This is a genomic window from Streptomyces sp. NPDC053541 (genome assembly GCF_044544705.1).
GTDB lineage: Bacteria > Actinomycetota > Actinomycetes > Streptomycetales > Streptomycetaceae > Streptomyces.
Map to the genome: position 1 here is coordinate 1 of NZ_JBITXM010000007.1, position 56,468 is coordinate 56,468.

Genomic DNA, 56,468 nt, shown 5'->3' on the forward strand with positions numbered 1-56,468 from the left:
ACGCCCGGTTACATTCCGAACCCGGAAGCTAAGCCTTTCAGCGCCGATGGTACTGCAGGGGGGACCCTGTGGGAGAGTAGGACGCCGCCGAACAACCCGCCCTTTTAGCTCAGTCGGTAGAGCGTCTCCATGGTAAGGAGAAGGTCAACGGTTCGATTCCGTTAAAGGGCTCAGAGAAAAGGCCCCCGCCATCAGGCGGGGGTCTTTTTGCGTTTCAGGGCCTCACGGCCCGCAGGAAGGACGACCAGCGGACAGGACGAGGGAAGAAGAAGAGCCGGCCCCTTCCGGGGCCGGCTCACACGCTCCTGCTCCTGCTACCGCTACTGCTGGTGCGGCTCCGGGATGCGCAGGGCCAGGATGGCCATGTCGTCGGAGGCGGGCTCCTGGGCGAAGCGCTCGACCGCCCGCAGCACCCGCGAGGTGATCGCGCCGGCCGTCAGGCCCGTACACGTCCTGAGCACCTCGGTGAGTCCGTCGTCGCCCAACATCCGTGTGCCCTCGCGGCGTTCGGTCACGCCGTCCGTGACGCACAGCAGGACGTCGCCCGGGTCGAGGGTGACCGTCTGCTCGTACAGCTCCAGGTCGTCCATGACCCCGAGCAGCGGCTGCGGGTCGGCGGCCGGGCGGACCGTGCCGTCCTGGCTGAGCCGCAGCGGCAGCGGGTGGCCGGCGCAGACGACCTTCAGGACCGCCGAGCCGTCCTCCTGCGGGCGCAGCTCGCCGTACAGCAGGGTGAGGAAGCGGCTGCGGGCGCCCTCGTCGAGGATGGCCGCGTTCAGGCGCTCCAGGACCGCCGGGCCGCCGAAGCCCTCGCGGGCGAGCAGGCGCAGGGCGTGCCGGGCCAGGCCGGTGACCGCGGCGGCCTCGGGGCCCGTGCCGCACACGTCGCCGATGGCGAAGCCGTAGGAGCCGTCGCGGATCGGGAAGAGGTCGTAGAAGTCTCCGCCGACCTCGTTGCCCTCGCCGGCCGCGCGGTAGATGACGTCGACCTCGACGCCCGGGATGTCGGGGAGGCCCGGCGGCAGCAGGCTGCGCTGGAGGGAGCGGCTGATGGCCATGCGCTCGGAGTAGAGCCGGGCGTTGTCCAAGGCGAGGGCCGCTCGGCGGGAGAGGTCCTCGGCGAGCTCCAGGATCTCCTGGCGGAAGTGGTCGTCGGTGGGCTTGCCCAGGGTGAGCATGCCGATCACGCGGTTGCGGGCGACGAGGGGGAGGACGACGGTCTCGCCGCCGACGGCGGTCGCGGTCGCGAGGGCGGTGTTGATGCCCGAGGACACGGGGCTTCCGGGGCCGCCGAGTTCGCGCATGGAGGCGCTGAGCGCGGCCCGGTGCGCGGCCTCGCCGGGCGCGGTCCAGACACGGGCGCCGGGGGTGGGCACCGGGTCGGGCGGGGAGATCGAGACGAGCAGTTCCTTCAGGCCGTCGATCAGGTCCTCGTCCTCGTGCAGGACGTAGGAGAGGTACGGGTCGGAGGCCTGGTCGGCGATCGTGTAGACGGCGCACCAGGTGGCCAGGGTGGGGACCGTCATCTGGGCCATGAGGGCCAGGGTCTGGTCGCGGTCGAGGGTGCCGGCCAGCAGGTCGGAGGCCTCGACGAGGAAGCTGAGGGAGCCGCGGCGGAGGCGTTCGAGCTCGCCGAGGCGGGCGGACTCGACGGCGAGCGCGATCCGGTCGGCGGCGAACTGGAGGCGCAGGGCCTCCTCGTTCGAGTAGCGGTTGGCGGTCTCGGCGGCGACGCCGAGGGAGCCGGTGAGGCGGCCCTCCACCTTGAGGGGGACGGTGACGACCGAGCGCATGCCGGTGCCTTCGAGGAGCGGTACGGCGCCGGGGACGGCGGCCAGGTCCTCGTGGACGGCGGGCATGCGGGCGGAGCCGTAGCGGCTGGCGCCGGTCTCGACGGGGACGCGGGCGAAGCGCTGGCGGGCGGAGGGCAGGCCCGTGGTGGCCCGTACCTCCAGTTCGGTCTCGTCGTCGGTGGCGAGGAGCAGGAAGGCGGCGTCGCCGTCGAGCATGTCGCGGGCGCGTTCCACGGTGCGCTGGAGGAGGCCGTCGAGGTCGTCGGGGGCGGGGGAGCCGATGAAGACCTCGAAGGGGTCGGCGGCGGGGCCGCGGTTCTCGGCGCCGGTCTCGGTGGCGGTGGGGCGCTGCGGGGTCTGCAGGACGGCGCGCTCGTGCTCGCGGACCAGCAGGCAGACGGTGGAGGGCTCGCCCTCGGAGTCGCGGACCCGCAGGTGGGAGGCGTAGACGGGGATGACGCGGCCGTCGGCGCAGCGGATGCCGTAGCTGCCCTCCCAGCGGGAGAGGCGGAGGGCCTCGGCGAGGCCGGTGCCGATGCCGGGGGTGTGGGGCCAGGCGGCGAGGTCGCCGAGGGGTTTGCCGGTGACCTGCTCGGAGCCGTATCCGAAGAGTTCCTCGGCGTCCTCGTTCCAGGAGGTGATGGCGCCGGTGCCGTCGATCTGGACGACGGCGACGCGGACCCGGCTGTCGGCGACGGGGAGCAGCGGGTCGGGCAGGACGGGGCCGGCGGAACGGGTGCCGACGGGGCGTTCCGGGAGGGCGAGGTGGAACCAGACGTGTTTGCGGGTGGGGCTGTAGTCGACGCCCCAGCGGGTGGCCAGGGCGGCGCACAGCAGCAGGCCCCGGCCGTTCTCGCGGTCGGGGCCGGCGGGGGTGCGGGTCTGCTGGAGGGGGATCTCGCGCTCGGGGTAGCGGTCGGCGACCTCGATGCGGACGCCGTCGTCGCCGCGCAGGCACAGGACGTCGGCGGCGGTGCCGGCGTGGATGACGGCGTTGGTGACGAGTTCGCTGGTGAGGACGACGGCGTCGTCGACGATCTCGCCGTGTCCCCAGCCCTGCAGGGTGTCGCGTACGAAGGCGCGGGCGGTCGCGACGGACCGCCCGACGGGTTCGAAACTGGCAGCCGCCCGCGCGGTGATCACTGAACTCCTCGTACGCGTCTCGACGCCCGGCTCCGCCATGGTCGGTCTGCCCCTCCCGCTGCCCGGTGCTGCTCTCTCGCGCCGTCCCGCCCCCGCCGGGCGGACCGGGGCGGGTTGGACAGCCGGATGCCAGGTTACTTACCTTCGCTGTCCCAGCGGATGCCGGTCGCGCGGATCCGTCCCCCGGACGTGGGGACGTTGTGCGAAGGTGCCGAACTGTTATGGCCTGGTTGGAAGCCGGTGAAACACTGGGCAGGTTGTATCTGGGCAGGCTGGTAGCGAGAGACCGAGCGACGGTCGACCCCTTCGGGAGGGACACGGTGGAGTCTGGCACGACGACGCGGCGCGGTGGCGGTTCGCGGCCGAAGGGCGGCGGCCGGTCCCGGGGCGGGGCCACGGTGCAGGTGGACGCGGCCGCGTTGCAGCGGCTGCTCGCCGCCCTGGTGTCGATGCGGGACGGCAACTTCCGCAAGCGGCTGACGGTCTCGGGCGACGGGGTGATGGCGGAGATCTCCGCCGTCTTCAACGAGGTCGCGGACCGGCAGTCGCACCTGGCGGGGGAGTTCGCGCGGGTGCGCCGGGTGGTGGGCCGCGAGGGCAAGCTGTCGGAGCGGCTGGAGGCCGGTGCGGCGGAGGGTTCCTGGGCGGCGACGATCGAGGCGGCGAACGCCCTGGTCGACGAGCTGGCGCGGCCGGTGTCCGAGGTGGGGCGGGTGCTGTCCGCGGTGGCCGAGGGTGACCTCGGGCAGCGGATGGAGCTGCGCTCGGAGGGCGGCGACGGGACGACGCGGCCGTTGCGCGGGGAGTTCCTGAAGGTCGCGCGTACGGTGAACAACCTGGTGGACCAGCTGTCGGTGTTCGCCGACGAGGTGACCCGGGTGGCCCTGGAGGTAGGCACCGAGGGCAAGCTGGGCGGCCAGGCGCAGGTGCGCGGCATGTCGGGTTCGTGGAAGGACCTCACGGACTCGGTCAACACGATGGCGAACCAGCTGACGGCGCAGGTGCGGGACATCGCCCTGGTGACGACGGCGGTGGCCAACGGCGATCTGTCGCAGAAGGTCACGGCGAACGTGGCCGGCGAGATGCTGGAGCTGAAGAACACCGTCAACACGATGGTGGACCAGCTGTCCTCGTTCTCGTCCGAGGTGACCCGGGTGGCCCGTGAGGTGGGCACCGAGGGAGAGCTGGGCGGTCAGGCCGAGGTGGCCGGCGTCGCCGGTGTGTGGAAGGACCTCACGGACTCCGTCAACACGATGGCGGGCAATCTCACCAATCAGGTGAGGGGCATCGCGGAGGTCACGACGGCGGTCGCGAACGGCGACCTGTCGCAGAAGGTACGGGTGTCGGCGCGCGGTGAGATCGCGCAGCTCGCGGACACCATCAACCAGATGACGGAGACGCTGCGGACCTTCGCCGACGAGGTGACGCGCGTCTCGGGCGAGGTCGGCGCGCAGGGTCTGCTGGGCGGTCAGGCGCAGGTGCCGGGCGCGGCGGGGACGTGGAAGGACCTCACGGACTCGGTCAACACGGTCTTCCGGAACATCACCACGCAGGTGCGGGACATCGCGCAGGTGACGACGGCCGTGGCGAACGGTGACCTGTCGCAGAAGGTCACGGTGGACGTGGCCGGCGAGATGCTGGAGCTGAAGAACACCGTCAACACGATGGTGGACCAGCTCTCGGCCTTCGGTTCCGAGGTGACCCGGGTGGCCCGGGAGGTCGGCGTCGAGGGCCGGCTGGGCGGTCAGGCGCAGGTGCAGGGCGCGGCCGGCACCTGGAAGGACCTCACGGACTCGGTGAACACCGCCTTCCGCAACCTGACCGGTCAGGTGCGCGACATCGCGCAGGTGACGACGGCGGTCGCGAACGGTGACCTGTCGCAGAAGGTCACGGTGGACGTGGCCGGCGAGATGCTGGAGCTGAAGAACACCGTCAACACGATGGTGTCGCAGCTGTCCTCGTTCGCCGACCAGGTGACGCGGATGGCGCGGGACGTGGGCACGGAGGGCAGGCTGGGCGGTCAGGCCCGGGTGGACGGCGTGTCCGGGCGCTGGCGGGAGCTCACCGACTCGGTGAACTTCATGGCCGGCAACCTGACCTCGCAGGTGCGGCAGATCGCGCAGGTGACGACGGCGGTGGCGCGGGGCGACCTGTCGCAGAAGATCGACGTCGACGCGCGCGGCGAGATCCTGGAGCTGAAGAACACCATCAACACGATGGTCGACCAGCTGTCCGCGTTCGCGGACCAGGTGACGAGGGTGGCCCGCGAGGTGGGCACCGACGGGCGGCTCGGCGGTCAGGCCGTGGTGCCGGGCGTCGCCGGTGTGTGGCGGGACCTGACGGACTCGGTGAACGGCATGGCCGGGAACCTGACGGCGCAGGTGCGCAACATCGCGCAGGTCGCCACGGCGGTGGCCCGCGGTGACCTGTCGCAGAAGATCGACGTGGACGCGCGCGGCGAGATCCTGGAGCTGAAGAACACCCTCAACACGATGGTGGACCAGCTGTCGGCGTTCGCGGAGCAGGTGACGAGGGTGGCCCGCGAGGTGGGCACCGACGGCATCCTGGGCGGTCAGGCCGAGGTGCAGGGGGTCTCCGGCACCTGGAAGGACCTCACCCAGTCGGTGAACATGATGGCGAACAACCTGACCTTCCAGGTCCGGAACATCGCCGAGGTCACCACGGCCGTGGCGCGCGGCGACCTGTCGAAGAAGATCACGGTCGACGCCAAGGGCGAGATCCTGGAGCTGGTGACCACCGTCAACACGATGGTGGACCAGCTGTCGAACTTCGCCGACGAGGTGACGCGGGTGGCCCGCGAGGTGGGCACCGAGGGCATCCTCGGCGGCCAGGCCCGGGTGCGCGGGGTCACCGGCATCTGGAAGGACCTCAGCGACAACGTCAACCTGATGGCCAACAACCTGACGAGTCAGGTGCGGAACATCTCCCGGGTGTCGGCGGCGGTCGCCAACGGCGATCTGACGAAGAAGGTCACGGTCGAGGCGCGCGGCGAGGTCGCCGAGCTCGCCGACACCGTGAACACGATGGTGACGACGCTGTCCTCGTTCGCCGACGAGGTGACCCGGGTGGCCCGCGAGGTGGGCACCGAGGGCGAACTGGGCGGCCAGGCGCGGGTGCCGGGCGTCTCGGGCACCTGGAAGGACCTCACCGAGTCGGTGAACTCGATGGCCGACAACCTCACCGGCCAGGTGCGGCAGATCGCGGCCGTCACCACCGCCATCGCCAAGGGCGACCTCACCAAGAAGATCGACATCGACGCGCGCGGCGAGATCCAGGAGCTGAAGAGCACCATCAACACGATGGTCGACCAGCTGTCGAACTTCGCCGAGGAGGTCACCCGGGTGGCCCGCGAGGTGGGCACCGAGGGCCGGCTCGGCGGTCAGGCCCGGGTCCGGGACGTCGAGGGCACCTGGTGGGACCTGACGGAGTCGGTGAATGAGATGGCCGGGAACCTGACCCGGCAGGTGCGCGCCATCGCGGCCGTCGCCACCGCGGTGACCCGCGGCGACCTCAACGTCAAGATCGACGGCGTGGACGCGGCCGGTGAGATCCAGGCGCTCCAGGACAACATCAACACGATGATCGCGAACCTCCGCGACACCACCCTCGCCAACGACGAGCAGGACTGGCTGAAGGGCAACCTGGCCCGCATCTCCGGTCTGATGCAGGGCCGGCGGGACCTGGACGACGTGGCCTCGCTCATCATGAGCGAGCTGACGCCGGTGGTGTCGGCGCAGCACGGCGCCTTCTTCGTGGCGATGCCGACCGGTTCCGCGCACAACGACGCCGAGCCGGTCGGGGAGGGCGAGGGCGCGTACGAGCTGCGGATGCGCGGGAGTTACGGCTACTCGGCCGGGTCCATGCCGACCTCCTTCCGGCCGGGCGAGACGCTCATCGGGACGGCCGCCGAGGAGAAGCGGACCATCCAGGTCAACGTGCCGCCGGGCTATCTGAAGATCGCGTCCGGTCTGGGCGAGGCCGCCCCGGCCCATGTGATCGTGCTGCCCGTGCTGTTCGAGGGCCGGGTGCTCGGCGTGATCGAGCTGGCCTCCTTCCAGCCGTTCACGCAGATCCAGCGGGACTTCCTCAACCAGATCGCCGAGCTGATCGCGACCACCGTCAACACCATCAGCGTCAACACCCGTACCGAGGTGCTGCTCCAGCAGTCGCAGGAGCTCACCGAGCAGCTGCGGGAGCGGTCGGCGGAGCTGGAGCACCGGCAGAAGGAGCTGCAGAACTCCAACGCGGAGCTGGAGGACAAGGCCGAACTCCTGGCCCGGCAGAACCGGGACATCGAGGTGAAGAACACCGAGATCGAGGAGGCCCGGCAGGTCCTGGAGGAGCGCGCCGAACAGCTCGCGGTCTCCATGCGCTACAAGTCGGAGTTCCTGGCGAACATGTCGCACGAGCTGCGCACCCCGCTCAACTCGCTGCTGATCCTGGCCAAGCTGCTCGCCGACAACGCGGACATGAACCTGACGCCCAAGCAGGTCGAGTTCGCCGAGACCATCCACGGGGCCGGTTCCGACCTGCTCCAGCTGATCAACGACATCCTCGACCTGTCGAAGGTCGAGGCGGGCAAGATGGACGTCTCGCCGACCCGGATCGCGCTGGTGCAGCTCGTCGACTACGTGGAGGCCACCTTCCGGCCGCTCACGGCGGAGAAGGGCCTGGACTTCTCCGTACGGGTGTCCCCGGAGCTGCCCGCGACGCTGCACACCGACGAGCAGCGGCTGCTCCAGGTGCTGCGCAACCTGCTGTCGAACGCGGTGAAGTTCACCGACTCCGGCGCCGTGGAGCTGGTGATCCGGCCGGCCGGGGCGGACGTGCCGCAGTCGATCCGGGAGCAGCTCCTGGAGGCCGGGACGCTGCGCGACCCGGAGGCCGAGATGATCGCCTTCTCGGTGACGGACACCGGCATCGGCATCGCCGCCGGGAAGATGCGGGTGATCTTCGAGGCGTTCAAGCAGGCCGACGGCACGACCAGCCGGAAGTACGGCGGCACGGGCCTCGGCCTGTCCATCAGCCGGGAGATCGCGCGGCTGCTCGGCGGTGAGATCTACGCGGCGAGCGAGCCGGGCCGCGGCTCCACCTTCACGCTCTACCTGCCGCTCAGCCCGGTCGCGCCGCCGGCCGCGGCCGGCACGGACCAGCAGGACCCGGAGGACCGGTTCGGGGCCGCCGACGAGATCGGCGAGGGCCTCGTCCACTTCGCGCCCGCACCCGTGCACACCGAGGCCCGCTCGGGCGCGGGGGCGCTGTTCAGGCACCGCCGCAAGTCGGCGGAGCAGGCGCCGCAGCTACCCGGCCAGCCGGGCAGGGGCGAGCAGTCGGAGGCGGCGGACGAGAGGCCGGCGGCGGAGCCGCGCCCGACGTACACCTTCGCGGGTGAGAAGGTGCTGATCGTCGACGACGACATCCGCAACGTGTTCGCGCTGACCAGCGTCCTGGAGCAGCACGGGCTCGCGGTGCTGTACGCGGAGAACGGGCGCGAGGGCATCGAGGTCCTGGAGCAGCACGAGGACGTCTCGGTGGTCCTGATGGACATCATGATGCCGGAGATGGACGGGTACGCGACGACCACCGCGATCCGGCGGATGCCGCAGTTCGCCGGGCTGCCGATCATCGCGCTGACCGCCAAGGCGATGAAGGGCGACCGGGAGAAGGCCATCGAGTCCGGGGCCTCGGACTACGTGACCAAGCCGGTCGACCCGGACTACCTGCTGTCGGTGATGGAGCAGTGGATGCGAGGCGAGGGACGCTGAGGGCTCCCGGCGGCGGCCCGCCCGGGCCGCCGCCGGGGGAGCGGCCCGCGGCTCGCCCTCGCCACGGGAGTGTGAGAGCCGTCCGCACGGGGAACCTTCTGGTCTCCCACCGCGTTCGACGAAGGGGCAGGGATTGTGTGCTCCGTGACAATGCGGTGACAGGGTGTGGTGACGGGCGGGGTGCGGCTACGATGACCGGCACAAGGACGGACGGCGCATGGGAGTCGTCTTCTGGGGCGGCGCCCGGTGCTTCCCCCGGCACGCAGAGCCGGAGCGAGCCAGTGCCGGGACGAGGAGGACGGGGCATGGTGCAGAAGGCCAAGATCCTCCTGGTCGATGACCGGCCGGAGAATCTGCTGGCGCTGGAGGCCATTCTCTCCGCGCTCGATCAGACACTGGTGCGGGCATCGTCCGGGGAGGAAGCGCTCAAGGCGCTGCTGACCGACGACTTCGCGGTCATCCTGCTGGACGTCCAGATGCCCGGCATGGACGGATTCGAGACGGCGGCGCACATCAAGCGGCGCGAGCGGACGCGGGACATCCCGATCATCTTCCTCACCGCCATCAACCACGGCCCCCACCACACCTTCCGGGGGTACGCGGCGGGCGCGGTCGACTACATCTCCAAGCCGTTCGACCCGTGGGTGCTGCGCGCCAAGGTCTCCGTCTTCGTCGAGCTGTACATGAAGAACTGCCAGCTCCGCGAGCAGGCCGCGCTGCTCCGCCTCCAGCTGGAGGGCGGTGCCGGTCAGCCCAAGGAGTCCCCGGGGCTGCTCGCCGAGCTCTCCGCCCGGCTCGCCGCCGTCGAGGAGCAGGCCGAGGCGCTGTCCAAGCAGCTCGACGACGACTCCGCCGACGCCGCGGCCGTCGCCACCGCCGCGCACCTGGAGCGCAAGCTGACCGGACTGCGCCGCGCCCTGGACGCGCTGGAGCCCGGCACGGGCGGCGCGCCCACCCTGCCCGCGCAGAACTGACGTACGGTCATCGGAGCGGCGCCCGCCGTGAGCGGGCGTCAGTTTCCCGCCCCGGCAGGAGCGACACGAACGGGTGAGCGCCGACAGCGCTGTTTCCCCGGTGGGTTGCGCAGGTAACCTCGGCACCATGGCCTCACGTACGTCCGGCAAGGGTTCCCAGGGCACGGCGGGCACCGCGAAACCACGGGCCGCCGGCCGTACGAGCGGTGCCGCGAAGAAGGCGGTCGCCGCCAAGTCGCCCGCCAAGCCCCCCGCGAAGAAGGCGCCGGCCCGCAAGGCCGCGCCCGCCAAGCGCGCGCCCGCGCGCAAGACCGCGGCCAAGAAGACCGCAGCCCGCCCGGCACCGTCCCCGACCGGGGGCGTGTACCGGCTGGTGCGCGGGCTCTGGCTGGGGCTCGCGCACGCCGTGGGCGCGATGTTCCGGGGGATAGGGCGGGGCGCCAAGGGCCTCGACCCGGCCCACCGCAAGGACGGTCTCGCGCTGCTGCTGCTCGGCGTCGCCCTGATCGTCGCCGCCGGCACCTGGTCGAACCTGCGCGGGCCGGTCGGCGACCTGGTCGAGATGCTGGTCACCGGTTCCTTCGGCCGGCTCGACCTGCTCGTCCCGCTGCTGCTCGGCGCGATCGGCGTCCGGCTGATCCTCTACCCGGAGAAGCCGGAGGCCAACGGCCGGATCGTCATCGGCCTGTCCGCCCTGGTCATCGGCGTGCTCGGCCAGGTGCACATCGCCTGCGGCTCACCGGGCCGCGGCGACGGCACCGAGGCCATGCAGGACGCCGGCGGGCTCATCGGCTGGGCCGCCTCCAAGCCGCTGGTCTTCATGATGGGCGAGGTCCTGGCGGTGCCGCTGCTGGTGCTGCTCACCGTCTTCGGGCTGCTCGTGGTCACCGCCACCCCGGTCAACGCGATCCCGCAGCGGCTGCGCGCCCTCGGCGCCAGGCTGGGCCTGGTCGAGCCGGAGTACGGGCCCGAGGAGGCGGGCGCGGGGGAGGGCTACGACGACGAGTGGCGCGACGACGCGCCCCGCACGCCCCGGCCCGCACGCCGGCGTGCCCCCGGCGCGCAGGACTACGACCCCGACCGGGCCGAGGCCGCGGCCCTGGAGCGGCGCGGCCGGCGGGGCCGCACCACCCCGCCCGCGTCGGCCTTCGACACCGGCGGGCTCGACCCGGTCGACGTGGCCGCCGCCGCGGCCGCCGCGCTCGACGGCGCCGTCCTCAACGGCATGCCGCCCTCCCCGCTGGTCGCCGACCTCACCCGGGACGTCACCGCCGAGCGGGCCGCCGCCGTGGCCGCCTCGGCCGCCGAACGGGCGGAGGCGGCACAGGCCGGGGCCGACGCGGGGCCCGCCGTGCCCGTGCCCACCGCGCGCGGCGCCGCCCGCGACCGCTCCGGCGGCGGCACGGTGCCCGACCTGACGAAGCCGGCCCCCGAGCCGACCGACCTGCCGCCCCGGGCCGAGCAGCTCCAGCTCGCCGGCGACATCACGTACGCGCTGCCCTCCATGGACCTGCTGGAGCGGGGCGGACCCGGCAAGACGCGCAGCGCCGCCAACGACGCCATCGTCGAGTCGCTCACCAACGTCTTCGCCGAGTTCAAGGTCGACGCCGCCGTCACCGGCTTCACCCGCGGTCCGACGGTCACCCGCTACGAGGTCGAGCTCGGCCCGGCCGTCAAGGTCGAGAAGATCACCGCGCTCACCAAGAACATCGCCTACGCCGTGGCCAGCCCCGACGTGCGGATCATCTCGCCGATCCCCGGCAAGTCCGCGGTCGGCATCGAGATCCCGAACACCGACCGCGAGATGGTCAACCTCGGCGACGTGCTGCGCCTCGCCGAGGCCGCCGAGGACGACCACCCGATGCTGGTGGCGCTGGGCAAGGACGTCGAGGGCGGCTACGTGATGGCCAACCTGGCGAAGATGCCGCACATCCTGGTGGCCGGCGCGACCGGTTCCGGAAAGTCGTCCTGCATCAACTGCCTCATCACCTCGGTGATGATAAGAGCGACCCCCGAGGACGTCCGGATGGTCCTGGTCGACCCCAAGCGGGTCGAGCTCACCGCCTACGAGGGCATCCCGCACCTGATCACCCCGATCATCACCAACCCCAAGAAGGCCGCCGAGGCCCTGCAGTGGGTGGTGCGCGAGATGGACCTGCGCTACGACGACCTGGCCGCCTTCGGCTTCCGGCACATCGACGACTTCAACCAGGCCATCCGGGACGGCAAGGTCCAGCCGCCGCCGGGCAGCGAGCGCGAGCTCCAGCCCTACCCGTACCTGCTGGTCATCGTCGACGAGCTCGCCGACCTGATGATGGTCGCGCCGCGGGACGTCGAGGATGCGATCGTGCGCATCACCCAGCTGGCCCGCGCGGCCGGCATCCACCTGGTGCTCGCCACCCAGCGGCCCTCGGTGGACGTCGTCACCGGCCTGATCAAGGCGAACGTGCCCTCCCGGCTCGCCTTCGCCACCTCCTCGCTCGCCGACAGCCGGGTCATCCTCGACCAGCCCGGCGCCGAGAAGCTCATCGGCAAGGGCGACGGCCTCTTCCTGCCGATGGGCGCCAACAAGCCCGTCCGCATGCAGGGCGCCTTCGTCACCGAACACGAGGTCGCCGCCGTCGTCCAGCACTGCAAGGACCAGATGGCGCCGGTCTTCCGGGACGACGTCACGGTCGGCGGCAAGCAGAAGAAGGAGATCGACGAGGAGATCGGCGACGACCTCGACCTGCTGTGCCAGGCGGCGGAGCTGGTCGTCTCCACCCAGTTCGGCTCCACCTCGATGCTCCAGCGCAAGCTGCGGGTCGGCTTCGCCAAGGCCGGCCGGCTCATGGACCTGATGGAGTCGCGCAACATCGTCGGACCGAGCGAGGGCTCCAAGGCCCGCGACGTGCTCGTCAAACCGGACGAGCTGGACGGGGTCCTCGACCTCATCCGGGGCGGGGCCTAGGCCCACGCCCCTGCCCCGCCCCGCGGGGGCTGCCGGAACGAGACCGGGCCGAGACTCACTCGTAAGGGAAAGTGGGCAACCGTTTCCCTTGGGCGTACGTCAAGTTGGAGGGAGGGACAGGACCCTGTCCCAGCCTCATGGCGTACAAACGACGCCCGCCCGGTTGCCCCACCCTTTCGTACCACCCATAGACTGAACGTCCAGCAGGTGGCTACACGCTCGAAAGGCGCTCTCGTGTCCATCGGCAACTCCCCCGAATCCCCCGAGGACGACCGGAACTTCCCGGCAGATGACCGGGATTCGATCGGTCGTGCCCTGCAGCACGCCCGTGTCGCCGCCGGTCTCACCGTCGAGGAGGTCAGCGCCTCCACCCGCGTGCGCGTCCCGATCGTGCACGCGATCGAGGAGGACGACTTCTCGCGCTGTGGCGGCGACGTCTACGCCCGCGGTCACATCCGCACGCTCGCCCGCGCCGTCGGGCTCGATCCGGCCCCGCTGATCGCGCAGTACGAGGCCGAGCACGGCGGCCGCCCGTCGCCCACCCCGGCCGCCCCGCTGTTCGAGGCGGAACGGATCCGCCCCGAGCCGCGCCGTCCCAACTGGACCGCCGCCATGGTCGCGGCGATCGTCGCCGTGGTCGGCTTCGTCGGCTTCACGATGTTCAACGGGAACGACGGCGCCGGCCAGGCGGGCGCGGCGGCGGAGGGCCCGGCCCCCGCGGCCACCACCACGGCCCCGGCCAAGCCCAAGCCGGTCAAGCCCACCCCCAAGCCCGTGCCCTCCGAGTCCGCCATCGCCGCGGCCCCGCTGGACAAGGTCACCGTCAAGCTGACCGCGACCGACGACAAGAGCTGGATCTCCGCCAAGGCCCACGACGGCAAGCTGCTCTTCGACGGGCTGCTCCTCGAGGGCGAGTCGAAGACCTTCCAGGACGACGAGCGGATCGACCTCATCCTCGGCAACGCCGGCCCGATCGAGCTCTACGTCAACGGCAAGAAGATCGACGACACCTTCGAGTCCGGCCAGGTCGAGCGCCTGTCGTACACCAAGGGCGACCCGCAGGCGGGCTGACCTCCGCCACCGTGAGTGACGGCCGTCGCGCAGGTGAACCCTGCGCGACGGAGGTACGGCCGGGACGAAGTAGTCTTGAGCCCATGCCCGAACGCCGTACCGTCGCCCTTGTCACTCTTGGCTGCGCCCGTAACGAGGTGGACTCGGAGGAGCTCGCAGGCCGCTTGGCAGCGGACGGCTGGGAGCTCGTCGAGAACGCCGAGGACGCGGACGTCGCCGTCGTCAACACCTGCGGCTTCGTCGAGGCCGCCAAGAAGGACTCCGTCGACGCCCTGCTCGAAGCCAACGATCTGAAGGACCACGGCCGCACCCAGGCCGTCGTCGCCGTCGGCTGCATGGCCGAGCGCTACGGCAAGGAGCTCGCCGACGCGCTGCCCGAGGCCGACGGCGTGCTCGGCTTCGACGACTACGCGGACATCTCCAGCCGTCTCCAGACCATCCTCAGCGGCGGCAGCGTCGAGGCGCACGCGCCGCGCGACCGCCGCAAGCTGCTGCCGCTCTCCCCGGTCGAGCGCCAGGAGGCCGCCGCCTCCGTGGCCCTGCCCGGACACGGCGACGGCGCCCCGGCGGCGCCCGCGCCCGCCGAGGCCCCCGAGAACGTGCCGGCCGACCTCCCCGAGGGCCTGGCCCCCGCCTCCGGGCCGCGCGCCCCGCTGCGCCGCCGCCTGGACACCAGCCCGGTCGCCTCCGTGAAGCTGGCCTCCGGCTGCGACCGGCGCTGCTCCTTCTGCGCCATCCCGTCCTTCCGCGGCTCCTTCGTCTCGCGCCGCCCCTCGGACGTGCTGAACGAGACCCGCTGGCTCGCCGAGCAGGGCGTGAAGGAGATCATGCTGGTCTCCGAGAACAACACCTCCTACGGCAAGGACCTCGGCGACATCCGCCTCCTGGAGAGCCTGCTGCCCGAGCTCGCGGCCGTGGACGGCATCGAGCGGGTCCGGGTCAGCTACCTCCAGCCCGCCGAGATGCGCCCCGGCCTGATCGACGTGCTGACCTCGACCGAGAAGGTCGCCCCGTACTTCGACCTGTCCTTCCAGCACAGCGCGCCGGACGTGCTGCGGGCGATGCGCCGCTTCGGCGACACCGACCGCTTCCTGGAACTGCTCGACACCATCCGCTCCAAGGCGCCGACCGCCGGTGCCCGGTCCAACTTCATCGTCGGCTTCCCCGGCGAGACCGAGGCGGACTTCAAGGAGCTGGAACGCTTCGTCACGCACGCCCGGCTCGACGCCATCGGCGTCTTCGGCTACTCCGACGAGGACGGCACCGAGGCCGCGACCTACGAGCACAAGCTCGACCAGGAGGTCGTCGACGAGCGGCTCGCCCACCTGTCCCGGCTCGCCGAGGAGCTCACCGCCCAGCGCGCGGAGGAGCGGATCGGAGAGACCCTGGAAGTACTGGTGGAGTCCTTCGACGAGGAGGAGGGCTGGATCGGCCGGGCGGCGCACCAGGCGCCCGAGACGGACGGCCAGGTGATCCTCACCGTGGACTCGACCGAGGACGCCGACCTGGCCCCGGGACGTATGGTCAGGGCCGAGGTCGTCGCCGCCGAGGGCGTCGACCTGGTGGCCGAGTGTCTGATCGAGGAGGCGGGCAGATGACCGGAGTCCCGGCATCCGCGACGGGCGGGACCGGTAGCAGGCCGGCGCCCCGCGGCAAGCTGGGGGCTGCGGCCGTCAACCAGGCCAGTCTCTGGAACATCGCGAACATCCTGACCATGGTCCGCCTGGTGCTCGTGCCCGGCTTCGTGGTGCTGCTGCTCCAGGACGGCGGGCACGACCCGGTGTGGCGGGCCTGGGCCTGGGCGGCGTTCGCGGTGGCCATGATCACCGACGTCTTCGACGGGCACCTGGCGCGCACGTACAACCTGGTCACCGACTTCGGGAAGATCGCCGACCCGATCGCCGACAAGGCGATCATGGCGGCCGGCCTGATCTGCCTGTCCTCGCTGGGCGACCTGCCGTGGTGGGTGACGGTGGTGATCCTCGCCCGCGAGCTCGGCATCACCCTGATGCGCTTCTGGGTGATCCGGCACGGGGTGATCCCGGCCAGCCGCGGCGGCAAGATGAAGACCCTCGCGCAGGGCACGGCGGTCGGCATGTACGTGCTCGCGCTGGTCGGTCCACTCGCCACCCTGCGCTGGTGGGTGATGGCGGTGGCCGTCGTGCTGACGGTCGTCACCGGTCTGGACTACGTGCGCCAGGCGGTGGTCCTGCGCCGCAGGGGGCTCGCCGAGGAGCGGGCCGCGAGGGCCGCCGCGGCGGGCACGGCGGCCGGCGCGGGAGCCGAGACGCGATGAGCGGCGCCGCCCGGGTGCTCGACCTGCTCGCGCTGCGTGGTCACACGCTGGCCGTGGCGGAGTCCCTCACGGGCGGTCTGGTGGCCGCGGAGCTCACCGGGGTCCCCGGGGCCTCGAAGTCCTTCCGCGGCTCCGTGACGGCCTATGCGACGCCCCTGAAGGAGCAGCTCCTCGGGGTGGACGGCACCCTCCTGGCGGACCGCGGGGCGGTCGATCCGGAGGTCGCGCTGCAGATGGCGGCGGGTGTACGGGCCCGGCTCGGCGCCGACTGGGGCATCGCGACGACCGGGGTCGCGGGACCCGATCCGCAGGACGGACAGCCGGTCGGCACGGTCTACGTGGCCGTCGCCGGGCCCGGGAACGGGCCCGCGGGAGCGGGCCGGGTGGCCGCGCTGCGGTTGAACGGCGACCGAGCGGAAATCCGTAGAGAGAGTGTACGGAGCGTGCTCGAATTGCTGGGTGAACTGCTCGCCGACGAACACTCGGAAAATGCGCGGGCACAGGATACGGAACAGAACGGGGGAGATTGATGTTTGCAGCCATGAGTGAACACGACATCGCTCCCCGCACGGCCGCGGCGCGAGGCGGTACGGTGGGGCGTGAAGGATGCGGCTACGCGGTCCGAGGAGGGAGCCACCGATGATTCTGCTCCGTCGCCTGCTGGGTGACGTGCTGCGTCGGCAGCGCCAGCGCCAGGGCCGTACTCTGCGCGAAGTCTCCTCGTCCGCCCGAGTCTCACTCGGCTATCTCTCCGAGGTGGAGCGGGGGCAGAAGGAGGCTTCCTCCGAGCTGCTCTCCGCGATCTGCGACGCGCTGGACGTACGGATGTCCGAGCTCATGCGTGAAGTGAGCGACGAGCTGTCGCTGGCCGAACTGGCCGAGTCGGCAGCGGCGAGCGAACCGGTGCCGGCGCCGGTGCGACCGATGCTCAATTCGGTGTCGGTGACGTCGGTGGCCGGTGTGCCCACCGAGCGGGTGACCATCAAGGCGCCCGCCGAAGCGGTCGACGTCGTCGCCGCCTGAGCTGTGGGGCGAGGCCCCGGTCGGCACCCCCTTCGGGGTGTCCGCCGGGGCCTTTCCTTTTTCGGGCGGTCGGGGCCCTTTCGCCTGTTCGGCCCGTTGCGGTGGATTCCGTTTGGGATGCCGGATTCCGGAGAGGCGTGCATCGTGGGGGAGAACGTCCGAACTGTTGGGAGATCCCGCATGTCCGTCGTGAAGAGCCCGCTGTCCGAGGCCGATCTGAAGACCGTCGGCCAGGCCCTGCAGGGGGCGCTCGTCGACCTGATCGACCTGTCCCTGGTGGCCAAGCAGGTCCACTGGAACGTGGTCGGTCCGCGCTTCCGCTCGGTCCACCTCCAGCTCGACGAGGTCGTGACCACCGCCCGGACGCACTCGGACACCGTCGCCGAGCGCGCCGCGGCGATCGGGGTGAACCCGGACGGGCGCGCCGCGAGCGTCGCCTCCGGCAGCGCCATCGGGACGGTCCCCGAGGGCTGGATCAAGGACGAGGATGCGGTACGGATCCTGGTGGACGCGCTCGGCGCGGTCGCCGCGCGGATGCGCGGGCGGATCGACGAGACCGGGGAGCCCGACCCGGTGAGCCAGGACATCCTCATCGGCCTGACCGCCGACCTCGAGAAGCACGCGTGGATGTTCCAGGCGGAGAGCGCCTGACCCATGCGCATGAGCCAGCCGTGCGCCGGGTCGTCCTCCTGTGCGCCCTCCCGCCGGGTGATCCTGCGGGACTAGCGTCGACCGGAGGAGGCGGCCATGGTACGGCGACGGGTTCCGCTGGTGACGCTCATGCTGGTCGCGGCCGGACTGGTGGCCGGAGGGCTCTGGTGGTGGGCGGTGGCGCGCCTGCTGCTGGTGCCGGGGGAGACGGGCACGGTCGAGGGGGCGGTGGCCGCGGGCGGCTGGGGGCTGAGCCTGTTGCCGGTGCACGTGGCCGCCTCGTCACGGCGCGGTGAGGGCGCGCGGGCGCGGCTCACCAGGGCATCGCGACGCCGCCGTTGGGGCGGAGGATCTGCCCCGTCGTGAACGACGAGGCGTCGCAGGCCAGATGGAGCACCGCGTGGGCGACGTCGGCCGGCTCGCCCACCCGGCCCAGCGGGGACACCCGGACCATCGCCGCCTCGGCCTGCTCCTGGGCGGCCGGCTCGTGGCGGTCCGTCATCGGGGTGCGGACCCAGCCCGGCGCGACCGCGTTCACCCGGACGCCGTACGGTCCCACCTCGGCCGCCAGGGTCTTGGTCAGCTGCACCACGGCGGCCTTGGCGACGCTGTAGCAGAGCAGCCCCGGGCTCGCGGTGTCCATGGCGCCGGAGGCCATCGTGACGATCGAGCCCGGTATCCGGTGCCCGATCATCGAGCGGGCGGCCTCCTGGCAGGCGTACAGCACGCCCTTGAAGTTCACCGAGAGGACCCGGTCCAGGTCCTCCTCGCGGGTCTCCAGGACGCTGCTGGTGTGCATGATCCCGGCGACCGCGGCCATCACGTGCAGCGGGCCCGCGGCCGCCACGGCGGAGGCCAGCGCGGCCCGGTCGGCGACGTCCAGCGGATGGAGGTGCGCGGTGCCGCCCCGCCGGGCGATCAGCGCCGCGGTCTCCTTCAGGCCGGGCTCGTCGCGGTCCGCGCAGTGCACGCGCGCGCCGGCCTCGGCCAGGAGCAGGGCGGTGGCGCGGCCGATGCCGCTCGCCGCGCCGGTGACGAACGCGGAGCGGCCGGACAGGTCGTACGCGGTGCGGACGGTGAGGGTCATGTCCGGACCGTACGACCGGATCTGACGAACCGTCAATTAGTGAGGTGCCGTCAAGGGCTGTGCGGATCCTGCCGCGGGCCCTTCTGGCAGCCCGGGCACCAGTACGTGACCCGCTCGCCCAGCTCCGCCCGGCGCACCGGACGGCCGCAGCGCGGACAGGGCCGGCCCTCCCGGCCGTACACGTACAGGCGCTCGCCGCCCCGGCGGCTCGTGGTCGTGCGCATGCCCGGCCGGTCCTTGTTCGCCTCCAGGAGCCGGTGCGCCGTCGCCACCAGTCGCTCCGGCACGCCCTCGGACAGCTCGCCGACCGGCAGCCACGGGGTGACCCCGGCCAGGAAGGCCAGCTCCGACTTGTAGACGTTGCCGATTCCCGCCAGATTGCGCTGGTCGAGCAGGGCCTCGCCGAGCGTGCGGGCCGGATCGGCGGACAGCCGGCGGACCGCCTCCGCCGGATCCCAGTCCGGGCCGAGCAGATCCGGGCCGAGGTGCCCGACCGCATTCGGCTCCTCCGCCGTGCGGATCAGCTCCAGGACCGGCAGCCGGTAGCCGTACGCGGTGAACTCGGCGTTGCCCAGGATCGCCCGGATCTGGTGGGCCGGGCCGCCGCGCGGGCGCTCCCCGGTGGGCAGCACCCGCCAGGCGCCGTCCATCCGCAGGTGCGAGTGCAGGGTCAGCCCGCCCTCGACCCGGGTCAGCAGGTGCTTGCCCCGGGGGGTGACGTCGAGCACCCGGCGGCCGGTGAGGTCGGCGGTCGCGAACCGGGGCACCCGCAGGTCGGAGCGGGTCAGCACGCGGTCGGCGAGCGCCTCGTCGAGCCGGCGGGCCGTGTACCAGACGGTGTCTCCTTCGGGCATGCCCCCATCATGCCGCGCGCCCGGCCCGGCCCACCGGGTCCGCTCCTCAGGCGCGCAGCCGCAGCCCGCGCGGGGTGGCGTGGAAGCCGGCCGCCTCCAGGGCGCGGGCGAGCGGGGAGGTGAGCGCGGTCGCTCCGTTGATCCGCTCCACCGTCACCGTGCCCAGCGAGCCCGCGGCGGCCGCGGCCGCCAGGGCCTCCGCTGCGGCCCGGAGCGCGGGGGAGTCCGGCTCGGCGGGCCAGGACAGCAGCGTCTTGCCGCCGCGCTCCATGTAGAGCGTCAGCTCGCCGTCGACCAGGACCACCATCGCGCCCGCCTTGCGGCCCGGCTTGTGGCCGGCGCCGGTGGGCGGCTCCGGCCAGGACAGCGCCGCCCCGTACGCGTTCGCCGGGTCGGCCGCCGCGAGGACCACCGCCTTCGGGCCGGCGCCCTCCTCGGCGCCCCGGTCCCGGGCGTTCGCGGCGGCCCGCAGCCGGTCCACCGCCCCGTCCATGGCGAACTGGGCCGCGCCCAGACCCTCGACCACATAGCCGCGGCGGGCCTGACCGCTGTCCTCGAAGGCCGACAGGATCCGGTACGTAGCGGAGAAGCCGCCCTCCACGCCCTCGGCGGCCACCGCGCCCCGGGTGACCACGCCGTGCCGGTCGAGCAGGGTGCGGGCCAGGGCGTGCGCCCGGTGGGTGGGCTCCGGCTCCGGCGGGGGCAGCAGCGACCAGCGGCCGCTGACGGTCGGCGGGCCGGTGCGGGAGGCCGGGCGGGCGGCGGCGCTCAGCGTCCCGTACCGCCCGCGCGGGACGGTGCGGCGGGCGCGGTGCGCCGTGGAGCCGGCGGTGCGGCCCGAGCCGAGCAGGGAGCGCAGCGGGGCCAGGGTGTCGTTGGTGAGCCGACCGGACCAGGCCAGGTCCCACAGGACGTCGGCCAGTTGCGGGTCGGTGGCGTCCGCGTGGGTGGTGGCCCGCACCTGGTCGGCGATCTGGCGGAAGAACAGGCCGTAGCCGCCGGCGAGGACGCCCAGGACGGACTCGTGGAGCCCGGTGAGCTCCAGCGGGTGCGGCGGCGGCAGGAGCAGCGGCGCCGCGTCCGCGAGATAGAGCGAGACCCAGCCGTCCTTGCCGGGCAGGGAACCGGCGCCAGCCCACAGCACCTCGCCGGTCGTGGTCAGCTCGTCGAGCAGCGCGGGGGAGTAGTCCCGCACCCGAGACGGCAGGATCAGCTTCTCCAGGGCCGAGGCCGGCACCGGGGCGCCCTGGAGCTGCTCGATCGCCCGGGCCAGGCCGTCGATGCCGCGCAGGCTGTTGCCGCCCAGGTGCTGCCACTGGGGCAGGAAGGTGGCGAGCGCGGCCGGGGGCACCGGCTCCAGCTCGTGCCGCAGGGCCGCGAGCGAGCGGCGGCGCAGCCGGCGCAGCACGGCCGCGTCGCACCACTCCTGGCCGATGCCCGAAGGGTGGAACTCGCCCTGGACCACCCGCCCGGCGGCGGCCAGCCGCTGCAGCGCGCCCTCGGTGACCGCCGGGCCCAGACCGAAGCGGGCGGCGGCCGACGAGGAGGTGAAGGGGCCGCGGGTGCGGGCGTGCCGGGCGAGCAGATCGCCCAGCGGGTCCTTCACCGGCTCGGTGAACGCCTCCGGCACGCCCACCGGCAGCGCCGTGCCCAGCGCGTCCCGCAGCCGGCCCGCGTCCTCGATCGCCGCCCAGTGCTCGGCGCCCGCGATCCGCACCCGGATCGCCCGCCGGGCCCGGGACAGCTCCTCAGCCCAGCCCGGTTCGGCGCCCCGCTCGGCCAGCTCGGCCGAGGTGAGCGGGCCCAGCACGCGCAGCGCGTCCGCGACGCCCTCCACGTCCTTGATCCGCCGGTCCTCGGTCAGCCACTGGAGCTCCCGCTCCAGCTCGGTGAGGACCTCGGCGTCCAGCAGCTCGCGCAGCTCGGCCTGCCCGAGCAGCTCCGCGAGCAGCCGGGAGTCCAGGGACAGCGCGGCCGCCCGGCGCTCGGCGAGCGGCGAGTCGCCCTCGTACAGGAACTGGGCGACATAGCCGAAGAGCAGCGAGCGGGCGAACGGCGAGGGCTCCGGCGTGGTCACCTCCACCAGGCGCACCCGGCGGGCCTCGATGTCGCCCATCAGCTCGCGCAGACCCGGCACGTCGAAGACGTCCTGGAGGCACTCGCGGACCGCCTCCAGGACGATCGGGAAGGAGCCGAACTCGCTCGCCACCTGGAGCAGTTGGGCCGCGCGCTGGCGCTGCTGCCACAGCGGGGTGCGCTTGCCCGGGTTGCGCTTGGGCAGCAGCAGGGCGCGGGCCGCGCACTCCCGGAAGCGGGAGGCGAACAGCGCCGAGCCGCCGACCTGGTCGGTGACGATCTGCTCGATCTCGCCCTGGTCGAAGGCCACGTCGGCGGCGCCCACCGGAGCCTGGTCGGCGTCGAAGACGGTGTCGGCGAACCGGCCCGGGTCCACCGGCTCGGCGTCGAGCAGGTCCAGGCCCATCAGATCGGCGTCCGGCAGCCGCAGCACGATGCCGTCGTCGGCGTGCATCACCTGCGCGTCCATGCCGTACCGCTCGGCGAGCCGGGCGCCGAGCGCCAGCGCCCACGGGGCGTGCACCTGCGCGCCGAACGGGGAGTGCACCACCACCCGCCAGTCGCCCAGCTCGTCCCGGAAGCGCTCCACCAGGATCGTCCGGTCGTCCGGCACGTGCCCGCAGGCCTCACGCTGCTCCGCGAGATACGCGATCACGTTCTCCGCCGCCCAGGCGTCCAGCCCGGCGGCCAGCAGCCGCAGCCGGGCGTCGTCCGGCGCGAGGGCCCCCACCTCGCGCAGGAACGCGCCGAGCGCCCGGCCCAGTTCGAGCGGGCGGCCCAGCTGGTCGCCCTTCCAGAACGGCAGCCGGCCCGGCACGCCCGGCGCGGGCGACACCAGGACCCGGTCGCGGGTGATGTCCTCGATCCGCCAGGACGTGGTGCCCAGCGTGAACACGTCGCCGACCCGCGACTCGTACACCATCTCCTCGTCGAGCTCGCCGACCCGGCCGCCGCCCTTCTTCGGGTCGGCGCCCGCCAGGAACACCCCGAACAGGCCCCGGTCCGGGATCGTGCCGCCCGAGGTCACCGCGAGCCGCTGCGCGCCCGGCCGGCCGGTGACCGTGCCCGCGACCCGGTCCCACACCACGCGCGGGCGCAGCTCGGCGAAGGCGTCCGAGGGATAGCGCCCGGCCAGCATGTCCAGGACCGCCGTGAACGCCGACTCCGGCAGCGCCGCGAACGGCGCCGCCCGGCGCACCGTGGCGAGCAGGTCGTCCACCTGCCAGGAGTCCAGCGCCACCATGGCCACCAGCTGTTGGGCCAGCACGTCCAGCGGATTCGCCGGGATCCGCAGCGACTCGATGGAGCCGGACCGCATCCGCTCGGTGACCACCGCCGACTGCACCAGGTCGCCCCGGTACTTGGGGAAGACCACGCCCGTCGACACCGCGCCCACCTGGTGCCCCGCGCGGCCCACCCGCTGGAGCCCGGAGGCGACCGAGGGCGGCGACTCGACCTGCACGACCAGGTCGACCGCGCCCATGTCGATGCCCAGCTCCAGGCTGGAGGTGGCCACCACCGCCGGCAGCCGGCCCGCCTTCAGGTCCTCCTCCACCTGGGCGCGCTGCTCCTTGGAGACCGAGCCGTGGTGCGCCCGGGCGAGCAGCGGCGGCGCGCCCTGCGCCGCGCCCGACTGGGCCATGATCTCCGCGGGCGGCTTCCCGTCGGGCAGGGGCTCGCCGGTCGCCCGCTCGTACGCGATCTCGTTCAGGCGGTTGCACAGGCGCTCCGCGAGGCGGCGCGAGTTGGCGAAGACGATGGTCGAGCGGTGCGCCTGCACCAGGTCCGCGATCCGCTCCTCCACATGCGGCCAGATCGACGGCTTGTCGCCGCCGTCGGTGCCCTCCGAGGCGGGGGAGCCGCCCAGCTCGCCCATGTCCTCCACGGGCACGACCACCGACAGGTCGAACTCCTTGCCGGACGGCGGCTGGACGATCTCCACCTTCCGCTGCGGCGACAGATAGCGGGCCACCTCCTCCACCGGCCGCACCGTCGCCGACAGGCCGATCCGGCGGGCCGGGCGGGGCAGCAGCGCGTCCAGCCGCTCCAGGGAGAGCGCCAGGTGCGCGCCGCGCTTGGTGCCGGCCACCGCGTGCACCTCGTCCAGGATCACCGTCTCCACGCCCGCGAGGGCGTCCCGCGTGGCCGAGGTCAGCATCAGGAACAGCGACTCGGGCGTGGTGATGAGGATGTCCGGCGGGCGGGTCGCGAGCGCCCGGCGCTCCGCGGCCGGGGTGTCGCCGGAACGGATGCCCACCCGGACGTCCGGCTCGGGCAGCCCCAGCCGCACCGCCTCCTGGCGGATACCGGTCAGCGGCGAGCGCAGGTTGCGCTCCACGTCCACGGCCAGCGCCTTCAGCGGCGACACGTACAGCACCCGGCAGCGCTTCTTCGCGTCGGCGGGCGGCGGCACCGCCGCCAGCCGGTCCAGCGAGGCCAGGAACGCGGCCAGCGTCTTGCCCGAACCGGTCGGCGCCACGACGAGCACGTCCGAGCCCGCGCCGATGGCCCGCCAGGCGCCCTCCTGCGCGGCGGTGGGCGCGTGGAAGGCCCCGGTGAACCAGCTCCGGGTCGCCGGCGAGAACGAGTCGAGTGCGGACGTGACCATGCCCCCCATCGTGCACCCCGCCACCGACAACGGCCCGGACCTGGGAAAACCCGCTGGTGGCGGGCCCGGGGGAGGGGCGCAGAATGGAGGACATGAGTACTTCCGACGCGCCCGGTGCGCCCGGTGCGCCCGGTGCGCCGAGCGGCCGCCGCGCCGCCGGAGGCCCCCGCGGCCACGCCGTCGCCGACGGCGATCGCAGCGGTGCGCCCGGCGAGACCCGCGGCACGGCCGCCGGGCGCCGGGAACGGGCGCGCTACTGGCGGCCGGTCGAGCTGCCCGGCGTCGACCTGCTGCACGCCCACTACGTCCGCAAGACCTTCTCCCGGCACACCCACGAGAGCTTCGTCTTCGCCGCCATCACCGAGGGCGTCGAGGCCTTCCACTACGGCAGCGACCTCGTGCACGCGGGACCCGGACAGATCGCCCTGGTCAACCCAGACACCCCGCACACCGGGCACGCGGGCGTGCCCGAGGGCTGGACCTACCGGACGATCTACCCCGACCCCGAGCTGATCCGGACCATCGCCGCCGACACCCTCGCGCTGCGCGGCGAGGCCGGCTTCACCCAGCCCGTCGTGGACGACCCGTACGCCGCCCGGCTCGTCGTGGGCGTCCACCGGGCCGCCGAGGAGGGCAACGCGCTGGCCGCCGACAGCCTGCTGCGGCTGGTCACCGCCCGCATGCTGCGCAGCCACGGCGGCCGGGTCACCCCGCTGGCACCGCTCGCCGCCGGCGCCCGGGACGCCGCACGCGCGCGTGCCGTCCTGGAGGAGCGGATGGCCGACCCGCCCACCCTGGAACGGCTCGCCGCCGAACTCGGCACCAGCCCCTTCGCGCTGCTGCGGGCCTTCCGCGCCGCGTACGGGATGCCTCCGCACACCTGGCTCACCGACGCCCGGGTCCGCCGCGCCCGCCGCCTCCTGGACGCGGGCACCCCGCCGGCCGAGGCCGCCGTGGCCGTCGGCTTCACCGACCAGCCGCACCTCAACCGGCACTTCACCCGCAGCGTCGGGGTGCCCCCGGGCGCCTACCAGCGGGCCCGCGGCCTGCGCTGACGCCTCCCGCCGGCCCCGGGGCCCCGGCGCGGCTCCCCGCGCGCGTGCCGCAAGAACGTACAAGACCGGGCCCCGCCCCGGACCGTAGCGTCGCCGACGTGGCAGAACAGACAGCAACCCCCACCACCCCGGTGACCGGCGGCCACCGGGCCGCGCCCGGGGCCGGCGGCAAGAGCGACGCCGCCGTCGTCCGGGACGCGCTCGGAGTCGGCATCGCGGTCGGGCTCTCCGGCTTCGCCTTCGGCGTGACCGCGGCCGGCGCCGGACTCGGCCTGCTCCAGACCTGCGCGCTCAGCCTGCTGGTCTTCACCGGCGCCTCGCAGTTCGCGCTGGTGGGGGCGCTCGCCGCGGGCGGCAACCCGTTCACGGCCGCCGCCGGGGCCTTCTTCCTCGGCACCCGCAACGCCTTCTACGGGCTGCGCCTGTCCCAGCTGCTCGCGCTGCGCCGCTCCGTGCGCCCGTTCGCCGCGCACTGGGTCATCGACGAGACCACGGCCGTAGCCCTCGCCCAGCCCGACCGCCGCACCGCGCGGATCGGCTTCACCGTGACCGGACTCACCCTCTACGTGCTGTGGAACGTCACCACGCTGCTCGGCGCGCTCGGCGCCGAGGCCATCGGCGACACCGACGCCTGGGGCCTTGACGCGGCCGGTCCCGCCGTCTTCCTCGCGCTGCTCGCGCCGATGCTGAAGGGCACCACCGAGCGGGCCACCGCCGCCCTCGCCGTGCTCCTCGGCCTCGGACTGCTCCCGGTCCTCCCCGCCGGCGTGCCGGTCCTCGCGGCCGCCCTCGCAGCGCCCGCCGTGCTCTTCCTCAGCGGCCGGTCGAAGCGGGACGAGGAACCCGCCGGGCCCGAGAAGCCCGGCGGCTCGCGGCAGGAGCAGGAGCAGGAGGACGCGCGATGAACGTCTGGATCGCCGTCGCGCTCACCGCGGGCGGCTGCTACCTGGTCAAGCTGCTCGGCCTGCTGGTGCCCGCCGACACCCTGGAGCGTCCGCTGGTGCGCCGGCTCGCCGCGCTCGTGCCGGTCGCCCTGCTGGCCGCGCTCACCGCCCAGCAGACCTTCAGCAGCCAGGGCGCCCTGACGGTGGACGCCCGCGCCGCCGGCCTCGCCGCCGCGGCCCTCGCGCTCCTGCTGCGCGCCCCCTTCCTGGTGGTCGTCGGCGCGGCCGTCGTCGTCACGGCGGGCGTGCGGGCCCTCGGCGGCTGACCCCGGCCCCGGCCCGGTCCCGGTACCGGGCCGGGGCCGGGGCGCCCAGTGCCTCAGCCGATCGACCGGCCGTGCGCGCGCAGGGTGCGCAGGGCCTCCACGGTGACCATCGGACGCGCCTCCAGGGCGCTGCCCGGCGCCCACTGCCGCCAGGTGATCGGCCAGCCGCCGTCCTCCTGCTGCTGCGCCGCCAGGTGGTCCAGGGAGCGGGCCATCTCCTCGTCCGTGAACCAGCGGCGGGCCAGCGAGTCCGGCACGCGCGCGTAGTCGTACGGGTAGTGGCGCTCCTCCGGCGCGTAGCCCTCGGCGACGGGGAAGTCGCCGGGCCGGTCCGGGTCGAGCACCGCGAGGCCGTTCTCGCGCACCAGCCGCCCGAGCCGGTCGCTCGCCGCCTGGGCCCTGGCCCGGTCCGGGACCCCGTCGAGGAAGGCGACGGCGGCCTGGATCTCGTACGGATGCGACTTCTCGAGCCCGTCCACGGCCGCCCAGCAGAACTCGGTGGCCCGGAACAGCCAGGCGTGCCAGACCTGGTTGCGGTGCAGCAGACCGACCACGGGACCGGTGGCGAGCAGCTCGCTCGGCGGGTCGTCCACCACCGGGACGAACGGCGCCGCCGGATAGCCGCGCTGCGAGGGGTGCACGGCCGGCAGGGCGCCGTCGTGCGTGGACACCTCGGTCAGATAGCGGCAGATCCGCTCGATCCGCGGCCCGCCGCAGCGCCCGATGGAGTCGAGCACCCGCAGCGCGTGCGCCGTGTGCAGCGGCTGGCTGACCGGCCCGCGCAGATCCGGTTCGAGGGCGTGGCCGTAGCCGCCGTCCTCGTTGAGGTACGCGGCCAGCGCGGTCTCGACGGGGTCCGCGCCGCCGCGCAGGAAGTGGTAGGCGAACCGGCGCTGTTCGAGCACGCGGGCAGTCAGCCAGACGAACTGCTCGGCCCGCGCCAGCGGAGACGGCCGCGACGCGGACGGAGCGGGGTTTTCGGGAGGATTTCCGGCCATGTTCCGACCGTAGGAGGAAAAGCGCGGCTGACAAGGCCTTCGGCCCGGGCTGCACTCGTCAGGGCGGGATACTGGGGTCATGCGGTTGACGATTTTCTGGGAACGGATGACCGAGCACTTCGGTCCGGCCTACGTGGAGTCCTTCGCCCGGGACCACGTGATGACGGAACTGGGCGGGCGCACCGTGCACCAGGCGCTCGACGCGGGCTGGGAGGCCAGGGACGTCTGGAAAGCGGTCTGCGCGGCCGTCGGCGTGCCCGCCGAGAACAGATGATCTGACGGCTCCGGGCCGGAATGTCCGCGCGGTGCGCGAGACTGGCGGGGTGGCCCCGACTGACGTGAACGCCGAGAGCGACGACCCCAACGACCCGATCGACCCCAACGCCCCCATGGACGCGAGCGACCCGACCGACGCACCCGACCCGACCGTTCCCGGGACGGCGGGGCTCGGCGCCGGACCGGCCGGCGCCCCCGCCGCCGCGAAGGCGCGGATGCCGCGCTGGCTGCCCCGGGCGCTGGTGCTCGCGCTCGCCCTCTACGCCTGCTTCCAGCTCGGCAGCTGGGCCTTCCACCAGCTCGTCGGGCTGCTCGTCAACGTCCTGCTCGCCTTCTTCCTGGCCCTCGCCATCGAGCCGGCCGTCGGACGGATGGCGGCGCGCGGGATGCGGCGCGGGCTCGCCACCTTCATCGTCTTCTTCGGCGTCCTGGTCGTCGGCGTCGGATTCGTGGTGCTCCTCGGCTCGATGCTGGCCGGCCAGATCGTCGACATGGTCGAGAACTTCCCGAAGTACCTCGACTCGCTGATCAACTGGGCCAACCAGCACTTCCACACCGAGCTGTCCCGGGTCGAGGTGCAGGACAGCGTGCTGCGCTCCGGCTGGCTGCAGAAGTACGTGCAGAACAGCGCCGCCGGAGTGCTCGACGTCTCCGCGACCCTGCTCGGCGGGCTCTTCAAGCTGCTGACGATCTTCCTCTTCGCCTTCTACTTCGCCGCCGACGGGCCCCGGCTGCGCCGCGCCCTGTGCTCGGTGCTGCCGCCGGCCAAGCAGACCGAGGTGCTGCGGGCCTGGGAGATCGCCGTCGACAAGACCGGCGGCTACCTCTACTCGCGAGGCCTGATGGCGCTGATCTCCGGCGTCGCCCACTTCGTGCTCTTCGAGATCCTGGGGGTGCCCTACGCGCCCGCGCTGGCCGTGTGGGTGGGCCTGGTCTCGCAGTTCATCCCGACCATCGGCACCTATCTGGCGGGCGCCCTGCCGATGCTGATCGCCTTCACCGTGGACCCCTGGTACGCGCTGTGGGTGCTGGTCTTCGTCGTGGTCTACCAGCAGTTCGAGAACTACATGCTGCAGCCCAAGCTCACCTCGAAGACCGTGGACATCCACCCGGCCGTGGCCTTCGGCTCGGTGATCGCCGGCACCGCCCTGCTCGGCGCCGTCGGCGCCCTGATCGCCATCCCCGCCGTCGCCACCCTGCAGGCCTTCCTCGGCGCCTATGTGAAGCGGTACGACGTCACCGACGACCCCCGCGTGCACGGCCACCGGCGCTACGGGGAGGCGGTCGTCGCCCGGCTCCAGAAGGCGCTGCACTCGAAGAAGGAGCAGCCCGGAGCGGACGGCGACCCGGCCGGGGCGGGCGGCGCGGGCGGCGCTCAGAAGTAGGTCGGGGCGGTCACCCGGTCCCGGAACAGGCGCCGCAGCCAGGCCTGGACGCCCAGCATCGGCACCGTGACGGCGAGCAGCACCGGCACGAGCAGCCGCAGGGTGGCCGGGCCCGCGGTGTGCGCGGTCGGTGTCAGGACGCCGCCCGCCGCGAGCGGCAGCCCGCCGAGCAGCACCGCCGTGAGCGCGAAGGGGTGCCAGGGGCGGCCCGTCCGTCCGACGAGCCGCCTGGCCCGCTCGTACGGCACACCCGTCAGGCGCAGGGCGGCGAAGCCGAGGCCGTGCGCGAGGCACAGCGCGGCCACCGCGAGCGCGGTGAGCACGGCGGCGGGCCCGCCGGCCGGCTCGTACGGGCGGCCGGTGAGCAGGGACGCGAGCAGCCAGCCGGTGGCCAGCGCCAGGCCCCAGCTGCCGGCGGTCACGGCGCCGTCGCACAGCGCCCGCCAGCGCGGACCGGGGCCGCGCTGCCGGGTCCACAGGCCGAGGTCCCTGACGACCAGGGCGGCGAGCAGCGCCACGAGCACCGGCAGCCGGCCGGTGAGCAGCCGGCCCTCCAGCTCCGGGAAACAGCCGGCGAGGACGCCCGCCAGGGCGACCAGCCACACCTCGTTCGCCAGGAAGAACGGCGCGAAGGCGGCGATCACCAGCCGCCGCTCCCGGTCGTCCCGGCCCAGGTAGGGCGTGAGCATGCCGGTGCCGATGTCCGCGCCGCCCAGCACGAACCAGCCGGAGGCGAAGAGGGCGAGCAGGGCGAGGGCGAGGGTGTCCACGGTCGCGGGACTCCTTCCTGGGGTGCGCGGGCCCCGGCGGGGCGGGAGCGGGTCGGGCGGGTGCGGTCGGACGGTTCAGTAGCGGGGCGCGGGCAGCGCGGCGGCCGGGTCCGGCGCGTCCCGGCCGGCCCGTTCGTCGTGACCGAGCCCGGCGTCGACCGGGCCGCGGCGCGCGTGCCGGGCGAGCAGCCAGGCGTTGAGGACCGCGAGCAGCGCGAAGAGCGTCGCGAACACCACGAGCGAGAGGCGCATCGCGCCCGGGGACAGGCCCGAGACCGCGTCCTCGGTCCGCAGCAGTCCGTACACCACCCAGGGCTGGCGGCCCGCCTCGCGGAACACCCAGCCGCTGATCATCGCCAGGTACGGCAGCGGCACGGCGGCCATCAGGGCCAGGTGCCAGAGCCGGAAACGGAAGACCGCTCTCTTGAAGCAGGCCAGGATCACACCCGCGAAGGCGAAGTACATCATCAGGGCGAAGCAGAGGAGCATGACCAGCCCGGCGCCGCGGGTCAGCGCGGCCGGCGGCGCGTAGTCGCCGGGGCCGAAACGGTCCACCAGCTCCGCCTGGAGCCGGGCGATCTCCGCCGTCCGCTGCCCGAAGACCGCCGACTTCATCGGCTGGAGGCTCGCGAGCGAGGAGAACTGCAGTCCGCCGAAGACCGCCGTCACCATGAGCGCGGGGAACGACAGGAAGACACCGGTCCGCAGGCCGCTGCCGAAGAACTCCCACTCCGGGGTCCGCCGGAACAGGTGGTAGGCGCTCACGCCCGCCATGAAGAAGCCGGCCGTGAGCAGCGCCCCCGCCACCACGTGCCCGAAGGCGAGCAGCGCGGACGGGTTGGCGAGCAGGGCCACCGGGTCGTCCAGGACCAGCTTCCCGCCCTCCGCGCGGTGGCCGACCGGATGGTTGAGGAAGCCGTTGGAGACCAGGATCCAGTAGGCCGACAGGTAGGCGGTGAGCGTCACGATCCAGATCGCGGCCAGGTGCGCCCAGCGGCCCAGCCGGTGCCAGCCGAAGATCCACAGCCCGAGGAAGGTCGACTCGACGAAGAAGGCCACGAGCGTCTCGACCGCGAGGGAGGCGCCGAAGACGTCCCCCGCGTAGTGGGTGAGCCCGCTCCAGCTCATTCCGAACTGGAACTCCATCACGATGCCGGTGACGATCCCGACCGCGTAGTTGATCACGTACAGCTGACCCCAGAACCGCACCATGCGCGCGTGCAGCGGCTTTCCGGTGAGGGTCGCCCGGGTCTGGAGCACGGCGACGACCGTCGCGAGCCCCAGGGTGAGGGCGACGAAGAGGAAGTGTCCGCCCGCGGTCAGGGCGAACTGCAGCCGCGCGAGATCGAGTACGTCGGGATTCACCCCGCAAGCGTCGGCGCACGGCCCCGGCCGGCGCGTCGGCCGCCGGTGGACACCGTCCCTACCCCACGGGTTGCGGCTCCGGCCGCCGCCGTACCCCAGGAGTTGCGGCCCGCCCCCCTCGACCCCTAGGGGTCCGACCCGTGTCGGGCGCCCGTCAGGCCAGCCAGCCCGGGGTGATCATTCCCGACTCGTACGCCAGGATCACCAGCTGCGCCCGGTCCCTGACGTCCAGCTTGGTCATGATCCGGCTGACATGGGTCTTGGCGGTCGCGGGGGAGAGCACCAGGCGGCGGGCGATCTCGTCGTTGGAGAGCCCCGCCCCGACCAGGCCCAGCACCTCCCGCTCCCGCTCGGTCAGGGCGCCCAGCCGGGGGCCCGGGTCCGGGCGGGGCGCGCGGCCCGCGAACTCGGCGATCAGCCGGCGGGTCACCGCCGGGGCGATCAGCGCGTCGCCGCGCGCCACCACCCGCACCCCGTGCAGCAGCTCCTCCGGCTCGGTGTCCTTCACCAGGAAGCCGCTCGCGCCGGCGCGCAGCGCCCCGTACACGTAGTCGTCGACGTCGAAGGTGGTGAGGATGACCACCCGCACCCCTTCGAGCGCGGCGTCCGCGGTGATCCGGCGGGTGGCCTCCAGGCCGTCCAGGACCGGCATCCGGACGTCCATCAGGACCACGTCCGGGCGCAGCTCGCGGGCGAGCGCGACGGCCCGCTCGCCGTCGGCGGCCTCGCCGACCACCTCGATGTCCTCCTCGTCGGCCAGGATCGAGCGGAAGCCCGCCCGGACCAGGGTCTGGTCGTCGGCGAGCACGACGCGGATCATGCGGGGTCCCCCTCGGGCGGTGGTTTCGGTGCGGGCGTCGGCGCGGTGGCGGAGCCGGGCGCGGGCGGCGGGAGCGGGAGCCGGGCGTCGACCCGGAAACCGCCGGGCACGGCACGGGCCGTCAGCTCGCCGCCGAAGGCGCGGGCCCGCTCGGCCATGCCCCGGATGCCGCTGCCCGGCGGCTCGCCGGCCGCGCCCCGGCCGTCGTCCTCGACGCACAGCCGCAGCGCGTCGCCGCCCCAGTCGAGCGCCACGAGCACGGAGCGGGCCTCCGCGTGCCGGGTCACGTTGGTCAGCGACTCCTGCACGATCCGGTACGCGGCGAGGTCGAGCGGCGGCGGCAGCGGCACCGGCGTCCCCTCGACCCGGGTGCGCACCTCAAGGCCGGTGCCGGCGGCCCGGGCCAGCAGCTCGGGGAGCAGCGCGAGCCCGGAGGCCGGGGCGGTCGGCGCCGGCTCGTCGGCCCGGCGCAGCACCCCGAGGGTGGCGCGCAGCTCGCGCAGCGCCTCCTTGCTGGTGTCCCGGACCGCCCGCAGCGCCTCCTCGGCGGTGGCCAAGCCCTGCGCGGCGGGCGGCTTCTTGCCGAGCCGGTGCAGCGCGGCCCCGGACTGCACGTTGATCAGCGAGACGCTGTGGCCGAGGATGTCGTGCAGCTCGCGGGCGATCCGCAGCCGCTCCTCGGTGGCGCTCTGCCGGGCCCGGGCCTCCTGCTCGCGCTCGGCGGCCAGGGCCCGCCGCTCGACCTCGCGCAGATAGGCGGCCCGGTCGCGCTGGGCGCGGCCGACCGCGACCAGGCTGATCAGCCAGCCGGCCATCATCGCCAGCGAGGTGTCGTCGATCTGCCGGTGCCCCGGCTGCTGCCGGACCTCGCCGAGGCCGGCAGCGAGCAGCGCCACGGCCGCCAGCGCGACGGCGGCGGCGAACCGGCCCTCGGCCGCGGTGGTGTAGAGCGCGACCGCGAAGGCGATGAGCAGCGGGCCGTCCTGGGCGGACAGCGGGTAGTAGACGGCGCAGGCCAGCAGGGTGACCACGGCCACCGCCACGGGCTGCCGGCGGCGCGGCACCAGCGCCCCGCAGCCGATCAGGATCAGCGCCCAGCCGACGGCGGCGCGCCCGGCCGGCTCCGGCCGGTAGTGCGCCACGACCAGCGTCCAGACCGCCGTGACGAGGAACACGACGAGCGCCACGAGGGCGTCGCGGAGGTCGCGCGACCGGAGGCTGAGGGGCATGGTCCGAAGCATAGGCACGGGTCCGGCGGCCTTGCGGGACACCGGCGTGGTGCGCTTGACACGGAAATCGAACATCCATTCATATGGGGGTGCAGGGCCTTGGGAACACGGGGTTGTCGCCGAGTTGTCCACAGGCCGGGAGGGACGTCGGAGCCCGTTGTCAGTGGCAGGGGTTAGCGTCTTTCCCATGAAGCGATCGACTCAAGCAAACCGGGTGGAACCCATGGCAGGAACCGACCGCGAGAAGGCGCTCGACGCCGCGCTCGCACAGATTGAACGGCAATTCGGCAAGGGTGCCGTCATGCGCATGGGCGAGCGCTCGAAGGAGCCGATCGAGGTCATCCCGACCGGGTCGACCGCCCTCGACGTCGCCCTCGGCGTCGGCGGCCTGCCGCGCGGCCGTGTCGTCGAGATCTACGGCCCGGAGTCCTCCGGCAAGACGACCCTGACCCTGCACGCCGTGGCCAACGCGCAGAAGGCCGGCGGCCAGGTCGCCTTCGTGGACGCCGAGCACGCCCTCGACCCGGAGTACGCCCGCAAGCTGGGCGTCGACGTCGACAACCTGATCCTGTCCCAGCCGGACAACGGCGAGCAGGCCCTGGAGATCGTCGACATGCTGGTCCGCTCCGGCGCGCTCGACCTCATCGTCATCGACTCCGTCGCCGCGCTCGTCCCGCGCGCGGAGATCGAGGGCGAGATGGGCGACTCCCACGTCGGCCTCCAGGCCCGCCTCATGAGCCAGGCGCTCCGGAAGATCACCAGCGCGCTCAACCAGTCGAAGACCACCGCGATCTTCATCAACCAGCTCCGCGAGAAGATCGGCGTCATGTTCGGCTCGCCGGAGACCACGACCGGTGGCCGCGCGCTGAAGTTCTACGCCTCCGTGCGCATCGACATCCGCCGCATCGAGACCCTGAAGGACGGCACCGAGGCGGTCGGCAACCGCACCCGCTGCAAGGTCGTCAAGAACAAGGTCGCGCCGCCGTTCAAGCAGGCCGAGTTCGACATCCTCTACGGCCAGGGCATCAGCCGTGAGGGCGGCCTGATCGACATGGGCGTCGAGCACGGCTTCGTCCGCAAGGCCGGTGCCTGGTACACCTACGAGGGCGACCAGCTCGGCCAGGGCAAGGAGAACGCCCGCAACTTCCTGAAGGACAACCCCGACCTCGCCAACGAGATCGAGAAGAAGATCAAGGAGAAGCTGGGCGTCGGCGTCCGGCCCGAGGAGCCCTCGGCCGAGCCGGGTGCGGACGCGGCGGGCGGCACCGACGCCGCCGCGGGCGCCGACGACGCGGCCAAGGCCGTCCCGGCCCCGGCGAAGGCCGCCAAGGCGACCAAGGCCACCGCGGCCAAGAGCTGACCCGGTGACCGGTCGCACCGAATGGCCGGACGACAGCCCCGACTCGTCGAGGGCCGAGAAGGAGCTGTCGTCCCAGGATCCGGCTGAGCGGGCGCGGGCGATCTGCCTGCGCCTGCTCACCGGGACCCCCCGCACCCGCAAGCAGCTCGCCGACGCCCTGCGCAAGCGGGACGTCCCCGACGAGATCGCCGACGAGGTGCTCTCCCGGTTCGAGGACGTCGGTCTCATCGACGACGCCGCCTTCGCCGGGGCCTGGGTCGAGTCCCGCCACCACGGCCGGGGCCTCGCCCGTCGCGCGCTCGCCCGGGAGCTGCGCACCAAGGGCGTCGACCCCACCCTGATCCAGGAAGCGGTCGAGCGGCTCGACTCCGAGCAGGAGGAGGCCCGGGCCCGCGAGCTCGTCGACCGCAAGCTGCGGGCCACCCGCGGCCTGGAGCGCGACCGGCGGCTGCGCCGGCTGGCCGGCATGCTCGCCCGCAAGGGGTACCCGGAGGGCATGGCCCTGCGGGTGGTCCGCCAGGCCCTCGAAGCCGAGGGCGAGGACACCGACGGCCTGGAGGAGTTCTGAGCCCGGCGCCGATGACCTGTGTCGACCACGAACCGGGGGCCTGGTTCCTGGTCGAGCAGCGGGGCGTCCTCCACCTCGACGCCCGCTACGGCCACGGCGCCCTGATCGACGACTCCGTCCTCGTCCGCCTCGACGCCGCGGAGCTGGCGGCCTACCGCACCGGCGGGCACGCCGCCCTCTCGGACCTCGCCGCCCGCATCCACGACAGCGCCCCCCACCTGGAGCGTTCCCCTTACCACCGGAGGGACCTCTACCGGGGCCCGGACGGCGCCCGCTACCGCGCGGCGGTCGCCGCCGCGGTCGCCGGCCGCGCCCAGGCCGCGCGGAAGCCCTCCTAGTCCGTGCGCGAGGCCGGGAGCAGGACCGGGAGGCCCGCTGCCTTCCAGGCCTGGAAGCCGCCGATCACGTCCGTCGCGCGGTGCAGACCGAGCCGGCGCAGCGACTCGGCGGCGAGCGACGAGGCGTAGCCCTCGTTGCAGAACACCACGACCCGCAGGTCGTGGCTGTCCGCCTCCGGGGCGCGGTGGCTGCCGAGCGGGTCCAGCCGCCACTCCAGCTCGTTGCGCTCCACCACCAGCGCGCCCGGGATCAGCCCGTCCCGTTCGCGCAGGGCCGCGTAGCGGGTGTCGACCAGCAGGGCGTCACCGGCCCGCCAGGCCGCGTGGGCGGCGCGCGGGTCGAGCCGGTCGAGCCCGTCCCGTACCCGCTCCAACAGGGCGTCGATGCCGATGCGTTCCACCGCCCGCGCGTTGTCCGCGCTCACTGCCAGTCCTCCGGGCGCTCGACCTGCTCCAGACGCAGCACCGGGCCGGTGCGGCTGAACCGCCGGATCAGCGGCAGCGGCGGGTAGTAGGCGTGCACCGAGACCGCGTGCTCGACGGGGGACTCGTTGAGCACCTCGTGCACGTGGTGGCGGCCGAAGGCGCGGCCCCGGCCGGCCGGGAGGGTGCGGCTGCGGTCGATGTCGTCGGCGAGTTCGAGGGTCTTCCAGCCGTCCGCCGGGAGCCGCACGGCCAGGGAGTTCTCCCGCAGGGTGCCGCGCGCGGTGGCGAAGGCGCCCAGCGACTCGGCGTGGTCGTGCCAGCCGGTCCCGGTGCCCGGGGGCCAGCCGATCAGCCAGGCCTCGCTGCCGCCCGGGCCGTCGAGCCGCACCCAGGTGCGGCCCTCCGGGTCCAGCGGGAGCGAGAGGACGAGTGCGGCGTCGGCGGCGGTGCGCCGGACGAAGTCGAGGAGTTCGGCCTCGGTCGGGGCCGAGGAGGCCCCTGCGGGGGCGGGGGTGGAAACGGGCGCGGAGGGGCGCTGCGTCGAGGGCACGGGGGACCGTCCTGGGTTCGCGAAAGCGCGCGGACCCACGGGGGCGCGCGCGAAAGCCGTCAGAGGGGAGGCGAATTCAGCAGGACGGACGACACACGCAGCCCGCGTAGCGGATCAGGTCCACATGGACCCTCCGCCACAGGCGCACATCGGTGTCGGTCACGCTCCGGAGTACACCACGCACTCCGGTCGGGGTCAATTGACGTCCGCGGTACGGGCGGCCGTGCCCGCGGGCTCCTCCGCCCCGGCCCCCGGCCCGCCCGCCTCCGCCTCCGCCTCCGCCGTCTCCGGGGCCCCGCCCCGTACCGCGTCGGCCGCCGCGTGTAGCTCCTCCGGGCGCACCCCGGCGAAGGCCGCGGCCAGGTGCCCGTCCGGGCGGACGAGCAGCACCGCGTGCGCCGGGGCGCCCGGGTAGGCCTCGGTGACCAGGAGCTCGGCCGGGGCCGGCAGGGCGTCCACGGCCTCGGCGAGCCGCGGCATCACGCCCGCGCTCACCCAGTGCCGCCGGTCCCACACCCCGGTGCCCGGGGCGACCAGGAGCACCAGGAGCCGGCCCAGGCCGAGGCGGTCGCGCAGCCGTACGGTCGTGCCGTCGGGCGCGGTCACCCGGACGTCCTCCACCGGACCGCCGTCCGGGGTGCCCACCGGGATGCGGCCCTCGGACGGCTCGGGCGCCAGCGGCGAGTGCGGATAGGCGGGCAGCGCGCCCAACGGCCCGCGACCCAGGTGCCCGTCGGTGAGCAGGACGTCGTGGCTGCGGCCGCCGCCGGGCAGCATCGTGCGCAGCCCCCGGCCGCCCCGGAGCACCGGGAGGGCCTGGTCGGCGGCGCGCAGCAGACCGGCGACGGCGGCCCGGCGCTCGCTCTGGTAGCTGTCGAGCAGCACCGGCGAGGCGTCCCGGTGGTGCCAGGCGTGGGCCACCTTCCACGCCAGGTTGTCGACGTCCCGCAGCCCCTCGTCGAGGTTCTGGGTGCCGACCGCGCCCAGCAGGTGCGCCGCGTCGCCGGCCAGGAAGACCCGGTCCACCCGCCAGCGCCGGGCGAGCCGGTGGTGCACGGTGTGGACGCCGGTGTCGATCAGGTCGTACGCCGGGGTGACGCCCTCGCACCAGCCGGCCAGGGTGTCCCGGATGCGGGTCACGAGCGCGTCGGGGGTGACCAGTTCGCCGCGTGGCGGCAGCAGCCAGTCGATCCGCCAGACCCCGTCCGGCAGCGGCCGGGCGCTGACCTCGTCGCCCGCGCTGCGCCACGGCGGCTGACGGTGCAGCAGGGCCTCGCCGGCCCAGGGGAGTTCGGTGCGCAGCGCGGCGACCGCGTGCCGCTCCACGGCGGTCCGGCCGGGGAAGCGGATGCCCAGCAGCTTGCGCACGGTGGACCGGGCGCCGTCGCAGCCGACCAGGTGGCTGCCGCGCCACCAGGTGCCGTCCGGGCCGCGGGTGTGGGCGCTGACGCCGTGCGCGTCCTGCTCGACGGTGTCGACCCGGGACCCGGGCACGAGGGTGATCAGGTCCTGCCGGGCGATGGCGTCGCGCAGTCCGCGGGCCAGGGCGTGCTGGGTGACGTGCAGCGGCGCGGCGGGCGCTCCGGCGGACCCGTCGTCGGGGCCGTCCCCGTCGCCGGTGCCGAGGCCCAGGTCGAGCCGGACGTGCCGGGTCTGCTGGCGGCGGCGCATGGCGCGCCAGCCGACCCAGCGCACCCCTTCGTCACGCAGGGTGGCGCAGCCGAGCCGCTCGACGAAGGCGGCCATGTCGGCCCGGAGCACCACGGTCCTGGCAGGCCGGGGCTCCTCCTTGCCCGCGCCCTCGTCGAGGACGACGCTGGGCACGTGCTGGGCGGCCAGAGCGAGGGAGAGCGCGAGGCCGACGGGCCCCGCGCCCACGATGATCACCGGGTCCACGGCGCGGCTCCTGAAGGCTTGCGAGGCCGTACGGTCATGCGGGTTGCACAGCGGAGGGTGGCGCGCGCCCGGAGCTTGATCACAGAACGTATGCAACCCACTGGGGGTGCGTGCGTCAAGTGAGCGGGGGCAGCGGCGTCGCCACTGCCCCCGGATGATGTCACATGCCGTCAGTTCTTCGAGATGCCAGGGCCGTCGGCGGGTCCCGCGGCCGGGCCTGCGGCGGGGGCGTCGGCGGGCGCCGGGGGCTCCGCGGTGGCCTGGGCGGGCAGGACCGCGGTCGCGGCCGGGTCGGCGACCTTGATGCCGGTCTTCGCGCGGCGGCCGCGGCGCTCGATCCAGGTGGCGAGCGCGGAGAGGGCCAGGCAGAGCGCGATGTAGATGGCGCCGAAGACGACGATCACGGAGACGTACGGGTACTGCCCGTTGACCAGGGTGTTGGAGGCGATGAGCCGGGCCGAGTAGAGGAGCTCGGGGTAGAGGATCACGAAGCCGAGCGAGGTGTCCTTGAGGGTCACCACCAGCTGGCTGATGATCGTCGGCAGCATCGAGCGGACCGCCTGCGGCAGCAGGACGCTCGTCATCACCTGGGTCTTGGTCATGCCGAGCGCGTAGGCCGCCTCGCGCTGGCCGCGCGGCACCGCGTTGACGCCGGCGCGCAGCACCTCGGCCTGCACGCAGCCGTTGTAGACGGACAGGCCGAGCGCCAGCGCCCACATCGAGTAGTCGGTGAGGAAGGCGACCCAGACCGCGAAGATCGTGATGAGCAGCGGGACGGAGCGGAATACCTCGATGAAGGCGGTCGCCGTCCAGCGCACCGGGGCGTGGTCGGAGAGCCGGGCGACGGCGAGCAGCACGCCGAGGACCAGCGAGCCGACGGCCGCCAGGCCGAAGGCCTTGAGGGTGGCGAGCAGGGCGTCGGCGATGTTCTGCCGGATGCCCGCGTAGTTGAAGATGTCCCACATCTCGGGGGCGAGGTGCCCCTTGTCGGCGAGGCGCAGGACGCTGACCGCGAGCAGGGCGAGGATCGCGAGGCTGCCGACGACGGCGTAGATCCGGTTGCGGACCCTGGCCTTGGGGCCGGGCGCGTCGAAGAGAACGCTGGCGCTCATCGGGCGACCTCCATGTTGCGCTCGAAGAGACGGAAGAGTCCGCTGATGGCGAAGGTGATGACGAGGTAGGCGGCGGCCACCCAGAGGAAGATCGGGATGATCGCGTAGCCCTGCTCGCTCATCAGCGTCTGCCAGCCGAAGAGTTCGGTGACGCTGAAGGCGCCGGCGATGGCCGAGTTCTTGGTCAGGGCGATGAAGATCGAGCTGAGCGGCGGCAGCACGGTGCGGGTGGCCTGCGGCAGCACGACCAGGCGCAGCGTCTGCGAGAAGGTCAGTCCGAGCGAGCGGGCGGCCTCGGCCTGGCCGAGCGGCACGGTGCTGATGCCGGAGCGGACGGCCTCGCACACGAACGAGGAGGTGTAGAAGCCGAGCGCCAGGGAGGCGAGCACGAAGGGGCTCATGCCCGGGAAGAGGATCTCCGGGACCACGAAGAAGGAGACCAGGAAGAGCAGCGTCAGCGGGGTGTTGCGGAGCAGCGTCACCCACGCGGTGCCGAAGGCGCGCAGCGGGGGGACGGGGGAGACCCGGAAGCCGGCCACGACGATGCCGAGGACCAGCGCGATCACCGAGCTGACGGCGGTGATCTCCACGGTTCCTATGAATCCGTTGCGGAACTCCGCGAAATGGTCGAGCAGTACGTTCATGAGGACTCCGCGTCGGCAGTCGGCGGCGGGCTTGCGTGCGTTCGGGCAGGGGGCGGGGCGCCCCGCAGCCCCGAGGGGAGGGGGACGGGGCTACGGGGCGCTCACGCCGGTTCAGTAGCGGACGACCGCCGGCGGCTCGGTGTAGGCCGAGCCCGAGAGACCGAGGGTGGCCTCGTAGATCTTCTTGTAGGTGCCGTCCTTCTCGAACTTCTCCAGGATGTCGTTCACCTTGGTGCGCAGGACCTTGTCGTCCTTGTTCATGCCGATGCCGTAGGGCTCCTCGGTGAACGGCTTGCCGACGACCTTGAGCTTGCCGGCGTTGGCGGCCGCGTAGCCCTTGAGGATCGAGTCGTCGGTGGTGACGGCGTCGACCTGCTTGGTGAGCAGCTGCTGCACGCAGTCGGAGTACTTGCCGAGCTCGACGGTCTCCGCGCCGTACTCCGGCTTCTTGATCTCCTGGAGCGGGGTGGAGCCCGTGATCGAGCAGACCTTCTTGCCCTTGACGGCGGTCGGCCCGGTGATGGCGGTCTCGTCCTTGCGGACCAGGAGGTCGGCGCCGGCCTTGTAGTACGGGCCCGCGAAGCCGACCTGCGCCTTGCGCTTGTCGTTGATGGTGTAGGTGCCGACGTAGTAGTCGACCTGCCCGGTGGAGATCGCGGTCTCGCGGAGCTTGGAGTCGACCGTCTTCCACTCGATCTGGTCCTCGGAGAAGCCCAGCTCGGCGGCGATCATCTTGGCGATCTCGATGTCGAAGCCGGAGCGCTTCTTCGTGGCCTGGTCCTCGAAGCCGAGGTACGGCTGGTCGGCCTTGGAGCCGATGATCAGCTTGCCGCGCTCCTTGGCCTTCTTGAAGGTGGGCGAGTCCAGGCTCACGCCGCTGGCGACGGTGTACGTGGGGAGCTTCGGCGCGCCGGCGTCGCCCGGCTTCGTGGCGGGCTTGTCGCCGGCCGAGCCCTCCTTGCCGCCACAGGCGGTCGCGGTCAGTGCGAGCACGGCGACGGCCACGGCCGCGGTCTTGCGGAGCTTCATCGTGAACATCCCTCAGGTCGTGGGTGGTTGATCGTCAGTGTGCAGCAAGTCGCTCGCTGTCACTCAGGAGTTCCGGGTGCGGTGCGGCGCACTCAGGCGTGAACTCAGGCGTGCACTCAGTGGTGCAGGATCTTCGACAGGAAGTCCTTGGCGCGGTCGCTGCGCGGGTTGCTGAAGAACTCGTCGGGGCTGGCCTGCTCCACGATCCGGCCGTCGGCCATGAACACGACCCGGTTGGCGGCGGAGCGGGCGAAGCCCATCTCGTGGGTGACGACCACCATCGTCATGCCCTCCTGGGCCAGCTGCTGCATGACCTCCAGGACCTCGTTGATCATCTCCGGGTCGAGGGCCGAGGTCGGCTCGTCGAACAGGATGACCTTGGGGTCCATCGCCAGCGCGCGGGCGATGGCCACGCGCTGCTGCTGCCCGCCGGAGAGCTGCGCCGGGTACTTGTCGGCCTGGGTGCCGACACCGACCCGGTCGAGCAGCGCGCGGGCCTTGGCCTCGGCCGCCTTCTTCTCCGTCCGGCGGACCTTGACCTGCCCGAGCATCACGTTCTCGAGCACCGTCTTGTGCGCGAAGAGGTTGAACGACTGGAAGACCATGCCGACGTCCGACCGCAGCCGGGCCAGCTCCCTGCCCTCCTGGGGCAGCGGCTTCCCGTCGATGGTGATGCTGCCGGAGTCGATCGTCTCCAGCCGGTTGATGGTGCGGCACAGCGTGGACTTGCCGGACCCCGACGGGCCGATGACCACCACGACCTCGCCCCGGTGGATCGTCAGGTCGATGTCCTGCAGCACGTGCAGGGCGCCGAAGTGCTTGTTCACGTCGGACAGCACGACCAGGTCGTCCGTGGCCGGTACGGCGTCCTCCGAACCCTTGGTCACTGACACTCCGCTCATCGGCTCCTCGCTCCGTCCTGCTCGGTTGGGGAGGACACTAGAGAGCGGGGCGGAGGGGCGTCACCACATCTGAGCGAAGTTTGAGCATAACGATACGGTCGCATCCGGACACTCTGCGTGAACGGGATGGCCCCGCTGTTCCCGCCCTGGTACACAGATAGTCATCACCCGCGCATCCACCCCGTGCCCCGCCACGAGCGCGCACGCGATCACGAAGGAGGGCTCCATGAGACTGCTGCTCGTCGAGGACGACGACCACGTCGCCGCCGCGCTCTCCGCGATCCTGTCCCGGCACGGCTTCGCCGTCACCCACGCCCGCAACGGCGAGGAGGCGCTGCAGGCCGTGCTGCCCGCCGCGCACGGCGAGCGCCCCTCGTACGGGGTGATCCTGCTCGACCTCGGACTGCCCGACCAGGACGGCTACCAGGTCTGCGGCCGCATCCGGAAGCTCACCAGCACCCCGGTCATCATGGTCACCGCCCGGGCCGACGTGCGCTCCCGGATCCACGGCCTCAACCTCGGCGCGGACGACTACGTGGTCAAGCCCTACGACACCGGCGAGCTGCTGGCCCGGATCCACGCCGTCAGCCGGCGCAGCTCCGGCGGCGACGAGACGGGCGGCCCCGGCGAGGACACCACCCTGCGGCTCGGCGCCGTCACCATCGAGCTGCCCACCCGCCGGGTCAGCGTCGACGACGAGGCCGTGCCGCTCACCCGCAAGGAGTTCGACCTGCTCGCCCTGCTCGCCCAGCGACCCGGCGTGGTCTTCCGGCGCGAGCAGATCATCAGCGAGGTCTGGCAGACCAACTGGGAGGGCACCGGCCGCACCCTGGAGGTCCATGTCGCCTCGCTGCGCTCCAAGTTGCGCATGCCCGCCCTCATCGAGACCGTGCGGGGTGTCGGCTACCGCCTGGTCGCGCCCACCGCGTAGGCACCGGCCCGGCCCCCACCCGTGCGCACCCGACTCCTCCCGCTCCTCATCGTGCTGATGGCCGGCGTCCTGCTGGCCCTCGGCTTCCCGCTGGCCGCCAGCACCGCCGCATCCGAGCAGCAGCGGGTGGTGGTCGACCGGCTCGACGACTCGGCCCGGTTCGCCGCGCTCGCCCAGTTCGTCAGCGAGAGCCGCTTCGCCCCCGACGAGCGCCGCTCGCTGCTCAGCGGCGAACTCGCCAGCTACCACGCGGTGTACGACATCCGGGCCGGCATCTTCTACCGGGACAACCGGTCGATGGCCGCCGCGCCCGAGGACTGGGTCGTGCCGTACGACGGCGAGGCCCGGCGCGCCTTCAACGAGGCCCTGCTCGGCCGCCGCAGCCACGACCCCTCCCAGGTGTGGCCCTGGCAGACCGACGCCCGCCTGATCGTCGCCTCCCCGGTGGTCCGGGACGGGGACGTGGTCGCCGTCGTGGTCACCGACTCGCCCACCGGCGGCCTGCGCTCCCGGATCCTGCACGACTGGCTGCTGATCTTCGCCGGCGAGGCCGCCGCGATGCTGCTCGCCGTCGGCGCCGCCTTCCGGCTCACCGGCTGGGTGCTGCGACCGGTCCGGGTGCTCGACGCCGTCACCCACGACATCGCCACCGGCCGGATGAACTCCCGGGTCGCCGCCACCGGCGGGCCGCCCGAACTGCGCCGCCTGGCCCGCTCGTTCAACGAGATGGCCGACCACGTCGAGGACGTCCTCGACCAGCAGCGCGCCTTCGTCGCCGACGCCTCGCACCAGCTGCGCAACCCGCTCGCCGCGCTGCTGCTGCGCATCGAGCTGCTCGCCCTGGAGCTGCCCGAGGACAACGAGGAGATCGCCTCCGTGCGCACCGAGGGCAAGCGGCTCGCCCAGGTCCTCGACGACCTGCTCGACCTCGCGCTCGCCGAGCACACCGCCGCCGACCTGCGGCTCACCGACATCGGCGCGCTGACCGCCGAGCGGGTCGCCTCCTGGCGGCCGGTCGCCGACGACAAGGGCGTCGCGCTGACCGAGGACACCTGCGCGCTCACCGCCTGGGCCGACCCGGTGGCGCTGTCCAGCGCGCTCGACGCCGTCATCGACAACGCCCTGAAGTTCACCCCGCCCGGCGAGGACGTCACGGTGGCCGTGCGCCTCGCCCCCGGCGGCGCCGCCGTCGAGATCGAGGTCGCCGACCACGGCCCCGGCCTCACCGACGAGGAGCTGGAACGGGTCGGCGACCGCTTCTGGCGCTCGGGCCGGCACCAGAACGTCAAGGGCTCCGGCCTCGGCCTGTCCATCTCCCGGGTGCTGCTCACGGCGGGCGGCGGCACCATCGGCTACGCCCGGAACGAGCCCCACGGACTGCGCGTGACGGTCACCGTCCCGCGCGAGGACCCGCGCACGGGCCGGGACGCTCCCTGAGGGGCCCCGTCCGCCCTTCTACGGCTTCACCGAGCGGTAGTAGCGGCGGGAGCCCTCGTGCAGGGGCAGCGGCTCGGTGTAGATCGCGGTCCGCAGGTCCACCAGCTGGGCCGGGTGCACCTGGTTGCCGATGCCGTCGCGGCTGGCGATCACCGTGCGGGTGAAGCCCTCCACCAGGTCGGGGTCGGTGTCCTCGGTGGTGACCAGGATGTTGGCCACGGCCACCGTGTCCACGGGGTTGCCGCTCTGGGCCAGGCTGTAGGCGTCGCCCGGGATCGTCGCCGAGCGGTAGAAGCGGGTGGAGCCGCCCACGTCGTGCAGGCTGTCCACCAGGGCGGCGTCCAGCGGCACGAGGCGGACCGGGAGACGCTCGGAGAGCGCCTGCACGGCCTGGGTGGGCAGGCCGCCGGACCAGAAGAAGGCGTCCAGCTTCCGCTCCTCCATGAGCCGCGGCATGGTGTCGATGCCGGCCGAGACCGGCACGACGTCCACGTCCGGGGTGACTCCGGCCGCCGCCAGCACCCGGTCGGCGATCAGCCGCACGCCCGAGCCGGGCTGCCCGACGCCGACCCGCAGCCCGCGCAGGTCGGACACGGTCTCCACCGGCGAGCCCTTGGGCACGACCACCTGGACGTAGTCGTCGTAGAGCCGGGCGCAGCCGCGCAGCTTCTCGAAGCCGGGCTTGCGGTCCCGCAGGTACTGCCCGACGGCGTCGGCCGTCGCCACCGTGAAATCGGCCTCGCCGGAGGCCAGCCGGGCCAGGTTCTGCTGGGAGCCCTCGCTGTCCTTCAGCGTTATCGAGACCTCGGGCAGGTCCCGGCCGAGGGCCTGCCGCAGCAGCTCCCCGTACCGCTGGTACACGCCCGTGGGCACGCCGGTGCTGAAGGTCACGTGACCGCTCGGCGTCTTCGTGCCGAACGGAACCAGCCACCACACGAGCACCCCGGCGAGCACCAGCAGCGCCGCCGAGACCTTCAGGAGGCGGCGGCGGGCGGTGCGGGACAGGGGGGTGGGCATGCGGCGATCCTGCCAGCTCGCTCCCCGTCCTGGCCAGGACGGACGTCACGTTCCCGGCCAGGCGGGGGTGCGGCGGGCGGGGCTACCGCCTAGTAGGCGAAGCCGGACTTCCCGGACGTGGTCGCCGCGACCCGGGTGATCCCGCTGCCCGGGGGCAGCGCGCTGGTCGTGGCCGTGCCGGTGGTGCCGGTCGTGCTGCCGTCGCCGAGCTGGGCCGCCGCGTTGGCGCCCCAGCCGATCACCGAGCCGTCGTCGAGGGCGGCCAGGGTGAAGTCCGGGCCGCCCGCCATGTCCTGCACGCCCTTGACGTGGTCCAGGACCACCGCGGTGGTGCGGTTCGCGGCGGTGCCGTCGCCGAGCTGGCGCTCGGTGTTCCGGCCCCAGCCGGCCAGGCTGCCGTCGTCGAGGACGGCGAAGGCGGTGGAGTGGGTGGCGAAGACCTTGGCGACGGCGTCGAGGTAGGCGACGTCGACCGGCTTGTTGCTGTCGGCGGTGGCGTCGTTGCCGAGCTGGCCGGTGTCGCCCTTGCCCCAGGACTTGACCGTGCCGTCGGCGGTGAGCGCGAGCACGTACTCGCAGCCGACCGCGATCGACTCGACGTCCGTCAGGTCGGGCACCTGCTGCGGGGTCTCCCGGGTGGTGTTGCTGCCGGTGCCGAGCCGCCCGTTGTCGCCCTTGCCCCAGGTCCAGACGGTGCCGTCCTGGCGCAGCGCCACGCTGAAGTCGCAGCCCGCGGCGACGTCCTTCACCTTGTCCAGGCTCTGCACGGGGATCGGGGTCCTGTACGGGTTGGTGGTGTCCTGCCCGGTGCCGAGCTGCTTGGAGGCGTTGCTGCCCCAGGCGAGGACCCGGCCGCCCTTCACGGCGAGGACGTGATTGAGCCCGGCGGACACCGCGCTGATCCCGGAGAGTCCGGCGACGGTGACCGGGAAGTTCTGGGCGGTGGTGGTGCCGTTGCCCAGCTGTCCGGTGGCGTTGCTGCCCCAGGACTTCACGGTGCCGTCCTTGAGCAGCGCGACCGCGAAGGGGTTGGCGGTGTTGCCGGCGCCGCCTCCGCCGCCGGAGAGCTCGCGCACGTCGTCGCGGGCGATGCCGGTGACGGCGACCGGGGTCTGCTGGGCGGTGGTGGAGCCGTTGCCGAGCTGGCCCTGGGCGTTCTCGCCCCAGGCGCGGACCCAGGGGTCGGTGCCGGCGCGGCCGGGAACGGCCTGCTCGGCGAGGGCCTGGGCGGGCAGGGCGGTCAGGGGGAGGGCCGCGAGGGACAGCGCGGCGAGCAGGGTGAGACGCAGGGGTGGGGTCATCTGCGTGCCTTTCGATCAGTAGGCGTAGGCCGACTTCCAGGGGAGGAGGGCGGGTACGCGGGTGGTGCCGCTGCCCGGGGGCAGCGGGGTGACGGGGGTGGGCGAGGCACTGGTGGAGCCGTCGCCGAGCTGCCCGGAGGCGTTGTCGCCCCAGGCGAGGACCGACCCGTCGTCGCGGACGGCGAGCGAGAAGGCGTAGCCGCCGGCGAGGGCGGAGACGCCGGTGAGCGCCGGGACGGGGACGGGGGTGGTGCGCTTGACCGTGCTGCCGTCGCCGAGCTGGCCCGCCCAGTTGCCGCCCCAGGCGCGGACGCTGCCGTCGTCCAGGAGGGCGAAGCCGTGGTACCAGCCGGTGAAGATCCGGGCGACGGAGTCGAGGTGCAGGACGTCGACGGGGGAGCTGCTGAGCGTGGTGCCGTCGTTGCCGAGCTGGCCGTCGACGCCACGGCCCCAGGCCTTGACGGTGCCCTGGGCGGTGAGTGCCAGGGCGTGCTGGCAGCCGGCGGCGACCGCCACGATCCCGGTGAGGCCGGGCACCCGCCGGGGGGTGTTCCGGTCGGTCGTGGTGCCGTCGCCGAGCTGGCCCTGGTGGTTGCGGCCCCAGGTCCAGACGGTCCCGTCCCGCCGCAGGGCCACCGCGAACTGGCAGCCGGCGGAGACCTCCGCGACCCGGTCCAGGCTCTGCGTCCGGACGGGCCGCGTGGCCGGGTCGGCGGCGGTGCCGTCGCCGAGCTGCCCGTAGGCGTTGCTGCCCCAGGACAGCACCCGTCCGTCCCGTACGGCCAGGGCGAAGTCGATGCCCGCCGCGACCCGGGAGACTCCGGCGAGGCCGGCGACCGCGCCCGGGACGGCCCGGTCGGCGGTGCTGCCGTCGCCGAGCTGGCCCTTGTCGTTGCCGCCCCAGGACTGCACGGTGCCGTCCTGGAGCAGGGCGATCGCATGGTTGCCGGTGTTGCTTCCGCCGCCGACCGCCAGTTCGCGCACGTCCGCGCGGCGCAGGCCGCGCACGGCGGACGGCGTCGGCCGGTCCGCGGTGTCGCCGTTGCCGAGCTGCCCCGCCGCGTTCAGGCCCCAGGACCGGACCCAGGGGTCGGCGGGCTCGGCGTGTGCAGGGCCGGCGGGGCCGGCCAGGGTGAGGACGCCGGTGACCAGGGCGGCGGCGCCGCGCACGAGGGAGGGGTACGTCATCACGGACGCGCCCCCGCTCAGTACGCGTACGTCGAGTTGCCGCCCAGTGAGGCCACCACGTCCTTGACCTTCGAGCCCTCCTCCAGGATCTTCACCGACTCGAAGCGCGACACGGTCGTGCCGTTGCCGAGCTGGCCCTCGCCGTTGTGGCCCCAGGCGAAGACCTCGTCCGCCGTGACCGCGACGCCGTGCCGGGCGCCCGCCGCGAGGTGCTGGACGCCCTCCAGGCGCGGGATCTCGACGGGGGCGGTGCGGTTGGTGCGGGAGACGTTGTCGCCGAAGGCCTCGTCGCTCTCCAGGAGCTGCCCGTACTGGTTGTTGCCCCAGCCCCAGACGTGGCTGTCGCTGGTCTTGGCGTAGTTGTGGAAGGCGCCCGCCTCGATCTCCGAGACGCCCTCCACCCAGTCGACGTCGACCGGGGTGGTGGAGGACTTGGTGGAGGAGTTGCCTAGCTGGCCGTAGAGGTTGTAGCCCCAGGCCTTCACGGTGTCGTCGGCGGTCAGCGCGAGCGCGTGGTAGCAGCCCGCGTCGATGGAGACGATGTTCTCCAGGCCCACCACCTGCCGGGGCACGGCGCTGGTGGCCCGGCTGCCGGTGCCGAGCTGGCCGTGGATGCCCCGGCCCCACGCGTACACCTTGCCGTTCTCCAGGAGCGCGAGGCTGAAGTCGCAGCCCGCCGAGATCTGCTTGACCTTGGGCATGCCCTGGACCCGGTCGGGGACCGTGCGGCTGTCGCCGGTGCGGTTGTTGCCGAGCTGCCCGTAGGAGTTGTCGCCCCAGGAGTAGACCTGGCCTCCGGTGTCGAGCGCGAGGGCGTGCCGGCCGCCGGCCGCGACGTCCTTGATGTTCGTCAGGCGCGGCACGGTGGTCGGCACGGTCTGGTTGTCGTTGCCGCCGTTGCCCAGCTGTCCGGAGGAGTTGTGGCCCCAGGACTTCACCGTCTTGTCCGTACGGGCCAGGACGAACGAGTCCGAGGAGGAGGTGCCGCCGGCCGACATCTGGTCGACGTCGCCGCGGAACAGGCTGGTGACGGAGGTGGGGGACAGGCTGTCGGCCAGGGTGCCGTTGCCGAGCTGGCCGGTGCGGCCGGCGCCCCAGCTCAGCACCGTCGGATTGCCCTCGTTGGCGAGGGCTGCGGGGGCGAGGGCCGGGAGGGCCAGGGCGGCGATCCCGGTGACGGCGGCCAGGCTCCAGCGGAGCCGGCGGCGCAGGGGTACGCGGGGTGATCGGGACATGGGTCTGCTCTCCTTCGTGTTCGTGGGGGACATACGGGAGGGCGGGACCACGGGCATGGGGTGCCCGCGACCGGGTCAGGCGGCTGGAACGGACCGCCGGACCCATGAGCAGACTGACCGAGGGCGATCTTGGGCGCGACTCGGAACGGTCGAAACACCCGTATGCCCGACGCCTGTTCGGGAAACAGACCAAGGTGCCGGTTTCGCCGGATCGGGTCGAGTGCGCCGGGTCCCCGGTCGCGGGCCGGCAGGCGGCCGAACGGCGGCGCCCGGAAGGGTGAGGGCCCCGGCCGGGGCGGTGCGCCGGTCTCACGCCCGGAGCCCGGAACCATCCGGACGGGTGGCGGGCCGGCGCCCGCCGGCCGGACCCCGCCCGGCGGTCCGGCGGGCCGTTCGGCCGACCGCGGACGCGCTCCGCCGATGCGGTGAGCCGGGCGCCGGGGCCGCGCCGCGCCGTGTGTCGGGGCCGGGCGCCGAGGCCGGTCCGGTTAGCTTCGGCATGCGTCCGGCGATCTTGGTGACACGACCCCGCCGCGACCACCGCGCCCTTCGAACGTCCCCAATTCACCCCCGTCCCCAGGGAGTTGCCATGCCTTCCGGCCAGTCCGCGCCGTCCGTACGAGGAGTGCTCGGCGCCGCCGTGCTCGCCGCCGCGCTCGCCCTGTCGGCGGTCCCCGCCGCCTTCGCCGCGGCCCCCTCCGTACCCGTCGAGGAGTGCAAGCCCGACGACCAGGAGTGCAAGGACAAGGAGACCAACGCCAACGAGGCCAAGGAGATCGACGCCCAGCAGGCCAAGACCAAGGAGGCGGCGGCCAAGGCCGACAAGGACATCGCGAAGATCGGCAAGGACCTGGAGGAGTGCAAGCCCGGCTCCGACAGCTGCATGGACAAGCTCGCCAAGGGCCACGGCGAGCAGGAGGGCCTGACCGGCATGACCGCCACCATCGAGGGCTTCCGGCCCGACCCGAGCGACAACGCCCAGTCCGCCGTGACCTCCACCTGCGCCGACTTCCCGGCCTCGCTCCCCGCCGGCTCCACCGACCCGGGCCAGTCCCCCTTCCCGGTGTCCCAGCTCTGCTCCCTGCTCGGCTCCTGACCCCGGGGCCCGAGCCCCGATCCGTGCGGACCCTCACCCCTGCCTCCCACGGCTTTGGCCCCTGCCCGTACGGACCCCACCCCTGCCCCCTAGGGCTCCGACCCGACCCGTACCCTCCCCGCCCCCGAAGGGATGTCCCCCATGCCCTCGCGCCGTCCCGCGCTCGTGCTCCTGCCCGCCCTGGCCCTCGGCCTCGCCCTGCCCCTCGCCCCGCCCGCCGGCGCGGAGGACGGGCCCGGCGAGCCGCCCGTCCCGCGCGCCGTCACCGCCGACGGCAAGCCGGCGAAGATCGCCGACGTCCTGAAGTACTGCGACACCGCCCCGAACGCCTGCCGCTTCGTCATTGACCCCAAGCTCGGCCGGGAGTTCGCGACCGCCGTGCGCTCCCTGGGCAACTCGGTCGTCAACTGCACCCAGAACGACATGAGCGTCGACCGCACGGTCACCCTGCGCACGACCAGCACCGACAACATCGGCGGCGAGATCTCCGGCAAGATCACCGCCGAGGGCACGGTCAGCGCCTCCGGCGAGGTCACCACCAACCTCACCAACGACAACACCAGCGAGCACAAGACGCCGAACCTCAAGGACGGCCCGACCTCCACGAACGGCACCAAGACCAGCGTCGCGGCCGGCGGCAAGCTGGCCGGCTCGACGAGCGCCAAACTCGCCTTCGAGGCCGCCTTCAAGGCCACGTACTCCAAGTCCTGGACGGTCGACAACACCGAGGCGACCACCTACAAGACCACCGTGAAGCCCTACGACATGCTGGTGTTCGGCGCGAGCGCGGCCATGCGGCGGGTCGTCGGCAGCCTGATCGCCAACTCCGGCGCCTCGATCTCCGGGATCGCCGTGGACAGCCCCTCCATGGTCAACTCCAGCAGCTTCGTGGCCCAGACCTACGCCGCCCCCGCGAACCTCTGCGGCCGCACGCGCCCCACCGGCAACACCGCGGGCGGCAACAACCCGCAGCCCGGCCCGCCCGCCGCGCCCCGCGCGCTGCGCACCCCCGACCGGGCCGACGCCCACGGCGCCCTCGTCCCCGGCGCCGTACCGAAGCGGGTCGACGTCCTGCGCCCGGGCCGCGGCGGGTCCGCCGCCGGCTCCTGACCCCTGCCGGGCCCCGCCCCGCACCCCCGTCCCGCCCCTGGCACGCACCACCCCCGGCACCCCCCGGGGCACCCCCCACGAGGAGTCCGTCCGCCATGTCTTCCTCCCCCCGTCTGTGCACCCTCGCCGCCGCGGGCCTGCTGCTCCCGGCCGCCCTCGGCGGCGCGTACGCGGCGGCCGCCCAGGCCCCGGCCCAGGCGCCCGCACCGCAGCCCGTCACCGTCCTCAACGGCGACTTCGCCGACCCCGTCATGAAGGGCGACGGCCCCACCACCGTCGCCCTCGACTTCTGGGACGGCCGGAACCAGCGCTACTCCCCGGCAGCCTCCGGCCGCACCGACAACGCCCACGGCGTCGCCCTCGAAAAGGAGGGCAACGCGCTCTCGCAGCGCCTGCGCGGGGTCCGCAAGGGCGCCCAGGTCACCGTGAGTTACGAGGACAGCCCGGCCGTCTCGAAGGAGTGCAACGCCGCCGACGTCGCCGACGGGCAGCCCTACACCGTCGAAGGCTCCGGCGGCGACGTCCGGGCCGTCACCACCGCCGGCGACCCCGACCGGGTCAAGGGCAGGCCCGGGCCCGGGCGTTGGACCGCCCGCAGCTACACCTTCACGGCCGGCGAGAACGAGCCGCTGCTCACCTTCGCCTCCAAGGTCACCGACGGCAAGACCCATGTGACCTGCACCCCGATGATCGCCCGCGTCCGGGCCGTCGAGGTCCCGGTCCCGCTCGACCGGACCGTCGACAAGACCGCCCTCGGGCGGGCCGAGGCCTACAAGGGCAACCAGCGCGAGAAGACCCTGCACAACGCGGCCGCCGCCTGCAACGGCGACAACGCCTGTGTCTTCCGCCCGGACGCGAGGACGTCCTTCCGCTACTACGACCGCGCCCGGGTGGCGGGCGAGGCCTACGTCAACTGCACCCGCAACACCCTCGAACACACCCGGGTCGTCGCCTTCGAGGAGCGCAGCCACGACAGCATCGCCCAGACCTACGCCGCCGACGGGCTCCCCCTCAACGACGTCGCCAAACTGCCCACCTCGGGCGACCGCACGGAGGACGAGAAGCGCGTCAAGGACCGGCCGATGGCCGGACAGTTCTCCCTCGCCTACGAGCAGGGCTGGCAGCGCGCCTGGCAATGGTTCAGCGGCGACCGGCGCACGGTCGTCGAGCGGATCCAGCCGGGCGAGGTCAGCTGGGTGGAGCTCCAGCCGAGCCGCGAGCGGGTCGAGGGCTGGTTCCTCAGCAGGAAGGACGACTACCGGCTGCACGCCGTGATCGACGGCCCCTCGCGCGGGGTCCCCGACCGGCTGCTCCAGCGCACCGGGCCCATGTCCGAGGCGGAGAAGCAGCGGTGCGCCGCCGAGCGGCCCATGACCACCACCCCGGTCGGCGCCGACTCCGCCGCCCACTCCTCCGACAAGGGCCTGCTGAAGGCCGCCGTGCCCGCCGCCGCACCGGCCCGGGCGATCCGCACCGTCCCGCTCAACTGACGGGACCGCGGGGCGGGTTCAGCTCCGCCGCCCGCTCGCGCAGCCAGCCGAGCAGCGCGGCGAGCCGGGGATCGCGCTCCGGCGGGCGTGCGGTCAGCAGCCCGTAGCCCGTCCCGTCCGGGACGAACCCGTACGGGGCCGCCAACTGGCCCCGTACGAGGTCGTCGTGGACCAGCGCGTACGGACCGACGGCCACGCCCACACCCGCCACGGCGGCCTGGAGGGCGAGGAAGAAGTGCTCGAAGCCCTGCTCGCCGGCCACGGACGGCGACCCGCCGGTCAGCCGGCGCCAGTCCGCCCAGGCGGCCGGCCGGGTGGCGGTGTGCAGCAGGGTGACGGGTGCCCCGGCGAGCAGGGCCTCCGCCGCCTCCGGGCGGCACACCGGGCCGATCCACTCCTCGAAGAGCGCCACCCGGTGCGTCCCGGCCGGCACCGGGAAGTCGTCCCGGCGCAGCGCCGCGTCCACCGGATCGCGGGCGAAGTCCACCGGCCCGCCGCCCGCCGACAGGTGCACGGTCAGCCCCGGGTGCGCGCCCGCCAGCTCCGGCAGGCGCGGGATCAGCCAGCGCATGAGCAGCGTCGGCTCGCAGGACAGCGCCAGCGGACCGGTGTCCCGCTCCCGGCCCGAGACCTCCCGGGCGGCCGTCTCGATCACGTCGAGCGCGTCCCGCACGGCGGCGGCGAGCCGGCGGGCCCCGGGAGTGGGCCGCAGCGCCCGCGGGCCGCGCTCGAAGAGCCGCGTCCCGAGGGCCTTCTCCAGGTTCCGGACCTGCCGGCTGACCGCGCCGTGGGTGACGTGCAGCTCCTGGGCGGCCCGGGTCATGCTGGCGTGCCGCACCGTCGCCTCGAAGGGCAGCAGGGTGCTCAACGGGGGCAGCTCCGGGCGGCTCATGTGTGCAATCTACGCACAGCCGGAGTGAGAAGGAATCGCTTGTCCCGCGGCTTCGCGCGGCGTGATGGTTGATCCCGTCACACCCGCCCAGCACCGCCGATCGGGGGACCCTCCGCGATGCCGCCCTCCACCGTCACCGTTCTCGCCGACGACCTCACCAGCGCCGCCGACGGCGCCGCGCCCTTCCGCAGGGCGGGGCACCGCGCCCGCGTCCTCTTCGGCCCGGTCGTCGGCCCCGTCGACGGCGTCACCGCCGTCGACCTCGGCACCCGGCTCGCCGCCGGCCCCGACGAGGCCGCCGCCCGCACCCGGCGGGCCGCCCAGGCGCACGCCGGCGCGGACCTCCTGGTCAAGACGGTCGACTCCACCCTGCGCGGACACGTCGCCGCCGAACTGCGCGCCGCGCTCGCCGGCTCCGGCCGGCGCACCGCGATCCTCGCCCCCGCCTTCCCGGCCGAGGGCCGCACCACCATCGGCGGCGTGCAGTACGTGAACGGCACACGGGTCGACGAGAGCGCGTTCGCCCGCGACCCCGCGCACCCGGTCCGCACCGCCGACCTCGCCCGCCTCCTGCCCGGGGCCGGGTTCGTCGACCCGGGCGAACTCCCCGACGTGCCAAGGCGGTTGACGGCGAACGGCGTCCTGGTGTGCTCCGCCCGCACCGACGCCGACCTCGACGCGGTCGTGGCGGCCGTGCCGCGCCCCGACGAGGTGCTGTGGGCCGGCTCGCCGGGCCTCGCCGACGCGCTGGCCCGCCGCCACGCCCGTACCCCCGCCGCACCCCGCCCCGGACTCCCGCCCGTCCACCGCCCGCTGGCCGTCGTCGGCAGCGCCCACCCGGCCAGCCGCCGCCAGCTCGCCGCCCTGCGCGCCACGGCGGGCGCCGCCCTCCACACCCCCGAGGAACGCGCCGCCGAGCCCGCCGCGCCGCTGCGCCGACTGGTCGAGGAGACCCGGCGCGCGGTCGCCGAAGGCCGGGCCGACGGCCTCGTCCTCACCGGCGGGGAGACCGCCGCCGCCGTCCTCGGAGCGCTCGGCGCCACCGGCATCGAGCTGTACGACGAGCCCGAGCCCGGCATCGCCCGCGGCACCCTGCACGGGCCCGGCGCGCCCCGGCTGCCCGTCCTCGTCAAGGCGGGCGGCTTCGGCGACGACGGCACCCTGGTCCGGCTCACCGCGCTGCTCGCCGGAGGCACCCGGTGACCGCGCCCGGCCTCCGGCCGCTCGCCGTCACCATGGGCGACCCGCACGGCATCGGTCCGGAGATCACCGTCCGCGCCTGCGCCGACCCGCGACTGCCCGCCCCCGTCCTCGTCATCGGCGACCCCGGCACCCTCGCCCGGGCCTGCCGCACGACCGGCACCCCGCTGCGCGTCCGCACGGTCACCGGCCCCGAGGGAGCCGGCCGCACCCCCGGCGTCCTCGACGTCCTGCCCGCGGGTCCCGCCCTGCCCGCCCACCTCGCCCTCGGCACCGTCGCCGCGAGCGCCGGCGCGGCCTCCTACGCGTACGTGCGCCACGGCGTCGAGCTGGCCCTCGCCGGGCGGGTCCGGGCGCTGGTCACCGCCCCGGTCAACAAGGAGGCACTGCGCCTCGCCGGCATCCCGCACCCCGGCCACACCGAGATCCTCGCCGAGCTCACCGGCGCCCGGCGCCACGCGATGATGATGGCCAACGACGAGCTGCGGGTCGTCCTCGTCACCGTCCACCAGTCCCTGCGCACCGCACTCGACGCGCTCACCGTCGAGCGGGAGCTCGACACCATCCGGCTCGCCCACGAAGCCCTCCGGGACCGGGACCGGGCCGGGGACACCGGCCCGCGGATCGCCGTCGCCGGGCTCAACCCGCACGCGGGCGAGAACGGCCTCTTCGGCCGCGAGGACCTCGACGTCATCGCCCCGGCGGTGTGCGCCGCCCGCGCGGAGGGCATCGACGCGAGCGGGCCCTGGCCCGCCGACACCGTCTTCCTGCGCGCCCGCCGGGGGGAGTTCGACGCGGTCGTCGCCCAGTACCACGACCAGGGCCTGATCCCGGTGAAGTACCCGGGCCTGGAGCACGGCGTCAACATCACCCTCGGCCTGCCCTTCGTGCGCACCAGCGTCGACCACGGCACCGCCTTCGACCTGGCCGGCACCGGCACCGCCGACCACACGAGCCTGCTCACCGCCCTGCGGCACGCCACCGCACTCGCCCCCGAGAGGTAGGCCCGGCCATGGACTTCGTCTTCATGCTCACCCGCGACGACCGGACCGTCACCGACTGCCTGCACGTCCTCGACTCCGTCCGGGACCTCGGCATCACCCACATCGGCTTCAAGGACGTCGGCGTGGACCCCGCGACCCTGCACCGCCTCCACGCCCGCATCCGCGACCTCGGCGCCACCAGCTACCTGGAGGTCGTCGCGACCACCCGCGCACAGGCCCTCGACTCGGTGCGCGCCGCCGTCGACCTCGGCGTCGACCGGCTCATGGGCGGCACCTGGATCGACGAGACCCTCGCCCTGCTCGCCGGTACCCGGACCGGCTA

At 73.6% G+C, this 56,468-nt stretch carries 48 protein-coding genes, 1 tRNA gene and 1 rRNA gene (1 of these 50 running past the window's edge); 28 read left to right on the forward strand and 22 right to left on the reverse strand.

The genetic code is table 11. From position 1 onward, the window contains the following. Positions 1 to 93: ribosomal RNA gene (rrf, locus tag ACIGW2_RS18755) — 5S ribosomal RNA — on the forward strand; the annotation flags it as partial. A 5-nt stretch (positions 94 to 98) separates the two neighbouring features. After that, positions 99 to 171 (forward strand) — tRNA-Thr (locus ACIGW2_RS18760). Positions 172 to 320: 149 nt separating this feature from the next. Here the strand turns inward: ACIGW2_RS18760 and ACIGW2_RS18765 are convergent. Then, a complete protein-coding gene (locus tag ACIGW2_RS18765; RefSeq protein ID WP_399844521.1) occupies positions 321 to 2,975 on the reverse strand; it encodes a SpoIIE family protein phosphatase in 2,655 nt (884 codons plus the stop codon). Positions 2,976 to 3,256: 281 nt separating this feature from the next. Here ACIGW2_RS18765 and ACIGW2_RS18770 point away from each other — a divergent pair, with 281 nt between their 5' ends. The 10 genes from ACIGW2_RS18770 (at position 3,257) to ACIGW2_RS18815 (ending at position 18,053) form a co-directional block, all read left to right on the forward strand. Further along, the gene (locus tag ACIGW2_RS18770; protein ID WP_399844522.1) at positions 3,257 to 8,722 is read left to right on the forward strand and encodes a HAMP domain-containing protein; all 5,466 of its coding nucleotides are present in this window, start codon (positions 3,257 to 3,259) and stop codon (positions 8,720 to 8,722) included. Positions 8,723 to 9,027: 305 nt separating this feature from the next. Beyond that, on the forward strand, positions 9,028 to 9,696 hold the full coding sequence (locus tag ACIGW2_RS18775) for a response regulator (RefSeq protein WP_356069008.1): 669 nt from the start codon (positions 9,028 to 9,030) through the stop codon (positions 9,694 to 9,696). Positions 9,697 to 9,823: 127 nt separating this feature from the next. Next, positions 9,824 to 12,646, forward strand: coding sequence for a DNA translocase FtsK (locus ACIGW2_RS18780; protein WP_399844525.1), 2,823 nt, complete (start codon positions 9,824 to 9,826; stop codon positions 12,644 to 12,646). Between the two features lie 234 nt (positions 12,647 to 12,880). Beyond that, entirely contained in the window at positions 12,881 to 13,717 is an 837-nt protein-coding gene (locus tag ACIGW2_RS18785; RefSeq protein ID WP_356069014.1) for a helix-turn-helix domain-containing protein, read from the forward strand. 83 nt (positions 13,718 to 13,800) lie between these two features. Beyond that, on the forward strand, positions 13,801 to 15,315 hold the full coding sequence (rimO, locus tag ACIGW2_RS18790) for a 30S ribosomal protein S12 methylthiotransferase RimO (protein WP_391653670.1): 1,515 nt from the start codon (positions 13,801 to 13,803) through the stop codon (positions 15,313 to 15,315). Beyond that, positions 15,312 to 16,013, forward strand: a complete 702-nt coding sequence (gene pgsA, locus ACIGW2_RS18795; protein WP_391653669.1) for a CDP-diacylglycerol--glycerol-3-phosphate 3-phosphatidyltransferase — start codon at positions 15,312 to 15,314, stop codon at positions 16,011 to 16,013. The genes rimO and pgsA overlap by 4 nt, the downstream gene beginning before the upstream one ends. Beyond that, complete coding sequence (locus ACIGW2_RS18800) at positions 16,010 to 16,543, forward strand: CinA family protein (RefSeq protein ID WP_391653668.1); 534 nt, start codon at positions 16,010 to 16,012, stop codon at positions 16,541 to 16,543. Before pgsA ends, ACIGW2_RS18800 begins: the two co-directional genes overlap by 4 nt. Positions 16,544 to 16,652: 109 nt before the next feature. Then, positions 16,653 to 17,036, forward strand: a complete 384-nt coding sequence (locus ACIGW2_RS18805) for a helix-turn-helix domain-containing protein (RefSeq protein ID WP_019889909.1) — start codon at positions 16,653 to 16,655, stop codon at positions 17,034 to 17,036. A 180-nt stretch (positions 17,037 to 17,216) separates the two neighbouring features. Then, entirely contained in the window at positions 17,217 to 17,687 is a 471-nt protein-coding gene (locus tag ACIGW2_RS18810; protein ID WP_391653667.1) for a Dps family protein, read from the forward strand. Between the two features lie 96 nt (positions 17,688 to 17,783). Beyond that, positions 17,784 to 18,053, forward strand: coding sequence for a hypothetical protein (locus ACIGW2_RS18815; protein WP_361589926.1), 270 nt, complete (start codon positions 17,784 to 17,786; stop codon positions 18,051 to 18,053). On the opposite strand, the gene ACIGW2_RS18820 is transcribed toward ACIGW2_RS18815, so the two are convergent. From ACIGW2_RS18820 to ACIGW2_RS18830, 3 genes are read right to left on the reverse strand one after another with little or no spacing between them, the layout of a single operon-like run. Beyond that, positions 18,001 to 18,774: an SDR family NAD(P)-dependent oxidoreductase gene (locus ACIGW2_RS18820; protein ID WP_399844526.1), complete on the reverse strand. Its 774-nt coding sequence runs from the start codon at positions 18,772 to 18,774 to the stop codon at positions 18,001 to 18,003. The genes ACIGW2_RS18815 and ACIGW2_RS18820 overlap by 53 nt on opposite strands. A 50-nt stretch (positions 18,775 to 18,824) precedes the next feature. Next, a complete protein-coding gene (locus ACIGW2_RS18825) occupies positions 18,825 to 19,628 on the reverse strand; it encodes an Fpg/Nei family DNA glycosylase (RefSeq protein ID WP_399844528.1) in 804 nt (267 codons plus the stop codon). 46 nt (positions 19,629 to 19,674) lie between these two features. Then, positions 19,675 to 24,312 carry an ATP-dependent helicase gene (locus ACIGW2_RS18830; RefSeq protein WP_399844530.1) on the reverse strand — a complete coding sequence of 1,546 codons (4,638 nt, stop codon included), beginning with the start codon at positions 24,310 to 24,312 and terminating at the stop codon, positions 19,675 to 19,677. Between the two features lie 92 nt (positions 24,313 to 24,404). On the opposite strand from ACIGW2_RS18830, the gene ACIGW2_RS18835 reads away from it, so the two are divergent. The 3 genes from ACIGW2_RS18835 to ACIGW2_RS18845 all read left to right on the forward strand — a co-directional run bounded on the left by ACIGW2_RS18835 (position 24,405) and on the right by ACIGW2_RS18845 (position 26,577). Then, positions 24,405 to 25,367: an AraC family transcriptional regulator gene (locus ACIGW2_RS18835; protein ID WP_399844532.1), complete on the forward strand. Its 963-nt coding sequence runs from the start codon at positions 24,405 to 24,407 to the stop codon at positions 25,365 to 25,367. A gap of 98 nt (positions 25,368 to 25,465) precedes the next feature. Then, the gene (locus ACIGW2_RS18840; protein WP_391653661.1) at positions 25,466 to 26,272 is read left to right on the forward strand and encodes an AzlC family ABC transporter permease; all 807 of its coding nucleotides are present in this window, start codon (positions 25,466 to 25,468) and stop codon (positions 26,270 to 26,272) included. Continuing rightward, positions 26,269 to 26,577: an AzlD domain-containing protein gene (locus ACIGW2_RS18845; protein ID WP_391653660.1), complete on the forward strand. Its 309-nt coding sequence runs from the start codon at positions 26,269 to 26,271 to the stop codon at positions 26,575 to 26,577. Before ACIGW2_RS18840 ends, ACIGW2_RS18845 begins: the two co-directional genes overlap by 4 nt. 53 nt (positions 26,578 to 26,630) lie before the next feature. On the opposite strand, the gene ACIGW2_RS18850 is transcribed toward ACIGW2_RS18845, so the two are convergent. Then, positions 26,631 to 27,575 carry a hypothetical protein gene (locus ACIGW2_RS18850; protein WP_361589941.1) on the reverse strand — a complete coding sequence of 315 codons (945 nt, stop codon included), beginning with the start codon at positions 27,573 to 27,575 and terminating at the stop codon, positions 26,631 to 26,633. Between the two features lie 79 nt (positions 27,576 to 27,654). Between ACIGW2_RS18850 and ACIGW2_RS18855 the strand changes: the two genes are divergently transcribed. Together ACIGW2_RS18855 and ACIGW2_RS18860 are read left to right on the forward strand one after the other, a co-directional pair. After that, entirely contained in the window at positions 27,655 to 27,849 is a 195-nt protein-coding gene (locus tag ACIGW2_RS18855; RefSeq protein WP_356069049.1) for a DUF3046 domain-containing protein, read from the forward strand. 217 nt (positions 27,850 to 28,066) lie between these two features. Beyond that, the gene (locus tag ACIGW2_RS18860) at positions 28,067 to 29,236 is read left to right on the forward strand and encodes an AI-2E family transporter (RefSeq protein WP_391653693.1); all 1,170 of its coding nucleotides are present in this window, start codon (positions 28,067 to 28,069) and stop codon (positions 29,234 to 29,236) included. Here the strand turns inward: ACIGW2_RS18860 and ACIGW2_RS18865 are convergent. The 4 genes from ACIGW2_RS18865 to ACIGW2_RS18880 form a co-directional block, all read right to left on the reverse strand. Further along, on the reverse strand, positions 29,227 to 30,006 hold the full coding sequence (locus tag ACIGW2_RS18865) for a cytochrome d ubiquinol oxidase subunit II (RefSeq protein WP_399844536.1): 780 nt from the start codon (positions 30,004 to 30,006) through the stop codon (positions 29,227 to 29,229). The genes ACIGW2_RS18860 and ACIGW2_RS18865 overlap by 10 nt on opposite strands. A gap of 75 nt (positions 30,007 to 30,081) precedes the next feature. After that, positions 30,082 to 31,371, reverse strand: a complete 1,290-nt coding sequence (locus tag ACIGW2_RS18870; RefSeq protein WP_399844538.1) for a cytochrome ubiquinol oxidase subunit I — start codon at positions 31,369 to 31,371, stop codon at positions 30,082 to 30,084. Positions 31,372 to 31,525: 154 nt separating this feature from the next. Next, the gene (locus ACIGW2_RS18875; protein WP_399844540.1) at positions 31,526 to 32,191 is read right to left on the reverse strand and encodes a response regulator; all 666 of its coding nucleotides are present in this window, start codon (positions 32,189 to 32,191) and stop codon (positions 31,526 to 31,528) included. Continuing rightward, a complete protein-coding gene (locus ACIGW2_RS18880) occupies positions 32,188 to 33,420 on the reverse strand; it encodes a sensor histidine kinase (RefSeq protein WP_399844542.1) in 1,233 nt (410 codons plus the stop codon). The genes ACIGW2_RS18875 and ACIGW2_RS18880 overlap by 4 nt, the downstream gene beginning before the upstream one ends. 223 nt (positions 33,421 to 33,643) lie before the next feature. Here ACIGW2_RS18880 and recA point away from each other — a divergent pair, with 223 nt between their 5' ends. From recA to ACIGW2_RS18895, 3 genes are read left to right on the forward strand one after another with little or no spacing between them, the layout of a single operon-like run. Next, positions 33,644 to 34,780, forward strand: coding sequence for a recombinase RecA (recA, locus tag ACIGW2_RS18885; protein WP_361589954.1), 1,137 nt, complete (start codon positions 33,644 to 33,646; stop codon positions 34,778 to 34,780). Between the two features lie 4 nt (positions 34,781 to 34,784). Beyond that, positions 34,785 to 35,348, forward strand: coding sequence for a recombination regulator RecX (gene recX / locus ACIGW2_RS18890; RefSeq protein ID WP_361589957.1), 564 nt, complete (start codon positions 34,785 to 34,787; stop codon positions 35,346 to 35,348). Positions 35,349 to 35,359: 11 nt separating this feature from the next. Next, a complete protein-coding gene (locus tag ACIGW2_RS18895) occupies positions 35,360 to 35,686 on the forward strand; it encodes a hypothetical protein (protein WP_399844545.1) in 327 nt (108 codons plus the stop codon). On the opposite strand, the gene ACIGW2_RS18900 is transcribed toward ACIGW2_RS18895, so the two are convergent. The 8 genes from ACIGW2_RS18900 to ACIGW2_RS18935 all read right to left on the reverse strand — a co-directional run bounded on the left by ACIGW2_RS18900 (position 35,683) and on the right by ACIGW2_RS18935 (position 42,245). After that, on the reverse strand, positions 35,683 to 36,111 hold the full coding sequence (locus ACIGW2_RS18900; protein ID WP_399844547.1) for a rhodanese-like domain-containing protein: 429 nt from the start codon (positions 36,109 to 36,111) through the stop codon (positions 35,683 to 35,685). The genes ACIGW2_RS18895 and ACIGW2_RS18900 overlap by 4 nt on opposite strands. After that, positions 36,108 to 36,662: a cysteine dioxygenase gene (locus ACIGW2_RS18905; protein WP_399844548.1), complete on the reverse strand. Its 555-nt coding sequence runs from the start codon at positions 36,660 to 36,662 to the stop codon at positions 36,108 to 36,110. Before ACIGW2_RS18905 ends, ACIGW2_RS18900 begins: the two co-directional genes overlap by 4 nt. A 76-nt stretch (positions 36,663 to 36,738) precedes the next feature. Further along, on the reverse strand, positions 36,739 to 36,846 hold the full coding sequence (locus ACIGW2_RS18910; protein ID WP_356069063.1) for a putative leader peptide: 108 nt from the start codon (positions 36,844 to 36,846) through the stop codon (positions 36,739 to 36,741). A gap of 11 nt (positions 36,847 to 36,857) precedes the next feature. Next, positions 36,858 to 38,558, reverse strand: coding sequence for an FAD-dependent monooxygenase (locus ACIGW2_RS18915; protein ID WP_399844550.1), 1,701 nt, complete (start codon positions 38,556 to 38,558; stop codon positions 36,858 to 36,860). A 170-nt stretch (positions 38,559 to 38,728) separates the two neighbouring features. Further along, positions 38,729 to 39,670 carry an amino acid ABC transporter permease gene (locus ACIGW2_RS18920; protein ID WP_361589970.1) on the reverse strand — a complete coding sequence of 314 codons (942 nt, stop codon included), beginning with the start codon at positions 39,668 to 39,670 and terminating at the stop codon, positions 38,729 to 38,731. Further along, entirely contained in the window at positions 39,667 to 40,314 is a 648-nt protein-coding gene (locus tag ACIGW2_RS18925) for an amino acid ABC transporter permease (RefSeq protein WP_399844552.1), read from the reverse strand. Before ACIGW2_RS18925 ends, ACIGW2_RS18920 begins: the two co-directional genes overlap by 4 nt. A 111-nt stretch (positions 40,315 to 40,425) precedes the next feature. Further along, entirely contained in the window at positions 40,426 to 41,343 is a 918-nt protein-coding gene (locus ACIGW2_RS18930) for a glutamate ABC transporter substrate-binding protein (protein ID WP_361589973.1), read from the reverse strand. Between the two features lie 116 nt (positions 41,344 to 41,459). Beyond that, entirely contained in the window at positions 41,460 to 42,245 is a 786-nt protein-coding gene (locus ACIGW2_RS18935) for an amino acid ABC transporter ATP-binding protein (RefSeq protein WP_356069079.1), read from the reverse strand. 226 nt (positions 42,246 to 42,471) lie between these two features. Here ACIGW2_RS18935 and ACIGW2_RS18940 point away from each other — a divergent pair, with 226 nt between their 5' ends. Together ACIGW2_RS18940 and ACIGW2_RS18945 are read left to right on the forward strand one after the other, a co-directional pair. Then, complete coding sequence (locus ACIGW2_RS18940) at positions 42,472 to 43,176, forward strand: response regulator transcription factor (protein WP_391653650.1); 705 nt, start codon at positions 42,472 to 42,474, stop codon at positions 43,174 to 43,176. Positions 43,177 to 43,197: 21 nt separating this feature from the next. Then, positions 43,198 to 44,613, forward strand: coding sequence for an ATP-binding protein (locus ACIGW2_RS18945; RefSeq protein WP_391653649.1), 1,416 nt, complete (start codon positions 43,198 to 43,200; stop codon positions 44,611 to 44,613). 18 nt (positions 44,614 to 44,631) lie between these two features. Here ACIGW2_RS18945 and ACIGW2_RS18950 read toward each other — a convergent pair whose 3' ends face one another. The 4 genes from ACIGW2_RS18950 to ACIGW2_RS18965 form a co-directional block, all read right to left on the reverse strand. After that, entirely contained in the window at positions 44,632 to 45,630 is a 999-nt protein-coding gene (locus ACIGW2_RS18950; RefSeq protein WP_361589980.1) for a TAXI family TRAP transporter solute-binding subunit, read from the reverse strand. Between the two features lie 89 nt (positions 45,631 to 45,719). Continuing rightward, positions 45,720 to 46,931 (reverse strand): RCC1 domain-containing protein, encoded by a 1,212-nt coding sequence (locus ACIGW2_RS18955; RefSeq protein WP_399844555.1) that lies wholly within the window; start codon positions 46,929 to 46,931, stop codon positions 45,720 to 45,722. Between the two features lie 15 nt (positions 46,932 to 46,946). After that, the gene (locus ACIGW2_RS18960) at positions 46,947 to 48,119 is read right to left on the reverse strand and encodes an RCC1 domain-containing protein (protein ID WP_399844557.1); all 1,173 of its coding nucleotides are present in this window, start codon (positions 48,117 to 48,119) and stop codon (positions 46,947 to 46,949) included. Between the two features lie 17 nt (positions 48,120 to 48,136). After that, positions 48,137 to 49,354, reverse strand: a complete 1,218-nt coding sequence (locus ACIGW2_RS18965; RefSeq protein WP_361589988.1) for a sialidase — start codon at positions 49,352 to 49,354, stop codon at positions 48,137 to 48,139. A 589-nt stretch (positions 49,355 to 49,943) separates the two neighbouring features. On the opposite strand from ACIGW2_RS18965, the gene ACIGW2_RS18970 reads away from it, so the two are divergent. From ACIGW2_RS18970 to ACIGW2_RS18980, 3 genes are all read left to right on the forward strand, one after another. Then, positions 49,944 to 50,450, forward strand: a complete 507-nt coding sequence (locus ACIGW2_RS18970; RefSeq protein ID WP_391653644.1) for a hypothetical protein — start codon at positions 49,944 to 49,946, stop codon at positions 50,448 to 50,450. 141 nt (positions 50,451 to 50,591) lie between these two features. Continuing rightward, complete coding sequence (locus ACIGW2_RS18975) at positions 50,592 to 51,560, forward strand: hypothetical protein (protein WP_391653643.1); 969 nt, start codon at positions 50,592 to 50,594, stop codon at positions 51,558 to 51,560. Positions 51,561 to 51,655: 95 nt separating this feature from the next. Further along, on the forward strand, positions 51,656 to 53,050 hold the full coding sequence (locus ACIGW2_RS18980) for a hypothetical protein (protein ID WP_399844559.1): 1,395 nt from the start codon (positions 51,656 to 51,658) through the stop codon (positions 53,048 to 53,050). Here the strand turns inward: ACIGW2_RS18980 and ACIGW2_RS18985 are convergent. Continuing rightward, on the reverse strand, positions 53,043 to 53,942 hold the full coding sequence (locus ACIGW2_RS18985) for a LysR substrate-binding domain-containing protein (RefSeq protein ID WP_399844561.1): 900 nt from the start codon (positions 53,940 to 53,942) through the stop codon (positions 53,043 to 53,045). The genes ACIGW2_RS18980 and ACIGW2_RS18985 overlap by 8 nt on opposite strands. A 117-nt stretch (positions 53,943 to 54,059) precedes the next feature. Here ACIGW2_RS18985 and ACIGW2_RS18990 point away from each other — a divergent pair, with 117 nt between their 5' ends. The 3 genes in view from ACIGW2_RS18990 to ACIGW2_RS19000 are tightly spaced (at most 8 nt apart) and all read left to right on the forward strand, a layout consistent with a single transcriptional unit that may run on beyond the window. Beyond that, a complete protein-coding gene (locus tag ACIGW2_RS18990) occupies positions 54,060 to 55,145 on the forward strand; it encodes a four-carbon acid sugar kinase family protein (RefSeq protein ID WP_399844563.1) in 1,086 nt (361 codons plus the stop codon). Further along, on the forward strand, positions 55,142 to 56,146 hold the full coding sequence (gene pdxA / locus ACIGW2_RS18995) for a 4-hydroxythreonine-4-phosphate dehydrogenase PdxA (RefSeq protein WP_399844565.1): 1,005 nt from the start codon (positions 55,142 to 55,144) through the stop codon (positions 56,144 to 56,146). Before ACIGW2_RS18990 ends, pdxA begins: the two co-directional genes overlap by 4 nt. 8 nt (positions 56,147 to 56,154) lie before the next feature. Then, a protein-coding gene (locus ACIGW2_RS19000; RefSeq protein WP_399844567.1) for a hypothetical protein crosses the window boundary here: on the forward strand, positions 56,155 to 56,468 show its beginning. Its footprint extends 430 nt past the window's final position; the window shows 314 of its 744 coding nt (coding positions 1–314); the start codon lies at positions 56,155 to 56,157; its stop codon lies beyond the right edge, outside the window.

Bases quoted from the DNA above. Each gene is read 5' to 3' on its own strand.
- ACIGW2_RS18765 (WP_399844521.1), bottom strand. From the start codon at position 2,975: ATGGCGGAGCCGGGCGTCGAGACGCGTACGAGGAGTTCAGTGATCACC.
- ACIGW2_RS18775 (WP_356069008.1), top strand. From the start codon at position 9,028: ATGGTGCAGAAGGCCAAGATCCTCCTGGTCGATGACCGGCCGGAGAAT.
- ACIGW2_RS18780 (WP_399844525.1), top strand. From the start codon at position 9,824: ATGGCCTCACGTACGTCCGGCAAGGGTTCCCAGGGCACGGCGGGCACC.
- rimO (WP_391653670.1), top strand. From the start codon at position 13,801: ATGCCCGAACGCCGTACCGTCGCCCTTGTCACTCTTGGCTGCGCCCGT.
- pgsA (WP_391653669.1), top strand. From the start codon at position 15,312: ATGACCGGAGTCCCGGCATCCGCGACGGGCGGGACCGGTAGCAGGCCG.
- ACIGW2_RS18800 (WP_391653668.1), top strand. From the start codon at position 16,010: ATGAGCGGCGCCGCCCGGGTGCTCGACCTGCTCGCGCTGCGTGGTCAC.
- ACIGW2_RS18805 (WP_019889909.1), top strand. From the start codon at position 16,653: ATGATTCTGCTCCGTCGCCTGCTGGGTGACGTGCTGCGTCGGCAGCGC.
- ACIGW2_RS18810 (WP_391653667.1), top strand. From the start codon at position 17,217: ATGTCCGTCGTGAAGAGCCCGCTGTCCGAGGCCGATCTGAAGACCGTC.
- ACIGW2_RS18815 (WP_361589926.1), top strand. From the start codon at position 17,784: ATGGTACGGCGACGGGTTCCGCTGGTGACGCTCATGCTGGTCGCGGCC.
- ACIGW2_RS18820 (WP_399844526.1), bottom strand. From the start codon at position 18,774: ATGACCCTCACCGTCCGCACCGCGTACGACCTGTCCGGCCGCTCCGCG.
- ACIGW2_RS18825 (WP_399844528.1), bottom strand. From the start codon at position 19,628: ATGCCCGAAGGAGACACCGTCTGGTACACGGCCCGCCGGCTCGACGAG.
- ACIGW2_RS18830 (WP_399844530.1), bottom strand. From the start codon at position 24,312: ATGGTCACGTCCGCACTCGACTCGTTCTCGCCGGCGACCCGGAGCTGG.
- ACIGW2_RS18835 (WP_399844532.1), top strand. From the start codon at position 24,405: ATGAGTACTTCCGACGCGCCCGGTGCGCCCGGTGCGCCCGGTGCGCCG.
- ACIGW2_RS18845 (WP_391653660.1), top strand. From the start codon at position 26,269: ATGAACGTCTGGATCGCCGTCGCGCTCACCGCGGGCGGCTGCTACCTG.
- ACIGW2_RS18850 (WP_361589941.1), bottom strand. From the start codon at position 27,575: ATGGCCGGAAATCCTCCCGAAAACCCCGCTCCGTCCGCGTCGCGGCCG.
- ACIGW2_RS18855 (WP_356069049.1), top strand. From the start codon at position 27,655: ATGCGGTTGACGATTTTCTGGGAACGGATGACCGAGCACTTCGGTCCG.
- ACIGW2_RS18860 (WP_391653693.1), top strand. From the start codon at position 28,067: ATGCCGCGCTGGCTGCCCCGGGCGCTGGTGCTCGCGCTCGCCCTCTAC.
- ACIGW2_RS18875 (WP_399844540.1), bottom strand. From the start codon at position 32,191: ATGATCCGCGTCGTGCTCGCCGACGACCAGACCCTGGTCCGGGCGGGC.
- ACIGW2_RS18880 (WP_399844542.1), bottom strand. From the start codon at position 33,420: ATGCCCCTCAGCCTCCGGTCGCGCGACCTCCGCGACGCCCTCGTGGCG.
- recA (WP_361589954.1), top strand. From the start codon at position 33,644: ATGGCAGGAACCGACCGCGAGAAGGCGCTCGACGCCGCGCTCGCACAG.
- ACIGW2_RS18895 (WP_399844545.1), top strand. From the start codon at position 35,360: ATGACCTGTGTCGACCACGAACCGGGGGCCTGGTTCCTGGTCGAGCAG.
- ACIGW2_RS18920 (WP_361589970.1), bottom strand. From the start codon at position 39,670: ATGAGCGCCAGCGTTCTCTTCGACGCGCCCGGCCCCAAGGCCAGGGTC.
- ACIGW2_RS18925 (WP_399844552.1), bottom strand. From the start codon at position 40,314: ATGAACGTACTGCTCGACCATTTCGCGGAGTTCCGCAACGGATTCATA.
- ACIGW2_RS18930 (WP_361589973.1), bottom strand. From the start codon at position 41,343: ATGAAGCTCCGCAAGACCGCGGCCGTGGCCGTCGCCGTGCTCGCACTG.
- ACIGW2_RS18935 (WP_356069079.1), bottom strand. From the start codon at position 42,245: ATGAGCGGAGTGTCAGTGACCAAGGGTTCGGAGGACGCCGTACCGGCC.
- ACIGW2_RS18940 (WP_391653650.1), top strand. From the start codon at position 42,472: ATGAGACTGCTGCTCGTCGAGGACGACGACCACGTCGCCGCCGCGCTC.
- ACIGW2_RS18950 (WP_361589980.1), bottom strand. From the start codon at position 45,630: ATGCCCACCCCCCTGTCCCGCACCGCCCGCCGCCGCCTCCTGAAGGTC.
- ACIGW2_RS18955 (WP_399844555.1), bottom strand. From the start codon at position 46,931: ATGACCCCACCCCTGCGTCTCACCCTGCTCGCCGCGCTGTCCCTCGCG.
- ACIGW2_RS18960 (WP_399844557.1), bottom strand. From the start codon at position 48,119: ATGACGTACCCCTCCCTCGTGCGCGGCGCCGCCGCCCTGGTCACCGGC.
- ACIGW2_RS18965 (WP_361589988.1), bottom strand. From the start codon at position 49,354: ATGTCCCGATCACCCCGCGTACCCCTGCGCCGCCGGCTCCGCTGGAGC.
- ACIGW2_RS18970 (WP_391653644.1), top strand. From the start codon at position 49,944: ATGCCTTCCGGCCAGTCCGCGCCGTCCGTACGAGGAGTGCTCGGCGCC.
- ACIGW2_RS18975 (WP_391653643.1), top strand. From the start codon at position 50,592: ATGCCCTCGCGCCGTCCCGCGCTCGTGCTCCTGCCCGCCCTGGCCCTC.
- ACIGW2_RS18980 (WP_399844559.1), top strand. From the start codon at position 51,656: ATGTCTTCCTCCCCCCGTCTGTGCACCCTCGCCGCCGCGGGCCTGCTG.
- ACIGW2_RS18985 (WP_399844561.1), bottom strand. From the start codon at position 53,942: ATGAGCCGCCCGGAGCTGCCCCCGTTGAGCACCCTGCTGCCCTTCGAG.
- ACIGW2_RS18990 (WP_399844563.1), top strand. From the start codon at position 54,060: ATGCCGCCCTCCACCGTCACCGTTCTCGCCGACGACCTCACCAGCGCC.